The sequence below is a fragment of the Pseudoxanthomonas sp. CCNWLY206-1 genome (assembly GCF_039710385.1).
Classification (GTDB): Bacteria; Pseudomonadota; Gammaproteobacteria; order Xanthomonadales; family Xanthomonadaceae; genus Pseudoxanthomonas_A.
In genome coordinates this window covers 354,049-411,719 of record NZ_JBDKXI010000005.1, presented here as the reverse complement: position 1 = coordinate 411,719, position 57,671 = coordinate 354,049, and the positions used below count along the sequence as shown (strand labels likewise).

Annotated in this window: 43 protein-coding genes and 1 tRNA gene (1 of these 44 running past the window's edge); 20 read left to right on the top strand and 24 right to left on the bottom strand. The window is 59.9% G+C overall.

Going from position 1 to position 57,671, the window contains the following annotated elements:
* The 8 genes from AADW18_RS13955 to AADW18_RS13920 form a co-directional block, all read right to left on the bottom strand.
* Positions 1-2,102, bottom strand: partial view of a DUF6531 domain-containing protein gene (locus AADW18_RS13955; RefSeq protein WP_337343983.1) — the 5' portion only. It extends 160 nt beyond the left edge of the window; 2,102 of the gene's 2,262 nt are visible here — the first part of the coding sequence; it begins with the start codon at positions 2,100-2,102; its stop codon lies off the left edge, out of view.
* A gap of 1,217 nt (positions 2,103-3,319) precedes the next feature.
* A complete protein-coding gene (locus AADW18_RS13950) occupies positions 3,320-6,004 on the bottom strand; it encodes a DEAD/DEAH box helicase family protein (protein WP_337343982.1) in 2,685 nt (894 codons plus the stop codon).
* Positions 6,001-7,893, bottom strand: coding sequence for a site-specific DNA-methyltransferase (locus AADW18_RS13945; RefSeq protein ID WP_337343981.1), 1,893 nt, complete (start codon positions 7,891-7,893; stop codon positions 6,001-6,003). The genes AADW18_RS13950 and AADW18_RS13945 overlap by 4 nt, the downstream gene beginning before the upstream one ends.
* 1,394 nt (positions 7,894-9,287) lie before the next feature.
* A complete protein-coding gene (locus AADW18_RS13940) occupies positions 9,288-10,013 on the bottom strand; it encodes a DUF6602 domain-containing protein (RefSeq protein WP_337343980.1) in 726 nt (241 codons plus the stop codon).
* 24 nt (positions 10,014-10,037) lie between these two features.
* Positions 10,038-10,934: a CBASS oligonucleotide cyclase gene (locus tag AADW18_RS13935; RefSeq protein ID WP_337343979.1), complete on the bottom strand. Its 897-nt coding sequence runs from the start codon at positions 10,932-10,934 to the stop codon at positions 10,038-10,040.
* Positions 10,934-11,434 (bottom strand): HORMA domain containing protein, encoded by a 501-nt coding sequence (locus tag AADW18_RS13930; RefSeq protein ID WP_337343978.1) that lies wholly within the window; start codon positions 11,432-11,434, stop codon positions 10,934-10,936. The genes AADW18_RS13935 and AADW18_RS13930 overlap by 1 nt, the downstream gene beginning before the upstream one ends.
* The gene (locus AADW18_RS13925) at positions 11,431-11,901 is read right to left on the bottom strand and encodes a hypothetical protein (RefSeq protein ID WP_337343977.1); all 471 of its coding nucleotides are present in this window, start codon (positions 11,899-11,901) and stop codon (positions 11,431-11,433) included. Before AADW18_RS13925 ends, AADW18_RS13930 begins: the two co-directional genes overlap by 4 nt.
* Complete coding sequence (locus tag AADW18_RS13920; protein WP_337343976.1) at positions 11,898-12,803, bottom strand: AAA family ATPase; 906 nt, start codon at positions 12,801-12,803, stop codon at positions 11,898-11,900. Before AADW18_RS13920 ends, AADW18_RS13925 begins: the two co-directional genes overlap by 4 nt.
* Before the next feature lie 501 nt (positions 12,804-13,304).
* On the opposite strand from AADW18_RS13920, the gene AADW18_RS13915 reads away from it, so the two are divergent.
* The 3 genes from AADW18_RS13915 (at position 13,305) to AADW18_RS13905 (ending at position 17,982) form a co-directional block, all read left to right on the top strand.
* Positions 13,305-13,679 carry a helix-turn-helix transcriptional regulator gene (locus AADW18_RS13915; protein WP_337343975.1) on the top strand — a complete coding sequence of 125 codons (375 nt, stop codon included), beginning with the start codon at positions 13,305-13,307 and terminating at the stop codon, positions 13,677-13,679.
* Positions 13,680-13,688: 9 nt separating this feature from the next.
* Positions 13,689-14,540, top strand: coding sequence for an ImmA/IrrE family metallo-endopeptidase (locus AADW18_RS13910; protein ID WP_337343974.1), 852 nt, complete (start codon positions 13,689-13,691; stop codon positions 14,538-14,540).
* 2,407 nt (positions 14,541-16,947) lie between these two features.
* Positions 16,948-17,982, top strand: a complete 1,035-nt coding sequence (locus tag AADW18_RS13905; protein ID WP_337343973.1) for a hypothetical protein — start codon at positions 16,948-16,950, stop codon at positions 17,980-17,982.
* A gap of 2,401 nt (positions 17,983-20,383) precedes the next feature.
* Here the strand turns inward: AADW18_RS13905 and AADW18_RS13900 are convergent.
* The 7 genes from AADW18_RS13900 to dtd all read right to left on the bottom strand — a co-directional run bounded on the left by AADW18_RS13900 (position 20,384) and on the right by dtd (position 29,191).
* The gene (locus AADW18_RS13900; protein WP_337343972.1) at positions 20,384-20,680 is read right to left on the bottom strand and encodes a hypothetical protein; all 297 of its coding nucleotides are present in this window, start codon (positions 20,678-20,680) and stop codon (positions 20,384-20,386) included.
* Between the two features lie 889 nt (positions 20,681-21,569).
* Positions 21,570-22,349 (bottom strand): hypothetical protein, encoded by a 780-nt coding sequence (locus AADW18_RS13895; protein WP_337343971.1) that lies wholly within the window; start codon positions 22,347-22,349, stop codon positions 21,570-21,572.
* A 417-nt stretch (positions 22,350-22,766) separates the two neighbouring features.
* Positions 22,767-22,842: transfer RNA gene (locus AADW18_RS13890), tRNA-Ile, on the bottom strand.
* 34 nt (positions 22,843-22,876) lie between these two features.
* Positions 22,877-24,799 carry a glucans biosynthesis glucosyltransferase MdoH gene (gene mdoH, locus AADW18_RS13885; protein ID WP_337344008.1) on the bottom strand — a complete coding sequence of 641 codons (1,923 nt, stop codon included), beginning with the start codon at positions 24,797-24,799 and terminating at the stop codon, positions 22,877-22,879.
* Between the two features lie 5 nt (positions 24,800-24,804).
* Positions 24,805-26,349: a glucan biosynthesis protein G gene (locus tag AADW18_RS13880; RefSeq protein ID WP_337343970.1), complete on the bottom strand. Its 1,545-nt coding sequence runs from the start codon at positions 26,347-26,349 to the stop codon at positions 24,805-24,807.
* Between the two features lie 431 nt (positions 26,350-26,780).
* Complete coding sequence (gene rpoD, locus AADW18_RS13875; RefSeq protein WP_337343969.1) at positions 26,781-28,637, bottom strand: RNA polymerase sigma factor RpoD; 1,857 nt, start codon at positions 28,635-28,637, stop codon at positions 26,781-26,783.
* A 113-nt stretch (positions 28,638-28,750) separates the two neighbouring features.
* A complete protein-coding gene (gene dtd / locus AADW18_RS13870) occupies positions 28,751-29,191 on the bottom strand; it encodes a D-aminoacyl-tRNA deacylase (RefSeq protein WP_337343968.1) in 441 nt (146 codons plus the stop codon).
* 299 nt (positions 29,192-29,490) lie between these two features.
* Between dtd and AADW18_RS13865 the strand changes: the two genes are divergently transcribed.
* The 3 genes from AADW18_RS13865 to AADW18_RS13855 all read left to right on the top strand — a co-directional run bounded on the left by AADW18_RS13865 (position 29,491) and on the right by AADW18_RS13855 (position 32,647).
* On the top strand, positions 29,491-30,390 hold the full coding sequence (locus AADW18_RS13865) for a lauroyl acyltransferase (protein ID WP_337343967.1): 900 nt from the start codon (positions 29,491-29,493) through the stop codon (positions 30,388-30,390).
* A 191-nt stretch (positions 30,391-30,581) separates the two neighbouring features.
* Positions 30,582-31,133, top strand: coding sequence for a PH domain-containing protein (locus tag AADW18_RS13860; RefSeq protein ID WP_337343966.1), 552 nt, complete (start codon positions 30,582-30,584; stop codon positions 31,131-31,133).
* Positions 31,133-32,647 (top strand): PH domain-containing protein, encoded by a 1,515-nt coding sequence (locus tag AADW18_RS13855; RefSeq protein WP_337343965.1) that lies wholly within the window; start codon positions 31,133-31,135, stop codon positions 32,645-32,647. Before AADW18_RS13860 ends, AADW18_RS13855 begins: the two co-directional genes overlap by 1 nt.
* Before the next feature lie 85 nt (positions 32,648-32,732).
* Here the strand turns inward: AADW18_RS13855 and AADW18_RS13850 are convergent, their stop codons facing one another.
* Positions 32,733-33,803 carry a CDP-glycerol glycerophosphotransferase family protein gene (locus AADW18_RS13850; RefSeq protein WP_337344007.1) on the bottom strand — a complete coding sequence of 357 codons (1,071 nt, stop codon included), beginning with the start codon at positions 33,801-33,803 and terminating at the stop codon, positions 32,733-32,735.
* On the opposite strand from AADW18_RS13850, the gene AADW18_RS13845 reads away from it, so the two are divergent.
* On the top strand, positions 33,799-34,626 hold the full coding sequence (locus AADW18_RS13845) for a glycosyltransferase family 2 protein (protein ID WP_337344006.1): 828 nt from the start codon (positions 33,799-33,801) through the stop codon (positions 34,624-34,626). The two genes, AADW18_RS13850 and AADW18_RS13845, sit on opposite strands and share 5 nt — an antisense overlap.
* A gap of 1 nt (position 34,627) precedes the next feature.
* Positions 34,628-36,535 (top strand): asparagine synthase (glutamine-hydrolyzing), encoded by a 1,908-nt coding sequence (gene asnB, locus AADW18_RS13840; protein ID WP_337343964.1) that lies wholly within the window; start codon positions 34,628-34,630, stop codon positions 36,533-36,535.
* Positions 36,536-36,588: 53 nt separating this feature from the next.
* On the opposite strand, the gene AADW18_RS13835 is transcribed toward asnB, so the two are convergent.
* The 3 genes from AADW18_RS13835 to AADW18_RS13825 all read right to left on the bottom strand — a co-directional run bounded on the left by AADW18_RS13835 (position 36,589) and on the right by AADW18_RS13825 (position 39,594).
* Positions 36,589-37,404 carry a glycosyltransferase family 2 protein gene (locus AADW18_RS13835; protein WP_337343963.1) on the bottom strand — a complete coding sequence of 272 codons (816 nt, stop codon included), beginning with the start codon at positions 37,402-37,404 and terminating at the stop codon, positions 36,589-36,591.
* Between the two features lie 100 nt (positions 37,405-37,504).
* The gene (locus tag AADW18_RS13830) at positions 37,505-38,410 is read right to left on the bottom strand and encodes a glycosyltransferase family 2 protein (protein WP_337343962.1); all 906 of its coding nucleotides are present in this window, start codon (positions 38,408-38,410) and stop codon (positions 37,505-37,507) included.
* Between the two features lie 236 nt (positions 38,411-38,646).
* Positions 38,647-39,594, bottom strand: a complete 948-nt coding sequence (locus AADW18_RS13825) for a glycosyltransferase family 2 protein (protein ID WP_337343961.1) — start codon at positions 39,592-39,594, stop codon at positions 38,647-38,649.
* On the opposite strand from AADW18_RS13825, the gene AADW18_RS13820 reads away from it, so the two are divergent.
* On the top strand, positions 39,593-40,432 hold the full coding sequence (locus AADW18_RS13820) for a class I SAM-dependent methyltransferase (RefSeq protein WP_337343960.1): 840 nt from the start codon (positions 39,593-39,595) through the stop codon (positions 40,430-40,432). The genes AADW18_RS13825 and AADW18_RS13820 overlap by 2 nt on opposite strands.
* Positions 40,433-40,480: 48 nt before the next feature.
* On the opposite strand, the gene AADW18_RS13815 is transcribed toward AADW18_RS13820, so the two are convergent.
* Positions 40,481-42,169, bottom strand: coding sequence for a glycosyltransferase family 39 protein (locus AADW18_RS13815; RefSeq protein ID WP_337343959.1), 1,689 nt, complete (start codon positions 42,167-42,169; stop codon positions 40,481-40,483).
* Positions 42,170-42,226: 57 nt separating this feature from the next.
* A complete protein-coding gene (locus AADW18_RS13810; protein ID WP_337343958.1) occupies positions 42,227-43,192 on the bottom strand; it encodes an O-antigen ligase family protein in 966 nt (321 codons plus the stop codon).
* A 19-nt stretch (positions 43,193-43,211) separates the two neighbouring features.
* On the opposite strand from AADW18_RS13810, the gene AADW18_RS13805 reads away from it, so the two are divergent.
* On the top strand, positions 43,212-43,772 hold the full coding sequence (locus AADW18_RS13805) for a hypothetical protein (RefSeq protein WP_337343957.1): 561 nt from the start codon (positions 43,212-43,214) through the stop codon (positions 43,770-43,772).
* On the opposite strand, the gene rsmB is transcribed toward AADW18_RS13805, so the two are convergent.
* From rsmB to def, 3 genes are all read right to left on the bottom strand, one after another.
* A complete protein-coding gene (rsmB, locus tag AADW18_RS13800; RefSeq protein ID WP_337343956.1) occupies positions 43,745-45,040 on the bottom strand; it encodes a 16S rRNA (cytosine(967)-C(5))-methyltransferase RsmB in 1,296 nt (431 codons plus the stop codon). The two genes, AADW18_RS13805 and rsmB, sit on opposite strands and share 28 nt — an antisense overlap.
* Positions 45,037-45,957 carry a methionyl-tRNA formyltransferase gene (gene fmt / locus AADW18_RS13795; protein WP_337343955.1) on the bottom strand — a complete coding sequence of 307 codons (921 nt, stop codon included), beginning with the start codon at positions 45,955-45,957 and terminating at the stop codon, positions 45,037-45,039. The genes rsmB and fmt overlap by 4 nt, the downstream gene beginning before the upstream one ends.
* 120 nt (positions 45,958-46,077) lie before the next feature.
* On the bottom strand, positions 46,078-46,590 hold the full coding sequence (gene def, locus AADW18_RS13790) for a peptide deformylase (RefSeq protein ID WP_337343954.1): 513 nt from the start codon (positions 46,588-46,590) through the stop codon (positions 46,078-46,080).
* A gap of 131 nt (positions 46,591-46,721) precedes the next feature.
* Between def and AADW18_RS13785 the strand changes: the two genes are divergently transcribed.
* The 10 genes from AADW18_RS13785 (at position 46,722) to AADW18_RS13740 (ending at position 57,588) form a co-directional block, all read left to right on the top strand.
* Positions 46,722-47,846: a LysM peptidoglycan-binding domain-containing protein gene (locus tag AADW18_RS13785; protein WP_337343953.1), complete on the top strand. Its 1,125-nt coding sequence runs from the start codon at positions 46,722-46,724 to the stop codon at positions 47,844-47,846.
* Between the two features lie 75 nt (positions 47,847-47,921).
* Positions 47,922-49,094, top strand: coding sequence for a DNA-processing protein DprA (gene dprA / locus AADW18_RS13780; protein WP_337343952.1), 1,173 nt, complete (start codon positions 47,922-47,924; stop codon positions 49,092-49,094).
* Positions 49,091-49,564 carry a DUF494 family protein gene (locus tag AADW18_RS13775; RefSeq protein ID WP_337343951.1) on the top strand — a complete coding sequence of 158 codons (474 nt, stop codon included), beginning with the start codon at positions 49,091-49,093 and terminating at the stop codon, positions 49,562-49,564. The genes dprA and AADW18_RS13775 overlap by 4 nt, the downstream gene beginning before the upstream one ends.
* 170 nt (positions 49,565-49,734) lie before the next feature.
* On the top strand, positions 49,735-50,448 hold the full coding sequence (locus tag AADW18_RS13770) for a pilin (protein WP_337343950.1): 714 nt from the start codon (positions 49,735-49,737) through the stop codon (positions 50,446-50,448).
* 61 nt (positions 50,449-50,509) lie between these two features.
* Entirely contained in the window at positions 50,510-51,409 is a 900-nt protein-coding gene (locus AADW18_RS13765; RefSeq protein WP_337343949.1) for an RDD family protein, read from the top strand.
* A 51-nt stretch (positions 51,410-51,460) separates the two neighbouring features.
* Entirely contained in the window at positions 51,461-52,522 is a 1,062-nt protein-coding gene (locus AADW18_RS13760; protein WP_337343948.1) for an RDD family protein, read from the top strand.
* Positions 52,523-52,726: 204 nt separating this feature from the next.
* On the top strand, positions 52,727-55,282 hold the full coding sequence (locus tag AADW18_RS13755; protein WP_337343947.1) for a DNA topoisomerase I: 2,556 nt from the start codon (positions 52,727-52,729) through the stop codon (positions 55,280-55,282).
* A gap of 261 nt (positions 55,283-55,543) precedes the next feature.
* Positions 55,544-56,107: a Sua5/YciO/YrdC/YwlC family protein gene (locus AADW18_RS13750; RefSeq protein WP_337343946.1), complete on the top strand. Its 564-nt coding sequence runs from the start codon at positions 55,544-55,546 to the stop codon at positions 56,105-56,107.
* A gap of 90 nt (positions 56,108-56,197) precedes the next feature.
* Positions 56,198-56,920, top strand: coding sequence for a DUF4124 domain-containing protein (locus AADW18_RS13745; RefSeq protein WP_337343945.1), 723 nt, complete (start codon positions 56,198-56,200; stop codon positions 56,918-56,920).
* An 11-nt stretch (positions 56,921-56,931) separates the two neighbouring features.
* Positions 56,932-57,588 (top strand): DUF4124 domain-containing protein, encoded by a 657-nt coding sequence (locus AADW18_RS13740; RefSeq protein ID WP_337343944.1) that lies wholly within the window; start codon positions 56,932-56,934, stop codon positions 57,586-57,588.
* Positions 57,589-57,671: the final 83 nt, after the last annotated feature.

The window sequence follows — 57,671 nt, the reverse complement described above, 5'->3', positions numbered from 1 at the left end:
CCCCACTTGACGCCGTCCGGATAGGTAACGGATGCAAGGCGACCAAAGCCATCATAGGCATACGATGTCGTGTGGACGCCTCCGTTAACCGTCTTCTTCTCGCTGACTACACGCCCTCTTTCATCATAGACAAAATCTGTCCGATCCCCGTTCGGACCCACAACATAGCCAGGCTGACCTAAACCATCGTGCCCACCGAACGTGGTCGCATGCCCGGCTCCGTTCTCAACAGAAAGAACGTCACCTAACGTACTATAGGTATAAACCGTTTTCGAGCCAGGCAACGGACCCTCAATGGACATCCTGGAAAGAAGTCCGTTGGGGTGATTTATATACGTGTAAATGATGTCGCGAACTTGGTCCCTGGATTCGGCAACATTGGGCGATATATTCTTGATTGATGTTTTGGTGAGTCGACCAGCTCCGTCATAGGTGTAAGTGATCTCTCGCTGACCAACCAATGTTTCTGTCGTGATTCGGTTCTCAGAATCCCATGTGTAGGTCGTGGTTCTGGCGACCGCAGTACCTGCCGCTTCGATTTTGCTGAGAAGCCGCCCCGAACTGTGATATTGGTAGGTAGTGAGATTATCGTTGAAGTCAGTTTCGCCCAGCCTGTAGCCGTTACTGTCGTAATCGACACCCTTACTTGAGGCTTGGCAGTTTGCGGAAGCTTCTCCGTCAACGGATAACAACTTACCTTTCAGATCAAACAGGTAGTTTGTTTTCTTGCCCAGAGGGTTAGTCTCGGCGACCTTGGTACCTCCGGTTACATCCAGATAGATGAAGCTGTATTTTTCTACGCCAGCATGTTCGGTCGAACGGGCCTTACCGTACGAAAACGTGTACGTTGAGAATCGCGTTCCATTGTAGGATTTTCCGACTAGCGGGCCGAGATCCGGCGAAGCCGCCTCGTCCGCATAGTGGTATTCCACCACCGTGGCCGGGAGGCCGGGCAGAGTTACCGTTTTTAAGAAGTAGAAGTCCCACAGGACGCCAGGCCTCTTGATATAGCTGTAACGATAAAGATTACCGCCGGGATCCCTGACCGTCGCAACAGCGTTCTCTGTCCAAGTTAGCTCGACGTAACGCCCGGATGAGTGGGTGACGCGCTGAAGCTGTGTTCCGTTTAAGCCGCCGTACGTGTACTTCCAGGATATTCCTGATCGCGTCCGCTTCTCTAGAAGAAAACCGCCTGGGGTAAACTTAAGTACTTGGTTATCTTCCGTATTTATCGTCCATGTGCCGTCCGCATTTCGTATCGCATACGCAACGGGAGTTGCTTTCTTTTCGCGATATACATCGTCTACGCCGCGGTAGAAAGTAACCTTTCGGTCGTCACTCACGAGTTCAAAATGGGGTCTGTTAGCGGTGTCCTGAGCCGTGCACTCCTTAATACCAGGGAACGCATCGCACTCCTTGAACTCGGTGCTGGGAGCCTCAAAATGAAGACGGAAGTCGTCGAGATTGGATCGCCAGCGGGAGCCGAAAATCGATCGCTCATACGACGCACTCCGGCTGTTATACGTGCGCCCAAGAGGTAGCGGCATCTCTCCACCAGAAGCCCGGAAATCGATGACCTCCTCGATTTTCGCGCCGCTAGTTATGTCGATAGGATTGCCACGGCAAATCTTCTCGACAGTCACACCAGTAGTGGTGTCGGTATTTCTGGAGAAGCGGTCGTCGCGCAAAGTAAAACGCCACGAGTATGGCTCGTCCGGCGTCCCGGGATAGTTGACCAAGCCGGAAAAGCAGCCGCCTTCGACCGTTCCGGACAAGCCCCATGGGCAACGTGTCGGCTTTACTACTATCCTATCAGCGGTTGTTTGCGCAGAAGCCCTGCTCGAAACGGACGCGCAAACAATGAAGACAATCAACCAAGCCGACCGGATCACCGGCCAGAGACCAACCTCGGAATATTTCACGGAACCCCCTGTCCCAAGCGGAGCGCCATGAGCGTTGTCCGCAGTTGATTTCCCGGTTTCCCCAACCGGGTTCTCGGCGATGCTATCTCTCCTCTTTGCAGGCGTCAAACGGGTCAGGAGGCAATAGGTCACAGATTGAGAACTGCGGGCTTCAGCGATCACGATCACGACCGCGGGCATGACATGCCAATGACTTGTTTTGTCTCGCGTGCGGTTGCCTTGTTAGGTGGCCTGCCGCCTGCGAGCACTGCGCACCTGAAGTAGATCCTATTCCTCCATCTCGACTGTTAGATTCTCTCGAAACGCCTCTTCATATCCTGCGTATGGCAAGGGCTGGGCCGCTAAGGTTGCCGCTTCCAAGGCTCGGCGATCCACCTCACTTAATGCGCAAGATTTCGATGTTGCGCTAATTACACTTCCGCCGACCGTTTGTTGAATGGTTACCGAGCATGCGGCCGCTTGTTTTCCCTGGCGAATCCACTTGCTTCGAATCACTGCTCGCAGTGCAGCCACGTAGCTGTCGTCGTCAGAATCATGGCCGCGCTCTTCAACCCGATCGCCCACAATCGATGGCTCTGAGCTACCAGCATTCTGAGTGCCCGATTCGGCAGCGAATGGCGCCGGGGATGAGCTGGCCAATGAATCCGTCGCTTCTGCAGTTATGACTGCAGTCGAATCCGACACAGGGGCTACGACTCGATCAGCTACCGCTTGTGGCTTCGGATCGGGCGTCTCAACTGGTTTGGCCGGCGAGGCGGCTACCAGCGGTTGACGAAACTCGTCCTCTCCGAGGAAGCGTGCAGACACAGAGGTTGATGAACTCCCTACATCTGGATCCGCATTATGGATGTCAGAAACGCCCATCAGCACCCAAACTATCACGGTTAGGTGCAATGCTATCGATGCCGCCCATGCGCAGTACCTGTCCGAATGCTCTCGTTCACCGACAGACCCGATTGTCATAAAACTCGGCCGCTCACCCATTTGTCGTACCGCAACAGCGGGAGCTTGACCCGCAGACGACCTCATCTTGTAGCAGCGATTTTATATGATGATTGGCGTCAGCTTCGCTCTGAAAGCGAAATTTCTACTGGGAACACGGACTTGGCTCGCTTTTTGTTAGATCATATTCACGATACGCCCCTGTTCTTTGTATCCCATCAGCTCGCCTCATAGTTGACTAAATCCGTTCTGGCATCGGGAAGTGCTAAGCGCCGAACAGTAGGTGCTGAGCGTCAACCGGATTGAACTCTTGTCAATCTTCCGCGCACCTCGCAGTCGCCCTGCACGCATCTAGACTCGTACGGTGTATGGGGCAGCCGGATTGCTGCTTGCCCAGAGCCCGCAAGGCGAAGTGACATACCGGGCCCTCAGCCGGTAGAGCAATGCGACACGTATCAGCTCGCCCGTCTAGCCGCCATCCATTTCCATGCTGGCGTGAGATCAACCCAATCGAACTCGTCGCCCAAGCTTCCGTCGTCATTGACGATTCGGAGGCGCGTGTCCTCCCGTGTGACGAACAAGACCTTGCCATAGATCTTCGGCATACGTTGCGCCTTGCGGCTAGCGTCCTTCGTGCTTTCCTTGGTCTCCACCATGCGCAGCTCAGGTTCCTCTCCTTTCTGGTACTCCAAGCAGACAATGAAGTCAGGGTAGAAGTAATTCCTGTGCTCACTACGTACGATCCGCACAGACCAGGGCTTACGTGAAGGGTTGCGGTGCCACCACACCACATGGTCGTCACGTTCCATCGACTGGATGAACTCGCGCTCCTCCTGGTTAACGCCCGCCGATCCGTCGATCCCGAACACGGAGATCGTGCCACCCGCATGGGCCAGGGTCTCCTTGAACATCGTCGTTTGACCCTCGATATCCAGGCTGTCACGATCACTTGTGATCGTGCTATCTAAAGGCGGGACGATGCCGTAAAGGTTCTTCTGGGCCTGCTCCAGCGCCTTGCTGAGGGGATACAAAAGGAAGTTAGGCAATGGTGCCGCATTCCCTGCGGTGGCAAATTCGGCAATAGCATCCTGGACCATTTCACCGATCCGCTGGGCGTCGCGTCGCACTACCCAGCACGCTGCATCTCGCGCTAAGCGATCAAGCTGCTTGTCGTCTAGCACCGATGCGCTAGCGTCACTAGGAGGGATAGCTACATCCTCCCGCAATCGCACGGCAAGCGTGCCAATGATGATGCGTACGTCGGCGTCCTCCACCTGTGGGATTCTCTTCAGGTGTGCCGCTGCATCTCGGGCCAGAGACGCGCGATCTGTGATGACCGTTACCTCTTCCGTGCGGATGTTGTCCTCATCCTTGGTCAGCTCGGTGTGGATCTCCTTATCGCGCAGCAGGTTGTAGGCTGCCCGAACGGCAAAGGCGATCTTGTCTTCGTTCAGCGGCAGGTGGGTGGCTACATGCACCGATACCTTCGCCATGTCGGACATGGCTGGTCGGCTCTCCTGCTTGAACGCTGCAGGCACACCTGGCAGCTTCATGTTGAGCCGATACGCCTTGAGGCCTTGCTCTTTCAGCCTCTCCAGGATTTCCTTCTCGTCGGCAGGAACTCCCGCCACTTTGGGTGCGCTTTCCACCACCCAATCCGTCTCCATAATAGTCGTGCCTGTATCAGCCACTGCCTCCTTGCCGAACAGGCTAGGTTGCGTAGTGCCAGTGCTTGGCAGTCCCTCATCGTCTTCGTCGTCCGGCTCGTCAATGGGGACGACGGGAGTGGGTTTGGTGTTGTCGTAAAACGCTGGGAGCTGGGGTGACGCCTTGTTGGTGATGACCGTCGCACCACTTTTGGTGTGCTTGACGACCATTTGCTCGGTTTGACCTTCCAGCTGGCTCTTGACAGCACCGACAGTGTTCACCGCCGACTGGAAGCCTGCCTGGGCTTCGCCATCGGCCAAGTAAACAAAAGCCGTATCCAGCGTATCCGGAATCTCCTTCGGCTTGGGGAACGCGTCGCGTACCTGGGGAGCTACACGCATGACGCGCCCAATGAACTGCATGGCGAAGTCGGCATCGTTGACCAGCTTCGTGGACGCCAGAACAAATGCTCTCGGGGCGTCGAATCCGGTACCCGCCGACTGCTTGAAGATCAGGATCTCCTTGGTGTGGTCGTTGGCGATAGCTGCCATCAGTACGGGGTCGGGTTCGTCTGCCGAGTGGACACCAATGGCCCCCATGGGAACGCGGCAGAGACGGATCAGGTCTTCACGAGCCTCCTCAACCGTCTTCTCACCATTGGCGACTTGCACCAGAAGTAGCGGTGTCAGGTCGATCTCCGCAGCTTTGAGGGTCCTCTTTAGCCACAGATGCTTCTTCCAAGCCTGGCGCAGCACCGTCCGCTTGAGATCGGCGACCGTGGAAATGGTCCGCTGCAGGTCGTACTTCACCGCCTCGATGTACTTCTTATTTAGGCGGGCTTCGACCGCTTGGGCGCGGCTCACCACGAATGAAGTGCGGGCTTCCTTGCCTGCTTGGGACAGGAACTGGTCCAGCACAGCGTCCTTGGGCGTAGCCGAGGCCATGACCATGTAGTCCGGCTTGACCCATAGCGCAAAAGCACCGAACTCGGTTCCCGTCTTCAAGCCGATGTGGGCCTCGTCCACGACGAGGCCGATCTTCAACTTCCTAGCGCGTGCCAATTCGACGAACTCATTCAGCGCCCTCTGCTCGTCATCCGCCGCACTCGAGTAGCCCGTCTTGCGATCCTTGGCACTAGCGACGCCCGCGGCCGTCGACAGCAGAACCATGCCCTTGGTTGGCTCTTGGTTGCGCCCGCGCGAAAGCATGATGGGGAACAGCTGCCCGTCCGCGTTGCCTAGGATGGCGTCCTCGGTCTGCTGGACCAGGTTCACATACGGGACGAACCACAACCACACGGTGTCCTGCGCTGCCGACACCTTGGAGAGGGCGCGCACCAACATAAATGTCTTGCCTGACCCTGTGGGCGAACGCAGCAGGATTGGCGGGGACGGGTGGCTAAGCAGCGTAGCAGCCAAGTTGTGGATGATGTCCTTCTGGAAGCCAATGGGTTCAAGGCTATCCGACTGTGCGACCACGAAATCCATATTCATGCGCGCCCTCCGGCCTGACCACCCATCAATGCTTCAGTCAGACTGTGGCAGTTCGAATCGATCGCCCGAGCTTCCAATGCCTCTTGTAGCGCCACAGGGCGATCGCAATACACACCTAGGCGCTGCACGCCATGCTTTTGTGGCCACGCCGCCAGTTCCTCAACCACTTGGCCATTAACCTCCAGGCAGAGCAGAATGTCGTGGTCCCCGGCCCTCGCGATGTGCTGAACAGGGCCAGCAGGTTGCTCCCAGACCGCATGGGTCAAACGCAAGCTCAGATGCGCTAGTGTGTTACTTGGCTTAGCCTCGAAAGGCAAGTCAGCGGCAGCAAACTTGTCGAGCTGGAGATAGGCAAACTCGCCCCCCTGATCCGCTGAGTATCCGGGCTTTCCGGCGAAGCCCTGACTGACGCGGCGCATACGCTCCGCGGTGATGTCACGACAGATGTTCTTATTCGGGTCGCGTGCAGTCATCTCCGTGCTCGAGCACATGATGAAGCGACGCTCACCATCGTCATCGGCGTTCAGTTCAAGCACAGCCTGCCCAGTGGTGGCAGACCCCGCAAAGAAGTCCAATACAATGTCACCAGGCTTGGTGGTCTGAGCGAGCAGGTTGCGTATCAGCGTCGGAGGCTTCGGATACTGGAATGCCTTCGATCCGAACACCTCCTGGATGACCTCCGTACCCTCGCCTGCTTGAGGCGACCGCAGTACCGCGAAGTCCTCATCGTCGTAGATCTCCGTCAATCGTGCAATCCACGAGCCCAGCGGGTTGGTGTGGCTTCGCAGATCGCTCCAGTGCTTTTTGAAGAGCGGGCGTCCGAAGCCAACGAATTTCCCAACCCAGAAGTCGAGATCGGGAGTTTCGCGCGTCAGAAGTGGTCGTTTCCTCTTCGGTGTAACGGGGACGTCACCGGCATCGATCGCCGCCAGTAGCTCTTCCTTCGAATTCCAGATTCGAATCTCTTCCTCTTCGGGGAAGAGGATCTTTTCCTGACGAACCCACTCCTCCATTGTTTCAGATTGGAGCTTAGTCGTGTCCTCGACGCGAGTCTCGGTCGCATATGCCCAGACCCGATTCTCATCGCATGGATACCATCGATCGCGCTTCGGGTCGTGAAGCGGGTAGTACAGGTTCTCTCGATCAAACCGATCAAATGCCAGAGTAAGAGGGTCGCCATTCCATGGGCCCCGTGGATCCTTGTCTGGATTCTTGTACTTCTTCTGGGTCTTTTCGGTTCCGTTGAAGGCGAACCCTTCATTCCCGTACACAAGAATATGCTCGTGCACATCGCTGAAGTTGCGATCCTTAGCGCTTGTCGTGTCTCGGGTGCGCCAGACCAGACTACCTACCCGCCTGCCTGGAAATACCTCATCCATCAGCATTTCCAGTCGCGCGCGGTTCTCGTCGTTAATAGACACCAGGATCACACCATCTTGCGTTAGGAGGTCCCGGGCTAGCAGCAGACGCTGGTACAGAAACTCCAGCCACATGGAATGCCGGTAACGATCTGTCTTCCCAACATAGTCGTCGTTGTAGACCCAGTCCTTATTTCCGGTGTTATAAGGTGGATCGATGTAGATCACCCGAATTCGTCCAGCATGAGTCGCTTTGAGCAGCCGTAGCGCGTCAAAGTTGTCGCCCTCAATGATCAGGTTGCGGTGTACGAACTTCTCACCCGCGCTCGCTGGCTTATGACTCAACTCGGGCACGAGTCGGGGTAGCACGATGTCGGCATTCAATGCCTCGTCGTGCTCAATTGCGTTGCGCTCCCAAGTCAGGCCTAGCTTGCGCTTGGTAAGATGTTCGACTAGCAACCGACGGAGTTCAGGGGCGCTGAGTTGGCCGAGGCGAGCAAGGAGGTCCGTGGGCTTGTCAGATGAAGTCATGAGTTCGATATGTGGCGTATCGGCTGCCGCAATGAAGGCGGCCAGGGTAGGTCCCGATTGTCACATACTCCGCGAACTACGTTCCACGGTCCTTGGCTTGTCCGGTCGTTGTACCGCATGATGCTGGGACGGGCTGCCGGGTACGGGGCAACCCACTGTTCCTAAGTAAAGCCTGCCCTCTCGGCTCTCGGGTTCCAACGCCGGAGCCTCTCGCTAACCCTCACCACGGGATCTCAACGGGTCGGGGATGAAAGTCATCATCGCGAACTTTGGTCAAGGCAACTACCTCTGGCCGCAATGTCTTAGACGCAATACCGTGGCCACGATCGAGGACTCGCGGGTCAGGCCGTTTTCTCTGAGCGGTGACCGAGAGGGTTATATCGATTTTTGCATCCGATCTTTGAAGCTGCTCGAGGACATACTCCTACCCGATCGGTAGCATCGCGCTGGTTCAACGTCGCTCTTCAGATTGCCAGCACCCATGGGGATATATGGGTTCATCGGGAGAAGGACGCTATTTGGTGGACGATCACGAGGCAAGATGCTGCAGAGGAAGTGTTAGAGCCTGCTCATCTACCCTCTTACTTGAATCAATTGGTATATGCGATTCACAAGCCAGCTCAAAGATGGTCGAATCGCGATCGCAAAGGTAGGCTCTTGGACTGGGCATCCATTCATCCAAAGTCCAAGACAACTCCGAGTATGTTCGCACCTTGATTGATGGGGCGACGTTTCAGCGTGGCACAACCGGCCGCAATGGATAGATAAGCTCAAGACCGCAAAGCAGGCACCGGTAACCCACTTCACTCCGATCCAGATCGCTGCTCTTATGATGGTGAGGGCAGCGTTGAACACGGTACTCCACTCCAATGGCCAAACTATCAAGCGGAAACAAAAGAACAAAGAGCATGAATTCTCAGGAGAAGAGGAGTTTCGCAACTACGTTGAAGGGCGCTCTGAGCGGACTCCCGTTGCATTATGGCAGCGCTAATGATGACTCTGAAATGCAGGCATCACTGGATCGAATTGATAGTCAAGGACACCATGCCTGGAAATCTCCAGGTTGTCTGTCGCTTCATCAATCGCTGGAAGAGCGACGACGATGACGATAACTTCGGGCGACTATTAGCGGCAGTCCGGTTGAGCTCAACGCGCGGCTTTATATCTTGTCGAAAACACCATCCATTCTCTAACGAACCGACAGCTGCTATTGGAAGCATATGTGGGCCGCTGACTTCAAGCACAAGTGCCGCTTTTAGCCCCGTCTACCATATGCTGGCGCTGACACCTGCGGTACTTGCAACCAAGTGCGCGCGATAGCTGGTGTGCTGCTGTGGTGGCCGGCTTAAGAAGACGAGCGGCCGCACCCACCTTAATCGACAGATACTGCTATGTTACTTAGCCAGCCAGGCTGAGTACGCATCAACGTCAATCATTGGCACTGTGCCACTGAACTGAAGTTGGGAGATCAACTTTAGTAGGAAGGCCGTCGCGGGCTTCCCTTCATTCGTCAGCCCATAGCTCCCGCTCTTATGGTCATACGCGAAGTGCCCGTGGGATGCCACGCAACCTAGGTCGAGCCGACCGCCATCCGTATCACGAAGGAGCGCTGTCTCTAGCGAAGATCCAAGTGCAGGAATCCACTCGCTTTCCAAAGAGAGCACGCCACCAATAATGGGCATAGGAGGCTTGGGTGGATAGACACCTCCCGCATGCGGAATAGGAAGGCTGGTGCGATGCAAACGCCTGACCGACGCAACTTTATCCTGCGCATACTTTATCAGTGTGGCATCTATTGTTTGCTTTGTCTCGAAGACGGCGTACACACTTTCTGCTGGAACGATCATTTGCCCCTGGAAAGTAAGTATGAAAGGTGAATACTGCCTATCGAAGATCAGCACATCGATCTGCTCGCTAAAGACGCCGTTGCTGTCCACAACATGCGCCTTGGCCGCCTGGTAGCGTTTCGGCAGATAGGACTCTAATAGTTCTATCCAGACACCCTCGCTAGCATCGCCCTTCGTCCCAGGATGCGCGAATGAGCGACGTGCGATAGCCAGCCGGCCTTGGATATCATCATGTAGCGAGGCAAGTACGCTACTCAGTGACCAGTCTTTCATGTGCGAGCCCTCAGGAGTAGCATTTCAGGAAATAGGAAACATCTTGCCGAATAGGTTGCGCCAAGCGCGCAGCGAATCGCCTTGCTTCCCTTGGCGTCCGAGCGCGATTGCACTTGCCACTTCGCGCTCTGCAACGCGAAGTAGATCTTCAGCACGCTTCCTGCGCGTGGCATCCATATCACCGCTTACAGGTGGCCCAAGGCCTGCCGGATCTTTCCACTCATCATGAATACGGTCAGCCATGGTCGCAAAGAAAGATTGGATCTCTCGTTCGAAGTTGCCGCCCCACCCTCCATGCAAGCACTCAAGCGCCATCACCTCGATCAGGAATGACGGCTTGATCGGTTTTTCGCCATGCTTCGGGTTGTTGTTCCAATACTTGATCATGCGCACCAAGCCCTTCCACTCATTGGAGTAGGCCTGATGTGCGGCGGTCGCTTTGTCTGCGTGGATGCGAGGGTTGGTTTCAACCCATTTACTAAGCCGATCGTCCGGGATCTTATAGTTTTCTCCGTGTGCAAATGCAGGCACGACATCCACGCTCATCAGGCGGCAATCAGTATTGTCCTCGTCGTCAGCCTTGACGCCGAACTCGACATTGAGCGATCTGTTTTGCACCCGGACCTTGTCCTCGTACTTCTCCGCCAAGGCTTTACGGAAGTCCTCTAGGATCACTGAGGGCGACTTATCCAAGTAGTGATCTTCTATTGTCTTCAGAACAAAGAAGATGTCGACGTCCTTCAGCGGCTTCGTCTTAGTCCAGCGCGCATAAGAGCCCGTTAGAAAGCTACGATCGATTTTGAACTTGCCAGCCAAATAGTCGCGGACCTCATTCTGCCTGGCGGAGGCATTGTCTTGCTCCTTCTGGTTCAGTTCCAGGCGGCTTTTGAACTTCCGAAAGGCTTCATCTACAGTGATCATCAAGCGGTCCTCAAATAAGAGGCACGGCCGCCAAGTCCACTGTGCTCGATGGCAGTGCCAAGGCTTTGGCGCACCATTCCGCCGATAGAACGGCCGGTGGTCGTGCTCCAGCCGAGCACATCCGGCCGACCATGCCTGGTCTGGATTAAAAGTCGGTAACGTGCCTGGCTCGGCACCAACCCCTCTTTCTTGATCGCGTAGCGAAGCGCATCCGTGTCTGTCCAGAAACTTCCTTCACCAGCAGACCAACCGTAGTGGATATCGATATCCCACCTGATGATCAAAGAGTCTGTTTGCGGGTTGTAGATTTCAAGCTTCACCGTCTGTAGGTGCTGAGACTCAAGCCAGGTCTTAATAGCGCGCTGGTTGCTCTCCCAGTCATCCGCAAACTCGCTGGGGTCAAGCCCCGTGAGCCGGATGATGTCCTTCAGGCTTTTCAGGATGTTGTCAGCGACATATGTCACCGAGTGCGTATAGGTGTTGACGGAGACAGTAGTCATTGGCCGAGGAATCCCTCGATATCTAATGTGAGTCCTGCCGGTTGAGCGCTGCGCGGCTCGCTCTTTGCCACGTCAGTGGCGAGGTCACGCGCCGTGATGCGCGCGCTTTTTTGTGCCAATGCGCCTTGCACCCAGGAAAGGTCCTCACCTTGACATGGAAAGGAGACCTCCCAATCTCCCGCCAACGGGTTATAGGCCAGCTGATCTTCATTGGCGTCGCTGCCATCGATGGCGTCATCGTCATACAGGCAGTAGATGCGCGTGCGGGTACCATCGCAAGTCACAGTGATCGCAGCGTTTTTCGGTGCTTGATCTGCGATCAGTGAACTGGCAATGCCTGCAACAGACTCAAGTTCCTGTCGGGCACCAGAATTGACGCGCGTAAGCATACTCACCATCTCTGCCCATGTTTGAGATGCGTCGCGTGCAGGTGTGGCCTTAAACGTGCGGCGGACGACAGTACTCATGCGCCACCTCCATTGAATGACTGCCCCGCTTTGGCGCGTTTGGCAGCAGCCAGCAAATCGGCAATCGTCAGCTTCCCGGGATCTAGCGCAACCTCCTTTGAACTACTAAGCGCGCTTGCGACAAGCTTGCGGATAGAGCGGCCATCCAGTCCAGTACACGCCTTGGCGCAGGCATCGAGCCCTTTGTCATGAAGTAAGGAAGAGAGGCTCAGAAAAACCTTGCTCAAACCGCCTAGGCAATCGACCAAGATGCGCTTGCAGGCGGTTTCGTCGGGCAAGGGAATATGGAGAACCAGGTCGCAACGCGAGATAAAAGCGGTATCGACTGCTTTGGGAAAATTGCTGGTTGCAACAAAGAGCAGATTAGGATGTTGTTCGGCCAATAGATCCAGCTGAACCAGTACTGCGTCGGTTGCACGATGAATATCGATCGGATTGGCATCCATGCTCATCCTGGAGCGATCCGCAGCCAGCGTCTCAACTTCGTCCAAGAGCACGATGGTCGGCCCCAGGTGTGCGGCTTCAGCAATGGACTGAGAGAAAAGTTCCGACACGGCTCGCTGGGTTTTCCCCATAGAAGAGCTGGTCAAGGTGTGTGGTTCCACCTCTAACAGGCGAAATCCAGCGCCTTTAAAAGACTCGGCTACCCGGTGAGCGAGGCCTTTTGCCAGTGAAGTTTTGCCCGTGCCTGGCGGCCCCACCAGCAAGATAGCGCCGTGCAAGGGCAGCACGCTGCGCTTGACCTTAGGACGGAGCGTGAAGTTGAGCACCGCTTGCGAGAGCAGTTGCTCCTTGATCGCCGCGTCCAAAACGATTGAGTCCCATAAGGCACCTAATTCCGGATCTGGCAGCTTTCGTGATTGCTGAATTCCCTTTGCCAAGGGGATTTCGTCGTTCTTCACTGCTGTTGGCTTCTGCATGATGGACCTTGAGCTAAGGGGGGAACAAACGCGAGGAGCTAGATGCTGGAGGTCCCGAAACTCGGTGCCGCCGCAAGCGTGATTTCAATCACAGAGCGTCGCAGGAGCTGCGACGCTCTGCGCGCACTACTTGGTCCTGGTCCGGTCTACCAGGGTATAACTTGATTTGGGGCTGGGCGTGGGCGGTAGCGGCTCGTGTCGTACCACTGTCCGCTCCGGTCCTTTGCCACCACGCGGTCCGATGATCTGGTACTGGCCTGAGGCAGGAGCTGCTTGGCCGGGCTTCAATCCACTTGTCTTGCTCATATCCTTCTCCTCGTTTCATTTCCAGGCAACAGATTGGTCAGCAAAAAGGCCCACAAGAGGCCGTTTCGAAGCCAGGCAACACCGCAGAAAAAAACCGCTTTTGTGACGACGGGTTGTTTCTAACTCAGGCAACAGCCTATACTCCCCTCACACGCATTGCAAGCACCAGGGGTTTGAGTGGATTTCGGGACTTACATTGCCGAGCTTCGGGAAAAAAAAGACCTTAGCCTCAGGCAGTTAGAAGAAAAGGCTGGTGATCTAAGCCACGTTTACATCTGGCGCCTAGAGAAGGGAGACCGGATCGCCCCCTCCCCCGAAACCCTCGAAAAGTTAACTACCGCGTTAGGCGCGACAAGCCGCGAGCGGGAGATCGCCAGCTTGCTTGTCAAGACGAAGATCGAAGACAGCCTCTATCAGCTCATCGTAAAAAGACCCGATATTCCAATCGAAGATTTCGAGCCTGTCGCCACCATGAGCTTTCGTGGGTCGCGCCCAACCACCCCAGAGGCCTGGCTTCAGCTCATTAATATGGTGAAGTCTCTAAAGCCCTAAGGATTTTTCATGGACGAACTAACCGCCATCAGTCGGGCTCGGAAGCTCGTTGGACAAATCACTTCCGCGCCAATCGATGTTTATGCACTGGCGGGAAAGCATGGGATGGAAGTAGCCGAGCGTGAGCTAGCTCCCGGTCAGGCTGGCAATACGCTGGACTTGGGGACCAAGATCTTTATCGTCGTCAATCAGAATGATGACCCTGCTCGCAAGCGATTTACGGTGCTCCACGAGATGGCCCATCACTTGCTCGAACTACCATCGAAGCATGGCGAGAAGGTGCCATCTGATGAACTAGAGCGCTTCCGCGGGCGGCCGATCGAAGAACGCTTGTGCGACACCTTCGCCGCAGAGTGTTTGGTGCCAAACCATTTGCTCAGACCGTTAGTGGTTGAAGCACGCTTTTCTATCGACGTGCTCCATGAACTTTGTGAGCATTTCCAGGCTTCTCGCCAATGCTTAGCGTCCTGCTTTGTTAGAGCCTCGCGCGAGATGCTGGCCTATGTCTACTGCGAGCAGGGACGCATCCAGCACGTCATCACTTCAGCGGCCCTGCGACAGGCTGGGATCTATATCCAAGAAGGGATGGCTCCATCCGGCTCCGCTGCCTCACTAGCGGACGCCAATCGATCCATCTTCGAAAGTGCGGAGTTGGATGCATCCGATTGGAGTTCCAGTGATGCAGCCATATCCTATAGCTGCTACGAAGAAGCGTGTCACATGCCCAAACATGGGGCGACCCTCTCCCTCCTAACTTTCGAGCTAGCCGCGTCACAGCAAACATCAGGCAGGACTGAAGCATTGGATGAGGATCCATTGCTTGAGGAGTTGACCGGCCACCTGCAATTCAAAAAGCGCTGACAGGACGCGGGAAGTACATGGGAATAGTCACCGTCGTTACGGTAACGAGGCGATCTAGCCAGGCCTCGGCTTGATCGCTGCCACTGTCATTTACTTACAGCCGAGTTCTTTATCCGTGCTAATGCTCTGAACCTAAATAGTACTGGTCAGCTGAGATGACGCCTAGTCGATCACCCATACTCCGGCGGCAGACCGTCAACCCATAAGATTATTTCCTGTCCATAGCAGTCTAGGACCTTCATCGCCTTAAGTTGTGGATTGCTCTGAAGGATTCGCGAGAGCTCAAACAATGCATTTTGGGGAGCGGCGCTTTCCCCGAGCCAGGTCACCCTCGATCGCCGCCTAACAGGCTCCAGTCCTTTCAATATTTCGAGCCCTTCGTTGCTATAGCCCACGGCCCTAGAGACGGGTGGGAACGGGAGGACATCGCCCATGTTGGCTCCTTAGTAGCCCAGCCTGAAGCGGCTTGTGAGCATCGCGATCAAAATAAGTCTGATATAAATATATCTTACAAATCAAATACTTGCGCTAAATGGAAGGATGCGCTATACGGGTTCCAGAATACCGGATAGAGAGTCCCCAAGCATGCCTGGTCATTCAAATCCCGGTTCTGACCATACGGGGCAGTATCCATGGGGTCTGACGCCTCTAGGCGTGACCCTCCCTGATAGTCCGATTCTTTCGTCAGCCGACACCGCCCGATTGATGGGCTTTCCCACACGAGAGGCCTTAGCCAAAGCCAGGCGCTCCGGTCGACTCGCCATACAAATGTTTCAGATTCCCGGCCGCCGCGGATGGTTTGCCTCCCGAGAGGAGGTTTGCGGCTGGCTGCGGCATTCGCTGAATAGAGGAGATCGCCCCATGAGCTAGCTCAAGCGTCGGGCGCCCAATAGAAAAGGCCGCACATTGCAGTGTGCGGCCTTGGGCATAGCAAACGGTTAGTCACCCGTTGCTGCCATATTGAGAGCAGCCCTCCCGGAAAGTCAAGCCCCCGCGGCACTGCCGCGCGCCTTCGCTTTTTCTGTCCGCTGGCCGCCGAGTCAGCGGCAATGGAGGAGTTATGCCTATGTCAGCCAGCGAGTTCGACTCGTACATCAAGCGACTCGACCTCTCTTCCCTCGCAGCCGATTACATCCGCAATACACGCGACAACCCTCCGGCTCGCAAGGTCGACTCAAGCCGATTGCGCAACACGATCTGGCGATATCCCAGCCGCAAGATGGGTTGGGTGGTCTCACTGGAAAGCTCAGAAGAGCACGCCTTAGCGGTCCAGCTGGAATATGACTCTGAAGTAGTTGAGTACTGGGACCAACCTCCCCGCGTAACTGTCATGACCAAGGACTCCCGCGGACGCGCATGTCGCATCCCTTACGTCCCAGACTTCCTTCTATTGGGCGAGAGCAAGGCCAAGATCGTTCAAGTTAAAACAGCGGAGGATTGCGAGACGCTTTCCACAACTCAGCCAGAGCGTTGGACTTGGGGCGGAGGACGCGCATGCGACTTAGCAGCACGTGACTATTTTGGGGACTTTGGTCTAGAGCATGTCGTCCACGTTGGTAGCCCTAAAGACCGTAGGCGGATCGAGAACTGCGAGTTGCTGCTGAGAATCAGAGGGAGTCACCCTAACGCTAGAGAGATGCGAGCTCTGGCTAGAACATTGTTAAGGCTAAGACCAGACACGGTGCTAAGCCTTGGCCAGCTTATGGCAAAAGCAGGCATTCAGTCCGCCTCGTCCGTTATCAGACTTATTGATCAAGGCGATCTATCCACTGATCTCAACCGGTGCCGCCTTAGCGCACCCAACGATTGCCTAGTCTCCTTAAACCATATAGCGCTCTCGGACTATTACATTGCAGCAGATGGCCTTGGCGCCAGTCCATTAAGCATCGAACAACTCTCTGATAGAGAGCTCAAAGAAACTCATGCGCGCGTCGTCGCGTTACGCGGCGCTTCGCAACATTCGGTCTCCCCCCGCACGCTGCGTCGTTGGCGAAGCACCCTAAGTCACGCAGACGGGAATCCAATATCCTTGCGCCCACGCCATCAGCAGAAAGGCAACCGAGGAGCTAGGCTGTCGAGTAGCGAAGAAGACTTATGCGCTCATTCCATCCGTGAGCACTACCTCAAGCCAGAGTACGTCAATATATCTGCGGCTTACGCTCAGTACTTGCTCGACCATTCACTAGCTGTGCGTGGGGGACAGCTTCCGTCCCTAGCTATCCCTGTTTCGTACACGACATTTCTGCAACGTTGCAACCGTGTTCCAACGGAGCTGGCAGCCCAAGCCAGAAGCGGGCCGAGGTCGGCGGCGGCGGCCGCCAATCCTGTTGATCCACGAGTACGGCATCTTTCGCCAGCTCGATTCTTCGAGAGAGCACACGTCGACCACTATTTATGCGACCTGCACGTGAAGGTCGACCCAACCGACGCGTTCTACACAAAACGTCCGTGGTTGACGGCAATGCGTGACCAATCCACAGGTATGGTCCTCGCGCTCTCACTCAGCTTCCGGTCACCGAATCGAAATAGCTGCCTGAGCGTGCTTCGTGACTGTTCGCGACGTCACGGCCGGCTTCCCGAGACCATCGTGGTTGACAATGGCGCGGAGTTCCACTCTTCCTACTTCGAAATTGCACTAGCCCGTCTTGGTGTTTCGAAGCAAAGCAGACCACCAGGATGCCCCCGCTTCGGAGGAACTATAGAGAGCTGGTTTCGATCAGTTAAGGCGTTTCTCTACACCCAACCTGGCAACACCGCAAACGACTCTAGGGGACGCTCCGCGTCCGCCACACATAAAGGCAGAAAACGCACCACTTGGAATCTCTACGCACTGCATGCTGCACTTGAAGAGTTCACATTCGAGTACTTCAATAACCAGTCCTCAGCTGAATCAACAGAATCTCGATCAGACCTAGCGAAACGTTCTCTTGCCATGTATCCCGAAAGTGGGCAACCAGCCCCCTTCGACGACCAGCTGCTGGCGATAACTGCCATGCCGATCAAGAGAAAGCTCTCCGTAGATCCTGCGCGGGGAGTACGCCACCTCAATCGCTGGTTCAGCAACCCGCGACTCTTTGACAACCGATACCAATGGAAGTCGCTGCAGGCATCCGAGGAACCATGGGACAAGAACCGAATCTACGTACAGATCGACGGCGAGGTGGTTATTTGCCATCACGGCCCATCAGGCAGATCTGAACTCAGCAAGGACTTCACGTCGGCTCTAGATTCCATTCTGTTGATGGAGTGTCCAGATGTTCGTTCACGACAGACAAAAAAGAAAGCTTTAGAGGGCGCGAAACTCGCCCGCAAGTGGGCTTATACATCCCGAACTATGGTCGCGCCCAGGATCGAAAAAACGCCAACCTATTCTGCCGACACATCGCTACCACCCCTCGCTGAGAACATTACTCCCTACACAAATGGCAAGGAGAACTCGTGATGGGCTCCTTGAAGGACGCGATTGAGAACGCCCGCTTTCAACACCCTAACTACATGCAGGCTGTGAACGCGGCGATCAGCCGAATATCGTTCATGCCCCGCGGCTCAGTGATAGCAATGGTTGGTCCCACGCGCGTTGGAAAAAGTGCCGCCATTCGCGATGCTGCAAGTCAAACTTACCCGGTGCGCTCTGAAGGAACTGTGCCTTACACAGTAGCGGACTGCAGCCGAACAGACAGCGGATTCGCTTCCACCCGATATATCACTCTCGACCTACTCGTCAAGCTCGAACACCCGTTTTATACCGATGATGACCACCGTTTACGACTATCGCAAACAGAGACCGATGCGAGGCTCCGTCTTAGGAAAGCCATAGAACACCGAGAGACAAGGTTAATCATCTTTGACGAAGCGCACCATCTCTTGCGCGTCAAGAATCGCGCTGGCAAAGAGGCCGCCCTTGAGTCGCTAAAATGCCTCGGAAACGAAACGGGCGCATTGATATTTCTTGTTGGCGGATACGAATTGCTGAGGGCTTGCTTTTGTTCCGCACATTTGAACGGGCGCCTATCGCTTATTGAGTTTTCGCGCTACAAGCGAGATCCACAAAGCATACGTGACTTTGATTGCATCCTTGCCTCATACGACAGGATGCTACCTTGGGCGAAGGGCCATTCACTTCTCTCAATGAGAGAGTTCATCTACTCGGGCACCTTGGGATCTTGTGGTCTGATTGGGAACTGGGTGCTTCTGGCCTTGGCGCAGATGTCCTCGTTGGACCATCACAAGCTCTGCCGGGACCACTTTCGCAATGCGCGATACAAACAACAAGTGCAGGAGATCGCTAGCGAGATCGAGTTTGGCGAGAGCGTTCTTTCGCCCATTGAGAATGGATCCGCAGGACTACGCATAAGCGCACCGGAAGACACAACCAGCTCGGCGCGTACTACAAAGCAAAAGAGAATGCCCGGTCGACGCAACCCTCACCGTGACCCCACCTGCCGGGGGAGGAGATCCTCATGACCACGTACTTTTCGGTCAAGCCGGCGGCTGCCGGAACGGCGTCAGTAGAGTGTCTTTCCTCACTGCTTCATCGCCTAGCTGTCGCACACGGAGTCACACGCCACCAGTTCATAACGCATCTTCGTGGTTGGTGGGCTAAACAGCATCAGAAACACCTCCCCAGATGCGAGGAACTGCGCTGGGACGGCTATAGCGAGAATGTCGCCCTCGGTCTGAACGCCCTTTGTGACGCAATCGGCGCGAACTACTCGGATTGCACGCTTGTTGCGCTGAAAGATGTATGCGCCGCCAATTACATTGGGTCCGTTAAACACTATCGGGCATGGTGCCCGGCTTGCTATCGAGATGATCTTGCCGCCGGCGGCCCCGCCTATGATCGGCTGCTCTGGCGAATTCAGGCTTCTGTGCGATGCAGCCTCCACCGGCACATCTTGGTCAGCAACTGTCCTTACTGCGGAAGTATGCAGAAGAACGATACGGCATCCATTGAGCTACATCGATGCTCATCCTGTGGACAAAGCCTCGCATCACAACGTGACAAGCAAAACTACGCGCCAAACCCTTCGTTCGGCGAGCATCAGATACATAGTTTGATCGAGAGCCTACCTAACCTTAGCCAAATTGCGATGTTTCCCCTGCAAAGATTTCTCTCCTCCGTTGAAGTCGACATGGGTAAGGTTGCAGATGATCTCGGCGATCTTTTTCACCATCGAACCTATCCCGCACGCCCCCAGCTAACTTCGCTCATTGCTGTATCGGTGTACTTCGAGGTTGACATAGTCGATCTTCTATCGGATCCAGAAGGGACTGCCAAACGTGTTCCACTCGGAGTGGGCAGGGCTCTCCCGGACCGTAAGCGGAGGCCATCCTCTCTACGACGCGAGGAGAGGTCTGCCTGGTTTGAGCAGGAGCTATTACAGGTTCTTCGGTCCGCACCACCATATCCGTCGGTGCGGGATTTTTGTAGGGCAAGGGACTTCTCTCATCATGCCGCGTGGTCGAACTTCTCTTCACTCACTAGAAAGCTGTCTTGCAAGTATCACGAGTGGAAGAATCAGGAAGCGACTAGACTCAGGCGTAAGGCCATCTCAGCGATTCGCGCCCTACATGCAAAACGCAGCCAGGTCACCGAGAGAGAGTTCGTGCGGATCGTAGTAGAACGCTCCGGCGCCCCCGTTCACGTTGTGCGAAGCCTACTGCGCTCCAGCTGAACTGGCGTGGCGAAACGGGCCGGCGCGGCTGACTGACCTCCGGTGAGATGGTAAGATCTCGTCCTCGGCTTAAATCTTGTGTGTCTGCTCTCGGCCAGGCACGAACATCAGCGAACTAAGCCGAACCCACGAAGCGTGCGCGGCTTGCATGAATTGCTAGGCTCCGCATCAAGTACTAGCAGCGCCCCATGCCCAACTCTGCCCGACTGCAACGAATATTTCCGACTTGAATTTGCGAGCGGCAAACGCAGACTTAACTTTGTCTCGCACGTAATCGCGAACCTCCCCTGAGCTACTGCCATTGAAAGTACCCATGGCCGAAGTTGTTGGGATGACGACATCACCACCCTTGTCCGACTTCTGGACTTTGGTCAAACCTATCTGCCCAAGATCAGCGTAAGCGTCCTTATAGTCCTGACTGCTCGCATTCTTCAGATCAAAAGTGCAGAAAACTAAGTAGCTCATTGGTGAACCTCCGTGTTTGTTAGCAATGTGGTCAACAGCTTAGTTAAGCCGCGCCGCTAAGCGGCGTCGCTTGGACGAATTGTTAGGTTCGCAGCCAGGGATCTAGCAACTCCCCGCGATCAACTTTGAACTCTACCTTAGACGCCCATGATGCGGTGGCGGGGACTGTTGCCGGTATGTACATACCTACAAAACATTTTGGGAAATTAGTGACGGCGGGGCTGAGATAGTGGAAGGCGTAGATGTCGAACGCGAAGATGCAAAAAGGTACGCCGCCCTCCAGGTGATCCCAAACGCATGCGTACCGAAAATTGTCGTTGTAGGCAGTAATGAAATCAGCGCTGTTGGTTAGCAGAGCCCTGCGAACGGCCCCGGAGAAGACAAACGCCTGATCGAGTGGTTGCTGAGGTTGGCCGGTCTCACGGTCCGCAGCCGGGAGGGGCACATGAATACTGTTCCGTGTTTGAAGCGGAAGGTACGACTTGTAGAGAAGCGCATGCATGCCGCGGACGACGCGGAGACCGATTGCCGCGAGTGGTACATTGCTAACAGCCGCGACCCGCTTGCCGTTGAACGGCAGCCAATGTGCGTCTAGGCGTTTTGTGACATTTTCGTCCTGGCTCTTCTTTCGACTGTGAAGCGCGTCGGTGAGTATGCCTACTAGCTCATCTACACCGTGCCATTGATGGTTGCAAGTCTTATGGGTTGGAAGGATGACTGGAAAGTTGATCCGGTCGCTGGGCGAAAATAAACCCTTCGGCGGGCAGTGGTCGCGATCTACTGAGTCAGGCCCAGAGAGTGCTCGGCCGCACAGATAGCAGAACGAGGGCTGCCCGTGCCTCCTGAGGTGCGTTTGCGACGATATTTCCAAGCCAACCTAATGCCTGAATTAAGCCGACCCGCGAAGCGGCTTCGGCTTGAATGAGGCTGCAGCATGTGGTGCTACAGGACTAATTGGATCATGGTTGAAAAAATAGGAAATATGATTTGCCGGCGAGTGTTTCTCGATGTGTCGCGCGAGATCATATGGGAGGCTGAAGTACCGATGGATCCAGTCTAGGTTGCTACTAATAGTGGTATTGGCCGTTCTGGTTCCAGGGTGGACTTGGGCGCCATTTACGGACAGGCTGATCTTGTGATGTAAGAAAGCATTTCTCTGGACATTAAGGCGTTTTAGCGTCTCGAACAAAGCGCCACCCTTTGGTAAGCAGTAATTTGCATCAAGCGACTTTGGCCCATTGAGCCATTTTTCTAGGAAGTCCGCTCGTTCATGGATTGCGAACAGATCGCTCAAATCCTTGTCGGCCAAACCAACAGCCAGGGTTGCATTGATCTGAGACTCGCATAGCGCGTGCGACAGAAAAGCCACGATCACGTACTCGGACATGACTAAGTCGCTGAGAGCGATAAATCTCTGCACGTGCGGTGGCAAGTAACGCTGCAAGAGAACTGAAAGGCGCGTTGCAGCCAGCTCATCAGAGACACTTGGGTCGTTTTGTTGAAGCTCTGCTACCAACTGCGCGCACTCGGACTCGTACTCTTGGACTGTCTTCGGCTTGTATGTTGCAACAGTTTCTCTTAACTCGACGAAGTGCTTCCAACGCGACTTAAGTGCCTTGTCTAGGGAGAAAAATGCCCCGGATATTTCGCTTGAAGTAATCGGTGACATAGATGCTCGTATGCAGCCAAACTACCTATTAGCCGGACCTCGGGGTCCGGCTATACGACTTATCCACAGTGCACCGTATGGCGCGCTATCCCCTTGATGCTGTGCTTGATCTTAGGCTGACTGGGTCCGGCTAACAAGCCGACGTATAGCTAGGCCCAGAGACGCTGCCCATACCCGTCAATGACTCCGCCTGGCGCTCTCAACAGGTGTCTGCTTTGGGTCGGGAGCAGACTCTGGCCAAGCAATGTCATGGCCAAAGCTTAGGCCCGCGACCACGCAGACGCGGTTGCCTAAGTAATTGATTTCAGGGATTGGCTGCCCGAGCTAGGCCAATTTATGGCTTCATTGACACTATAAGTTGGCCAAAGCGGTCAACTTATGGTTTCAGGAACAGTTGAATTTGGTCGAACAGCGATATGGTGGGCCCACCAGGACTCGAACCTGGAACCAAAGGATTATGAGTCCTCTGCTCTAACCATTGAGCTATGGGCCCGTGGCGTAATTGTAGCGGGACGCCGGTGGATCCGTCAGTTGTTGCTTGGGTCGCTGGGGGGCGACAGTGCGAGCGATTCGCGCAGTTCCAGCGCGCGTGCGAGTACGGGGGGCGGTGCGGATTCTTCGGGAATCCTCATCAGGCCGATGCGGCGCAGCCATTGGCCGGCGCGGGTGGATGAGGTCAGCAGGTTGAGCGGAATAGCCAGTATCAGGCCCAGGATGACGGGGCCCATCCAGGCGGCCAACGCGGGCGAGATGGCGTAGGCGGCGGCGCCGGTCAGTGCGCCGGCCAGACTCAGGCCGCCGTAGCTGCGTATCAGGCTGGACAGCGGCAGGCTGCCGTCGTCGCGGCGCTGTGTTTCCCAGCCGGAATCTTTTCCGGCCAACACTTCCGCCACGCCACGCGATTGGCGATACATGGTAATGGGCGCCATCAGTGCGGCGAGTACGGTTTCCAGCAGCATGCTGAAGAAAATGCGGATGGCGCCACCGCAGCCGCGCCGGGTTTCGGTGTCCGCCAATGTCGCCAGGTAACCCATCCCTTTTGGCGCCAGCAGCACGGCCATGGTGAAGGAGAACACCCAGAGGTAGCGCTCGGGATCGCCGCCGCGCCAGTAGACCGATGGGGTGAAGCCTTCGATGCGCAGTTGCTCGAGGTTGATGCCCGCCTGTTGCAGCGGAATCGCCAAGCCGATCAGCATCAGCATGGCCCACATGGGTGCGGTGAAGTAGTGGCCGATGCCGGTCAGCAGATGCACGCGGCTGATCCAATGCAGTCCGCGCGCGGTCAGCACCGCGCCGTGCTGCAGATTGCCTTGGCACCAGCGCCGGTCGCGCACCAGCATGTCGGTCAGCGAGGGCGGGCCTTCTTCGTAACTGCCACGCAGTGTAGGCACCATGTGCAGTGCCCAGCCGGCGCGCCGCAGCAACGCGGCTTCGACGAAGTCATGGCTCAGCACGGTGCCGGAGAATGGTTTGTGGCCGCGCAGTTCCGGCAGGCCCGCATGCGCAGCGAATGCGCGCGTGCGGATGATGGCGTTGTGGCCCCAGTAATTGCTTTCCGCGCCGTGCCACCAGGCCACGCCGCGCGCGACCACGGGACCGTACACGCGGCCGGCGAACTGCTGCATGCGCGCGAACAGCGTGTTGCCGTTGACGATCATCGGCAGCGTCTGGATCAGCGCAACATCCTCGTGCTGTTCCATGGCCGCCGCAAGCCTGACGATGGTGTCGCCGGTCATCAAGCTGTCGGCGTCCAATATCAGCATCTGCGGATAGGCGCCGCCGAAGCGCCGCACCCATTCGGCGATGTTGCCGGCCTTGCGTTCGGCATTGCTGGTGCGGCGGCGATAGAACAACTGCTGCGTGTCGCTCAGGCGTTCGCGCAGCGCGGCGAAGGCTGCTTCTTCGGCCTGCATCACTTGCGGGCGCGTGGTGTCGCTGAGCACGAAGAAATCGAATTGCGCCAGTTGCCCGGTGGCGGCGACGGATTCGTAGATGGCTTGCAATCCCGCCAGCAGACGTCCGGGATCTTCGTTGTAGGTGGGCATCAGCAGCGCGGTGCGGGTGGACACTTGCGGCAAGGGGCCGTCATTGGAAAGACCCAGGCGCTCCTTGCCTTGCGCGAGCGTCAGCACGAAGCCGGCGAGCGAGCTGATGAAAGACAGCGCGATCCATGCGAACAGCGCGACGAACAGCAACAGCAGCAACGCCTCCAACACGCCGATGCCATCGCGCCCGAGTACCCACCAAATCTGGTAGACGGCAAGCAACGTCAACGCGCCGGCACCGCCGAACGCGATAGCCCGGCGAGCGCCCATGCCGGGCGGCTCGCTGGCAAGCTGGTTCGGACTTATGCGGCCTTCGCTGAGGGATTGCAGCGGCATCGGCAAGGGCGATTCCGGTGGCAGTTGCGGCGCCGATGCGTAGTGAGACACGGGGATTCGTACATCCATTCTGTCTAGGGCGTCCATCGGTACAGCCAGGTTTCCGACAGCCGTCCTTGGGTGTCGTACGCGTGGGCGTGCAGTTCCGCGTCGCGGCCTGGCTCGAGCTTGAGTTCGAAGCTCATGCGCCAGCCGCCGGTTTCGGGATTGGCGTATGCCACGGCGTTGGAAATTTTTCCGTGCGACGCCCAGACCTCGGTATCGACGCGCGCGTCGGCCTTGAGTTGGGCCATGCGACCACCTATCAGATCGATCACCACCAGCTTCCTGGTTGGGTCCACCGGCTCACCAACGCCGTGCGGCACCGTGCCGATGCGCGTTGCCATGACGGTGGCGAGTTCGGGTTGCCACGCGTGATCCTTGCACCAGTGCAGGCGGTAGTCGAAGCGATGCTCCTGGCCCGCGGCCAAGGGCTGCGCCGGCCGCCAGAACGCGACGATATTGTCGTTGTATTCGTCGGCGGTGGGGATTTCGATCAGCGTCACTGCGCCTTCGCCCCAATCGCCCACAGGTTCCACCCATGCGCTGGGTCGCTTCTGGTACTGGGCTTCGGTGTCAGCGAAATCGGCGAAGTTGCGCTTGCGCTGCATCAGTCCGTAGCCGCGTGGGTTGCGGTCCTGGAACGCGCTGAACTGCAGCGCGGCTGGATTCTTCAGTGGCCGCCACATCTGTTCGCCACCGCCGGTGGACATGGCCAATCCATCGGAGTCGTGCACGGCTGGGCGGAAGTCGTCCACGCCCACGCGATCGGCGGAATCGAAGTAGTACATGCTGGTTAGCGGCGCGATGCCGGCGCGATCCAGATCGACGCGCGGATACAGGCGCATCTGGATATCCATGAGCGTTTCTTCGCCGGGCTGGATGACGAAACGGAAGGCAGCCGCCGCGCTGGGACTATCGAGTAGCGCATGCACCACGATGGCTTTGGCGCCGGGTTGCGCGCGCTCAATCCAGAATGCCTTGAATACCGGAAATTCTTCCGGGCCCGGATCGCCGGTCTTCAATGCCAAGCCACGCGCGGAAAGCCCGTAGTGCTGGCCCTTGGCGACGGCACGAAAATAGCTGGCGCCCAGGAACGCGCAAATCTCGTCGAAATAGTCCGGGCTGTTGAGCTGCGAATGGATTCGAAAACCGGCGTAGTCCAGATCGCTTTCGGTCGGCGTTGGCGCACTGCCGAAGGTGAACTGCTTGGGCGAATAGACCACCGGTGCGGCACGGCCATCTTCCACCAGCGAGATATCCACGCGTTCCTTGAAAAAGAAACCGCGATGGAAGAACTGCAGTTGGAAGGGCGATGACGTGCCGCGCCATATCGCGCGTTTGGGATCGTAGCGGATGTCGCGGTACTGGTCGTATTTGATCTTCTGTAGCGAAGACGACAATGCGCTGTCCGGTGGACGATAGGCACTGGCCGCCAATGTGCGGGCCAGATTGGGGACGGTATCAGCATCGAAAGGCGTAGCGCGCGCTACGGCCGCGAGGGCGGTCAGCGGCAAGCTACCCAATCCACCAAGCAGGGGCAGCGAAAAACCCGCCTTAAGCAATTTCCGGCGATCCACATTTTCTCCAGCGACAGGGTTCCCGACGCGAGTCTAGTCGATTACATGTAAGTGTCATGCATACGGCTTAAAGCGACCGAGTTGGAAACGGTTCCCTTGTGGCATCGAGCCTATGGCGGGGCGGCTTACCGTAGGCACAACGCGGATGCGGGGGTGAAGCTGATGGGCGTCGAGTGCAGGTTGCATGTCTCTGCGACATTCTGTTGGTGGCTGGGATGACGGGTGAGGCTCTTAGGCCGGCGCCGAAAGCAGCGGAGCAAGCTCCGCTCTACGAGGTGGATGAATTCTTGTGGGCGTGGTGCCGGCATGCCGGCACCGGCAAGTCGCTCCCACAAAGATGGGGCACAGGCGAAGGAAGCCGCGGCAGGCGCAAAAAAAACGGCCCGGGTTAGCGGGCCGTTTTGTGTTTGCTGCGGTGGGCCGCGGCGTGCTTACTCGATGTCGAGGAAGCTGCGCAGTTGTTCCGAACGGCTGGGATGACGCAGCTTGCGCAGGGCCTTGGCTTCTATCTGGCGGATGCGTTCGCGTGTGACATCGAACTGCTTGCCCACTTCTTCCAACGTGTGATCGGTGTTCATGTCGATACCGAAGCGCATGCGCAGCACCTTGGCTTCCCGCGGGGTCAGGCCGGCCAGCACATCGCGGACGGTTTCCTGCAGGTTGATGTTGGTGGTGTTCTCGATCGGGGACTCCACGTTGGTGTCCTCGATGAAGTCGCCCAGATGGGAATCCTCGTCGTCGCCGATCGGGGTTTCCATCGAGATCGGCTCCTTGGCGATTTTCATCACCTTGCGGATCTTGTCTTCCGGCATGTCCATTTCTTTCGCCAGTTCTTCCGGCGTGGCCTCGCGGCCGTACTGCTGGAGCATCTGGCGAGAGATGCGGTTGAGCTTGTTGATGGTTTCGATCATGTGCACCGGGATACGGATGGTGCGCGCCTGATCGGCGATGGAACGGGTGATCGCCTGACGAATCCACCAGGTGGCGTACGTCGAGAACTTGTAGCCGCGGCGATATTCGAACTTGTCGACGGCCTTCATCAAACCGATGTTGCCTTCCTGGATGAGATCCAGGAACTGCAGGCCACGGTTGGTGTACTTCTTGGCGATGGAGATCACCAGGCGCAGGTTGGCCTCGACCATTTCCTTCTTGGCCTTGCGCGCCTTGGCTTCGCCATAGGCCATCGCACGGCTGATTTCCTTGATCTCGGCCAGGCTCAGGTGCATCGCTTGTTCGATGGCGATGGTGGCTTCCTGCTCGGCGATGATCTGATCCTTCACGTCGCGCAGACCGGACGACCATTTCTGCTTGCGCTTCAGGACTTCGTCCACCCAGCCCAGGTTGGTCTGGTTGCCTTCCCACGCGCGCAGGAAATCCTTGCGCGGCATCTTGGCGACGTTGGCCGACAGGTGCAGCACGCGACGTTCGTGATCCTTGACCTGTGCAACCACTTCGCGCAGCTTGCGGACCAGCGTATCGGTCAACGCCAGCGGCAGCTTCAGGGTGACGAACACTTCAGCCAGGTCGGTGCGCAACTTGGCGACGGCCTTGTTGTCGGCGCCGTTCTTCGCATACGACTTCTTGAACTTGGTGTAGCCGTCGGCCAGCGCCTGCATGCGGCGGGCGACTTCTTCCGGATCCGGACCGGTGGGGCCGGCTTCTTCGGCGACTTCGTCGGCGGCTTCTTCCTCGTCGTCTTCGGCTTCGGCATCGGCATCGACTGCCTCGACCGGTACCGGCACTTCTTCCACCGGTTCTTCGATGTCGTTGAAGCCGACCACGATTTCAGCCAGGCGCTTCTTGCCGGCCTTGTGCAGTTCGTATTCTTCCAGCAGCAGTTCGATGGACCACGGGAAGTTGCCCAGCGAGGCCTGGACCTGGCTCAGGCCCTCCTCGATGCGCTTGGCGATGGCGATTTCGCCTTCGCGGGTCAGCAGTTCCACCGTGCCCATTTCGCGCATGTACATGCGCACCGGGTCGGTGGTACGGCCACCTTCGGTGTCCAGCGAGGTCAGCGCGGCAGCGGCTTCTTCCGCGGCGGTCTCGTCGACTTCGCGGTTGCCGGTGTTGCCGTCGGCCAGGAGCAGGGTTTCGGCATCGGGTGCAACTTCGTGCACATCGATACCCATGCCATTGATCATGCCGATGATGTCTTCGATCTGCTCCGGATCGACTAGATCGTCGGGCAGGTGGTCGTTGACTTCGGCATAGGTCAGGTAGCCCTGCTCAAGGCCCTTGCTGATCAGTAGCTTGATGTCGGATTGTTGGGCAGGACGTTCAGTCGCCATGGGTGATTGCGCCACCGGCAGGAAAGGGGTAAGGAACCTAGCATTATACCGCACCGGGCCCTCCCAAGTCCCTGAAAAAGCAGCGATAGCCCGAAGGCTAAGGAAACGTTTGTTCAGGGGCGCAGCAGGAAGGTCACAGGGCCGTCGTTCACCAGGCTGATCACCATATGGGCACCAAACCGCCCGGTTTCCACCCCCGGCGGATGCTTTTGCCTGCATATTTCGAGCAAACGGTTGAAGCCATGTTCAGCCTCGGCGGGCGGAGCCGCCGTGGTGAAGCTGGGCCGCATGCCCGAGCGGGTGTCGGCCGCCAGGGTGAACTGGCTGACCAGCAGCAATCCGCCGCCGATATCGGCGAGGGAGCGATTCATCTTGCCCGCGTCGTCGGCGAACACCCGGTAACCCAATAGGCGCTCAGCCATGCGGGAGAACTGGGCCTCGCCGTCGCCGGGCTCCACCGCGACAAGGGCGAGCAGGCCCGGACCGATGGCGCCGATGACTTGGTGGTCGACGGTGACGGAGGCTCGGGTGACGCGCTGGATGAGAGAGAGCATGGGGTGAGTGGTGAACGGTGAGTGGCGAAGCATTCCGCTTTTGCCCCCTTTAATAAAGGGGGCTACGGGGGATTTGCTCTTGCTGTTGTTTTCTCAAGAGCAACAGCAAATCCCCCTCAAATGCTTTACAACCGCCGAATGGCGGGTCATCCCCCTTTGTTAAAGGGGGATGCAAAAGCGGAGCCTTTTCGGCTTCTTAATTCTCCACTCCCGATCCTGGCTCCCCGATTTCGAGCAAGCAACGGCGACAAAACATGCCTTAGAACCGCGCGCCAGACTGACCCGATAGACTTGGCCGCATGAAACCACAAACACTGGCTGACCTGGCCTACCGTGCGGCGGCCCTGATCGGGCGCCTGCCTTGGCCATGGCTGCACAAACTGGGCGATCTGATCGCTTGGGTCTGGTTGAAAGCCGATGCCAGGGAGAGCCGCGTGGCGCGGCGGAACCTGGAGCTGGCCTATCCCGATCTGTTGCCGGGACAGCGGCAAACACTGCATCAGGCCATCTTGCGCACCACCGCGCGGCAGGCGCTGGAGACGCTGCGCTTCTGGACCCGGCCCCCGGCCGAGAATCTCGCCCGTCTGCGCGAGCGCCATGGCGAAGCGCTGTACGACCAGGCGCTGGCTTCCGGCAAGGGCGTCATTGTCGCTGCGCCTCACTTCGGCAACTGGGAGTTGTTGAACCAATGGCTGTCTTCGCGCGGCCCCATCGCCATTGTTTATCGTCCGCCCGAATCGCCCATCGGCGACGCATTCCTGCTGCGTGTCCGCGGTGCCGACAACGTCCGCCAGGTGCGCGCCGAAGGCCCCGCGGTGCGGCAGTTGTGGAAAGTGCTGAAGGACGGCGGCGCGGTGGGCATCCTGCCTGACCAGCAACCGAAAGCGGGCGACGGCGAATTCGCGCCGTTCTTCGGCGTGGCGGCGTTGACCATGACGCTGGTGTCGCGGCTGGCCGAACGCACCGGAGCAACCGTTCTTTTCGCCTGGTGCGAGCGCATCGGCCCGGGCCCGGACTTCGCGCTCCATGTGCGTCCTGCTCCGCAGGAAATCGCGGATCCCGATGCGATCGTCGCCACGACCGCGCTCAATGCCACGGTCGAAAGCATCGCCCGCCGCGACCCGGCGCAGTACCAGTGGACCTACAAACGCTATACGCTGCGGCCATCGGGCAAGGGCGAGGACAATCCTTACCGCTGAGGCGCGCAGCCGGGGGAAGTGCTTGGGGAAACAGGTGCGTGCCGATGGCCGCTCTGCCGCCCATCGGCATTTCGGTGGAGGCTCCGCACCGTTAGCGCCGAAGCGCTCCGTGGCACGCTCGACGATGACGCAACCGGACAAGATGATGTGCCGGACCGCAACACTGGCGAAATGGGAACAGGCAATCTCTGATGACTGATATCGATACCGATCCCGAGCCCGCATCCGCACCGCAGCCTCCTGCAGAACAGCTTCTGCCATCGCCGCCGGTTTTCGATGGCGGCTGGCAGCCCCTGCCCCGCCGCGGTGCCATGCTGGCGGCCGTAGGCGGTGCGATGGCGCTGGTGTTTCCGCTTGGCTTCGGCAGTTTTTTTGTGGCGAGGGCGACGAATCTTGTTTCACCCTGGTTGGCGATGCCCATCGTGGTGGTGCTGGCAGCCGCGGTCGGCGCCTGGGTGGCCGTCAAACGCCATCGCCGCACTTTCTGGCAGCTGGACGACGAAGGCTTCGCCCTGCGTCGCGGCAATTGGTGGCAGGTCGAGATCCGGGTGCCTATTTCCCGCGTGCAGCACCTGGACTTGAAGCGCGGTCCGCTGGAACGCGGCCTCAAGCTGTCCACACTGGTCGTCCATACGGCCGGCACCAAGATGGCCGCCGTGTCGGTATCGGGACTGGACGCCGCGGACGCCGAACACCTGCGCGATCGCCTGGCGCATCAGCTGGATCGCGACGACGCGTTGTGATGGAAGCCACTGAAGAGACTTTCCTGCGCGAACGCCGGCTGCATCCCTGGTCATGGCTGTTCGTCCTGCTTCAACAGCTCAAGCAATTTGTCCTTCCGCTGGTGGCACTGGTGGTGTTCGGCGGCCGTGGTGGCGGTGCCTACGGTGGTTACTGGGCGCAGATGGGCCCGGTCATCGCGATCGGCGTCCTGGTATGCCTTTCCATCCTGCAGTACTTCACTTATCGCTATCGCGTGGGCCGGGATGGCTTGAGCGTGCGCGAGGGCTGGCTTCATCGCTCATTGCGTGAAATTCCTTTTGCGCGCATCCACAACGTGGTGGTGCATCAGTCGTTGCTGCACCGTTTCTTCGGCGTCGCCGAAGTGCGTCTGGAATCGGCGGGCGGGCAAAAGCCGGAAGCGCAGATGCGCGTGTTGAGCCTGGACGATGCGCTGATCCTGGAAAACCTGATCAAGCACCGCGGCCACATCGCCGAGCAAGCGGGCGACGATGCTGAGCCGGACAGCGACACGCTATTGGCGCTTTCGACCGGCGACGTGGTCCGCCTGGGACTGATATCCAATCGCGGGATGATCGTGGTGGCAGCGGCCGTCGGCGCGGCCTGGCAGATCCTGCCGGAAAAGATGATGAGCAGGTTCATCGAGAACTTCGCGCGGCAGGCCTTCGGTTATGCCGATCACTTGCAATGGGGCTGGGCTGCCATGGCCGCCGCCGCGCTGTCGTTGCTGGTGCTGGTCCTGCTGTTGGTGCGGGCGCTGTCCGTGGTGCTGGCGCTGCTGCAGTTCCATGGCTTTCGCCTGAGCGAAGACCCGCGACGGCTGATGGTCGAACGCGGGCTGCTGGCGCGGTTGAGGACCAGCGTGGCGCGCCGTCGCATTCAGTCGTGGACAGTGCAGGAAGGCGTTCTGCACCGGCTGCTCAAGCGTCGCACGGTACGTATCGATACGGCCGTCGCCGAGACACCGAACCCGAGCGAGCAACGTGCACTGAAGGAAGTCGCACCCGTCGCCACGCCGGAAACCTGCGATGCGCTGATAGCGCACCTGCTTCCCCAGGCCGAATGGCCCCGGCAGGGTTGGCGCCCATTGCCTGTTGCGGCTTGGTGGCGGTTGTTCCTGCCGGCTGCGGTTCTTACCCCGGTGCTCACGGCGGTGCTGGTCTGGCGATTGGGTCCCTGGGCCGCTGGCCTGCTGTTGTGGCTACCTTTTGCCGCGTATAGCGCGCGCCAGCAGGCGCAGCGCGCGGCTTACGACGTGGACGATCGTCTGGTCGCGGTACGTGGCGGTTGGTGGTCGCGCCACTGGCGCTTCGCCGAGATCGACAAGCTGCAAACACTGCGACTGATGCGCTCGCCGCTGGACCGCCGCTTGGGCACCGCTTCGTTGTGGCTGGATACCGCGGGTGCCACGGGAATGGTGCCGCCGCTGCGGGTACGCTTTCTTCCCGAGGCCGAAGCGCAGGCGCTCTATGACCGCCTGACGCATGCGTTGGCGCATCGCCGGCTACGCTGGTGATGCGGGTTTAGGGAAGGCCTCAGCAACTCAGCTTTTGCTCGTCATTCCCGCGAAGACGGGGATGACGTATTTGTTCAGACCTTCCCTATAGCTCGACAGAAGACGGCCCCCAATAGTGCAGGTCGCGGCGAATCTGCAGCGCGCGCAGCCACCCACCCATCGGCTTTCGCCGCAATTGGCCCAGTTCGCCACCGAGCAGACGTTCGGTGGCGGCAATGACGCGCTCCGAGGAGCGGCCATCGCGATAAGGATGGATCGCATCGGCGTAGGCGGCCAGTTCGGATTGCAGTGCTGCCGAGGGTGAAAACGCACGCTCCAGCATCGCCGGCAGCGCCTCGGGTTCGGCGAAATCCAGCATGTGCGGTTTGGGTGCGCGGTTTCGAAACGTCACCACCGGTTTGCGCTGGACGACAAATTCACTGACCACCGATGTGGTGTCGGCCACCAGCACGTCGGCTGCGCGCTCCGCACTGATCAGATCCTCGGTCTCCAGGAAGGCCGCATTGGAGCCGGCCAGCGCGCGATAGCTTTTGAACAGCCCCGGCGCGCATTTGGGGTGCAGCGTCAGCAGCCAGTAGTGCTCACCGGTCGCGATTTGCGCGGCGATCGCTTCGTACAGATGTGGCGCCGCGCTCAAGCGCTCGGTGAAGGTCGATGCGAACATCACCATCCGTCGTTCGCCGGCTTGCTCGCGCAGCCGGACCACCAACGGATCCTCTGTTCCGAACAGCGGATCGAGTTTTGGCCAACCGGTCTCCACCACTTTGAAATGACCCATCTCCGCGGCCATCGCCTGGAACGGCGCTGTGGTCGCGGGACCTTGCGTGCAATAGAGATCGAACAGGCCGCGCACCCGGAAGTGGCCGCGTGCAGCGTCTCTTTTTTCCACGTTGAACCCATGAAACAGCTGCACTTTTGCGCCAGACACAAACGTCGGCACCCAGTTGGCGGCGCTGAATACGGCACGGGGACGCAACGCCACTGCTTGCCGCGCATCGGCGATCGTCCGCACCGGTCCTGACAGGCGGGAATCGGCAGCGTTGTCGACCAACCACGCGTGCACCCCATGGCCGGCGGCTTGCAGCGCATCGGCCAGCGGTTGCAAGATGGGCAACGCATAACGTTCCGTCGCAAACAACAGGTAATCCGCCATCAACTCTTCCTCGCAGCCCAGCAGGCCCCTTGTCTCGGCCTGCATTATCACGTTTAACGAGGCCGACCGTATTGGCGACTGCCTGGCCTCGTTGGCATTCTGCGATGACATCGTGGTGGTTGATTCGCATTCCAGCGACGCCACTGTCGCGATCGCCGAGGCCGCCGGCGCACGCGTGCTGCAGCGGCCTTTCGAAGGCTTCCGCAGCCAGAAGCAGTTCGCGATCGAACAGGCCCGCCACGACTGGGTGCTGTGCCTGGACGCGGACGAGCGAGTGAGCGAGGCATTGCGCGCGTCCATCGAAACGGCGCGCGATTCGGGTTTCCGCGACGCAGCCGGCTATCGCTTCGCCCGGTTGTCGGATTATTTCGGACGTTTCCTGCGCCATGGCAACGCCTATCCCGATCGTGTGCTGCGCTTGTTCGATCGCCGACGCGGCGGCTGGCGCGGCAAGCGTGAAGTCCACGAGGCAGCGAGCGTCGACGGACCGGTGCGCACGCTCGCGGGGGACCTGATCCACTATCCCTATCGCTCGCTGGAGCAACAGCTCAGCAAGACGCAACGCTATGCGCGGATGATGGCCGAACACGATTTCGCCCGCGGCAAGCGCGCCACCCTCGCCAAGCTGGTGCTGTCGCCGGCCTGGCGCTTCTGGCGCGGCTATCTGCTGCGGGGCGGATTCCTGGACGGTTGGCACGGCCTGGTCTACGCCTATGTCCGCGCCAACTACGTGCGGCAGAAGACGATCATGCTGTGGCTACTGCAGAAACAGCAGCCGATCGTGACGCCGTCTTCCGCGCCCTCCGATTCCGGGCAGGAACGCTAGCATGTGCGGGATCGCTGGCGCCTGGTCGCCTGTTCCGCGCGACGGTGCGGATGAACTGCATGCGTTGGGACGGCGCATGGGAGACACGATCGCCCATCGTGGGCCCGACGACGCAGGCACGTGGGTCGAACCGGACGCTGGGCTGGTGCTGTCGCATCGGCGGTTGTCGATCATCGATCTCAGTCCGGAAGGGCATCAGCCCATGGTTTCGGCGAGCGGTCGTTGGGTGATCGCCTTCAATGGCGAGATCTACAACCATCGCGAATTGCGTTCCGAGTTGACCGCATTGGGACACGCATTCCGCGGCCACTCCGACACGGAGGTGCTGCTTGCCGCCATTGCCGAGTGGGGTGTGCAAGCAGCGTTGGAACGTGGCAACGGGATGCTCGCGCTCGCGGTCTGGGATCGCCAGGAGCAGGTGCTGTGGCTGGCACGCGACCGTGTAGGCAAGAAGCCGCTGTACTACGGTTGGGCCGGCGATGGCACGTTCCTGTTCGGCAGTGAACTGTCGGCGATGCGCGCGTATCCCGGCCTGCGCCCGCAGGTGAATCCCGATGCGCTCGCGCTGTTGTTGCGGCTGGACTACATCCCGGCTCCTCATTCGATCCTGCAAGGTATTTTCAAACTTCCTGCCGGTGCCCTTCTCCGCCTGGACGCTGCCGCGGTTCGGGCCACTAATGCCACGGGTGCCGCCGATCATCCGGTCACCTCCTGGTGGAATGCGCGCGAGCGGCAGGAAGCAGCGATCGCGCAAGGTTTCGATGGCGACGAAGAAGCCGCGCTGGAGGCGCTGGACGGCCTGCTGCGCGACGCGGTCGCCCTGCGCATGGAAGCCGATGTTCCGCTGGGCGCCTTCCTGTCCGGCGGTACCGATTCTTCCCTGGTGACGGCGATCATGCAGGCGCAGTCGTCCCGTCCGGTGCGCAGCTTCTCGATCGGGTTCGACAACGTGGTGCATGACGAAAGTGTCCACGCGGCGGCGGTGGCGCGGCATCTGCATACCGATCACACAGAACTTCATGCCGATGGCCGGGCCGCACTTGAGCTGGTGCCGCACATGGCGCGCATGTTCGACGAACCTTTCGCCGATTCCTCGCAACTGCCCACCGCGTTGCTATGCCAGTTGGCGCGCCAGCACGTCACCGTCGCCTTGTCGGGCGATGGTGGCGACGAGCTGTTCTTCGGCTACGGCCGCTATGCACGCGCGCTCAGGAACAACGCCCGGCTGGAACGGTTGCCGCGGCGATGGCTGGCGCGCTTGGCGGGCGATCCGGGCGAACGCGCGCGACTGGGCGGATGGGCGGCGCTCCGTGCAGAACTGGCCGCCGGCGATCTGCAAGGCATCGCGCGTGGCCGCGTCAGCCGCTGGCGGCGCCCGGAAAAAGTAGTGCTGGGTGCCAAGCGCGTGCTGACCGCTTATGACGATCCCGCTGCGATGCCAAGCCGCGGCACGGCTGCCGATGCGCTGATGGCGCTGGATTTTGCGTGCTATCTGCCGGAAGACATCCTGACCAAAGTCGATCGCGCGAGCATGGCCGTGGCGTTGGAAGCGCGGGCACCCTTGCTGGATTGGCGAGTGGTCGAGTTCGCCTGGTCGCTGCCCATGTCGATGAAATGGCACGACGGAACGCTCAAGCATCTTCCCAAGCGCCTACTCGGGCGGTACCTGCCGGAGTCACTGGTACGGCGTCCCAAATCCGGTTTCGGCGCGCCGGTCGGCGATTGGCTGCGCGGACCCCTGCGCGACTGGGCTGAGGCGCAACTGGACGAACGACGGCTGCGTGAGGAAGGCCATTTCGACCCCGTCCAGATCCGGTCCATCTGGCAGGAGTTCCAGGCGGGACAACGCAAATGGCACACGCATCTATGGGGCGTGCTGATGTTCCAGGCGTGGCGGGAAACGCTTTGACGGCGGAGTATCGCGCCGGACATAGAAGTATTCGACGGTAACGGGACTTTTCGTCAACGCTCGAGCTTATGTTCGACCAATTGCTGCCGGGCCAACTCGCAGGAATCAGGATTGCGAACCATCTCGTAGTAGCGCATCCGTTTGTAGACCGCGTAGCTGGCGGCCAACTGGGAAATGATGTAGCCCCGCCATCCATCCAGCATGGCTAGCCGCAACACGTAATCCTTGAAGAACGCGGCGGCAAAAACAAGCGGCGTCATCCACATTCGGACCGGCCGCCGTTTCTGGTGCCAGTCACGCGCTTTCAACTCCGAGTAGCGCAGGAGTTTGAGCTCCTTGTGGACCAAGGTCGGATTGTGCAGATGATTGAAAGGCGACGTGAATTCCCCTGCGCTGCCTTCAAAGCGCAGCGATTCATGCACTCGGGCATCTGTCCAGCGGGCACGACCACGGTGGTAAACACGCGCCATCCGCTCGCCCACCATGGGTTTGTACCAGCGCATCGGCGCGCCCATGAACCAGGTCCGGCGTCGCAGCCAGGCGCCCGCTTTGTCCGAGGCAATCAATCCGGGCAGTTCCCGCACGCACTCGGCTATCAGCTCGTCGGATAGAAACTCATCGGCATCCAACACGATGATCCAATCGTGCTTGGACTGTGTGGTGCCGAAATTCCGCTGCGGGCCGAAGCCCAGCCAGTCCTGTTGCACGACACGTGCCCCATGAGCCTGCGCTATCGCCGCCGTACCGTCGGTGCTGCCGCTATCGACGACGATCTTCTCCGCTGCGAATGGCACGCTGTCCAGGCATCGGCCGATACTGGCGGCTTCGTTATAGGTGATGACAATGAGCGATAGCGGGAGTGTCTGCATCAGAGGATTCTAGGGCCTGCGACCGATCGAGCGATCATGCGCATGCGCAATTTTTCTGGCCCTGGAACATGAGCCAAACACCGATAGGCCCGCCCCGCTGTCAGCGTTGCGGGATGACCATGCTTCGATTCGCCAACACGACTGCGCCTCCCGCCAACGATGCCGATTCAGGCGGAAGAACATGCTGCTTGGCGATGCCGTATTCGGTCCATGTGCGGCGGATATCGCGCGTCTCTGCGCGCAATTGGCGGTTGAACTGAATACTCTCCTGGGTCGCATAGCTGCGCGCGTGGTCCAGGTGCACCACGATGGCGCGGTGGCGGATGCGCTTGCCGCGGATGCCCGCGTTTTCCAATCGCTCGCCGAATTCGCGGTCTTCTCCGCCGTATCGCATACGTTCGTCGAAGCCGTTGACGGCCTCGATGTCGCGTTTCCACGCGGAGGCGTTATGACCGTTCCAGCTGGCCCGGGCAGGACTGACGACATCCAGCACGCCTGCCACCAAAGGCCCTGCCGTCAACTTGATATTGCGCCGCGATTTCGGCATGCCGTGCCTGCATAACCAGCTCTCGTCGAAGCATCGTCCGGAGCGTATGTCGGCAGGCGAGATCGCCAGGCTCGTCGGCATGGGCAACTTGTGATATCCCCCTGAAAGAAACCGCCCGCTCTCGCGCAGGCGTAGATGCGTGGAGACGAAATCCGCGCGAGGGATGCAATCGCCATCGGTGAAAATCAGATAGTCCGATGCCGCTTCGCCGATAGCCATATTCATCGCCTGGCATTTGCGGAAGCCATCGTCGGGTTGCCAGAGGTGGCGCACGGGCACGGGCAGTTGGCCACGCAAGGCGTCGATCCTCTGCCGGGTGTCGTCGTGGCTGCCATCGTCGGCGACCAGCACTTCGAAATCCCGCCGATCCTGCGCCGCAAACCCAAGCAGTACCTTTTCCAGCCAATCGGGCTGGTTGTAGGTGGTGAACACGATACTGGCGGCGTGCGAGTTAGCCATGAGACAAAGGAACCGAACTGCCGTCGAGTTGGCTGGAGGCTACCCCATTATTATGGCGGTTGTGCGACTGCACATCAGGGTTATTTTGCCTGCATGCGGCTCTTTTCAAGGCAGATTTCCCAGGCCATCGCCGTCAACGCAACTGCGATTTGTCTGCCGAGCGCTGGCACGTTATGGCCATTACAGCGGTTCGGAACCGCAAACTCGCCGCCGTGCTGTGGCCTGATTGAATCTGGTCAACGGAACGACCACAGATAGTGCTTGATTATCGAAAACCAGTGCTCTATGCGCTTTCGCAACGGCAGCGGTGATCGCCAGAGCAGCCAGGAATACGCGCGAAACTCGAACAGTGTCGGCTTTTCCTTGGTCCGAAATTCGGCCTTCGCCAACCGGGTCCAACCATGATCGACGCCGGCAAGGCGCCGGTAGTGATCCAGCATCCGTTCGCTACGGACCATGTAGTGGTAGTAGGCGATGGGCGAGCGGCCGTATTCACTGAGCGCATTCTTGCCGTGCTCCCGATGCAGCACCAGCGGTTCGCCTATGTAGTATTTTCTCGATCCCAGGATTTCGCTGCCGTACGACAGGCAATCGTCGGGACGTGACTTCCATTCGGCCGCCAGCTGTTCCGGCAACTCCAATACCCGCTCCAACAAGTCACGACGCAGACTGATGGCGGAGGTGGCACTGGATTGCCAGCGCTGCACGAAAGCGCCCATTAGCATCGAGTATCCCAGGTCGCGATCCGGTCCGGCGGGCAACATCGTGTTGTCCTGCTCACCGAAGCGGCGCATGTTGCAGTACACGAAATCGACTTCCCTGCGCGCCATATAGATGTCGCGAATCCGGGTCAGATACCGCGGCTCCCACAGGTCGTCGGAATCAAGGAAGGCGACTATCTCGCCGGTGGCATACCGAAACGCACTGATCCATGCGGAAAGTTGCCCGCCATTGGATTGGGTGAGAAGAGTAATGGCGGCTTCACCGCCAAAGGCCTGCTGGAGAACTTCCAGCGATCCGTCGGTGGATCCGTCGTCGACGACAATCACCTGTAGCGGCGGCTCGTCCTGCCCCAGCGCGGATCGCACCGCATCCGCCACGTACTGCGCGTAATTGTAGCTGGACACCAGCACGCTGACCGTAGGTCTTTCGCCGGAAGTGATTGCGGGACCGCTTTCGCGCATGGGCAAAACACCTAATCTATGCATCATTCTATCAGGCCACCTCACCCCAACGAGGTATACCATTGCTGACCTGCCCGCCTCCCGGACCGGCGAACAGAACTGCGCGCGCGGCCCGAATGAGCTCATCGTACGGCAGGTCGCCAGTTTGCGGCGACGTACTCACGGCAAGGTAGCCAGCCGGCAAACAGGAGAAGACCACTTGCAACAACATACGGAAGATCCGGACCGTCACCTGGACATCGGTTGCGGCTACTCCCCTCGCAATCCCTATGCGCGCGGTCACCTTTGTGGCGTGGATATTCGCCCCCCACGGGATACCGATGGATTCGACTATCGGGTCGCCAACTTGATATTGGAGCCTATCCCCTTTCCCGATAACAGCTTCTTATCTGTTTCCGCCTTCGATTTTCTCGAGCATGTACCGCGTGTTTTCCCTGGCCATGGGGGCACCATATTTCCGTTTGTCCGACTGATGGATGAAATCTGGCGCGTACTCGCGCCTGGTGGCCGGCTTTATGCGCTGACACCGGCATATCCGCATCCTGAGGCTTTTGTCGACCCGACGCATGTCAACATCATCACCGATCAAAGCCACGCCTATTTTTGCGGCGAGAATCCGGGTGGACGGATGTACGGTTTCAATGGCCGCTTTGAGGTGATCCGCGTAAAGCGTACGGAGCGCGCCAGCGCGTACAGCGCCCTGGCGGAGTCGAAGGAAAATCACCCGCCACTAAAACAGTTCTCGCGCACATTGCGCCGGTGGTCACGGTGGTTCCGAGGCAAACGCGCCAGCGCCGCACCAGCTTATTTGCTGTGGGAACTCGAAGCCGTCAAATAGACACCCATCGCCTCGGGAATCTCCCCGATCATGTGGTACCGCGACGAGCTATAGACAAGCATCCAGAGATTCCATACCCACCAACCACCAGCTACGGCGATTCGCCACGCCCAAGGTATGGGCGCTTCCTCGATCCACGCAAGCGGGTAGAAGATCCGCTTGGACCATCAGTGCACGGTCCCCAGGATGCGCTCGCAACCAGGTCAACCCTCGCTGCCATTGCAGTTCTGTCGGCGCCTTGAAGCCAAATTCCTCCGTTGGCCCGACCGCCTGAAGCAACTGCTGTTCGCGCCAACCCACCAGTCCTATTGTTGTACTGGCACCTGCTTCAGCGCGCGCCTGTCGCATCAGGTCGCGGCCCGAACTTTCACCGTCCAACTGGGGCGCCAGCAACACGCCGTAACCGATCCACATAATGGCTACCGTGGTCAGCATCAACAGCACCGCCCGCTGCACGCGCATCCACGCCGCCGCGACGAGGATCAGCGCGCCCATCGCTGCCACTGCCAACCAGAGATGATCGGCGTCCGTGCCGGTCAAACCCCGTTGTGCCTCGATCTTCAACTCGAAACCCGGGTCGGCCATCACTGCTGCCAGGCCCACGCCCAAGAACAAAATCCCCATCAGTGCCGCGAGCGTAAGAAGCAGCCAACGGAAACCGCGGCGTTGCGCGATAGCGGCCATGAAAGGTGCGGCCGACAGGGCCAATGCGGGGAGCGCTGGCAAGATATACATATCCCGTTTCCCCGCGCTGGCGGTGAAAAAGACCAGTACCAGCAGCGCCCACAACAATGGCCACCACACTTTTGCGTCGCGCTGGCGCCACGCATCTCGCCACCGCCCGATCAACCAGGGAATAAACAGGGAGAGCGGCAGCCAGAACAGCAGGATGACTTCACCGTAATACCAGAAGGGTTGATGGTGATGCCAAGCGCTGACGTAACGGGTTGCGGTCTGCCGGAACAGCAAGTCGTCCAGGTAAGCACGGTGCTCCGGATCACCGCTGGTCAGCGCCACGATCACCATCGGCACCAGCCAGAGTCCGATGGCCGCCAGGAACGCCAGCCCACCCAGCAACCAGCGTCCGGCATGGCCGGCGGCGATGTGGCTAAGGCCATTCCAAGTGTCGCCCTGCCTGCTGCGCCACCGCATCCATACATAAGGCAACAGGGCCAACAGAGCGAGAAACCCTACTCCTTTGCTGATCACGCCCAACCCAGCGGCGAAACAGCCCAGCCAATACCATCGCCAGTTCGGTCCCGTCGACAGCACATGCCGGCCGATGCCATAGACACCCAACGTGATGAAGAACACCACCGTCGGATCGATCTGGGCACGCTTGGCTTGGTAGGCGAACTGGAATGCGCAAAGCACCGCACCCGCAGCCCAGAGGCCGGCGCGTCGGTCCCATTGCCGGCGCGCGAAATCGTAGGTCAGGGCCAACGTGCCCAATGCCGCCAATAAGGAAGGAATCAGGAACGCCGCATTCCAGTTCCGCACGAGCGCGTAAGCTCCCGCCAGCAACCAGAAGTAAAGCGGCGGTTTGTCGGCATAGAGCTCATGGCCACGGTGAGGAAACAGCCACTCGCCGGACTCCCACATCTGTTTGGCGACCAGTACGAAACGTGGTTCGTCCGCGGGCCACGGCGACCGTAGGCCCACGCCGGCGCCAAGTACCACCAGCGCAAACAGCATGAACCACCAGAAGTACCGCGCGTCCTCATTTTGTTGATGCATTCAATCTGCCTCGGACGACACCGCTTGATGTTCCAACCACTCTCGCACTCCGTCGCGCTACGCTGGTGGAAGGTTCGTCGGCCCTGCTTCTTTGAAGCGAGATTCCATGAGCGCTACTCCGAGCAAGCTGCCCACGAAAACCGCATAGGTGGTGGCGACCAGCGCATGCGCGAACATCGACTGCGACAGACCTGAAAGGAAGCAAACCACCACTACCATGGCACCGGCCCAGGCCGCTCCTCGGGACGTTCGCCCGCCCGATCGGCGAATGATCCTCACAAATATCGCCAATGGCACCAAGTAGACCGCCAATATGGCCAAGAGGCCGGGAATACCCATGGTGGCTGCCCATTCCGCGACATCGTTATGGGCATGGTCCAGTACACACATCCCAAGCCCTTGCCCCTGACATGCCGGCAATTGATCGACGATGGTGCCGAATCGGTCTATGCCGATGCCCATCCAGGGATGCTCGGCAAACGTGCTGCCAGCCAGCGATAACAGCTTCAGCCTTGCACCGATGGGGGTATCCACGTCACCTTGCGCGTACCGCGCCAGATCCGAATTCACCACTTCTAGCCGCGTCTGCGAGGAAAGACCCGGCAGGCTCCACATCGCCACGAACAACAGCGCAGGCGCACCCAAGGAAAGCGCAAGACGCCACCAGCGCATTTGTCCTGTTCCCCCTATCAACATCACCAGCAGCAGCGCAGCCAACCCAGGAAGCGCACCGCGGCTTCCCGTCAGCACGATGGTCGCCATACCTAGCACCAGAATCGCGGCCAGCAGTGCAAGCGTCCATCTCCGACGCAGGACGGGACGAGCATAGATCGCCAGTGCCAGCAGCATCAGCACGATGTTAGCGAAGACGATGGGATTTCCTCCGCCGTCGGCCCTCTCCAGCCCTCCCGACACTTGCCATGCCGCGATGCCGAACGACAACAGGAGTCCGGTCACCGCACCGGCCCACAAGCCAAAGCGAGATATCCCCGCCGCGTACACCAGCGCAGCGCACCAAGGCATCAGCAGGAGTCGCGAGGTATTGTCGATGGTTCGCCATGGTTGCCCAGAGATCGCCATCGAGGCGATGCAAAGCAGTAACACCGCTAACGTAAGCCAGGTGATGGCTTTCAATGGCGAACCGAGCCTGGACCAGCTTGCCACTATCCGATCCGGCACCAGCAGCGTCGAGATGGCGAGCAGCACGCCAAAAACCGCAAGCCCCTTAGGAAGCGCAACCAGTGCGGTTGCGCTTGCCATTGCCAGGAAGACGCATCGGCGTGCCGTCACGTGGCGCCAGCTCTTCCCTGAGGGCATCAGCATCTCCCTTGTTAACGATTTTGAGTCGATTTCCACCAGCGAACAATCCGAGTATTACATCAAGTGCAGTGAGCCATCCCGCCATCCAGACGCGCTCGACACGGCGCCAATGGCCCGGTCGAATACCCTGAAAAAATCAGCACGTGACGGCACAATTAGAAAAAAAGCGGAAAAAAGAATGCGGCAGCGGAGCTTCACTCGGGGTGAACCGGACCCAATCGCGGAAAATGTGATCGTCGGCATGCTCTTCGCATATCACACTTGTTTGACGATCCGCGCATAGAAGAAGCCATCCAGCCCCTCCTCACCGGGCAGGCGCTGCCGCCCGGCGCCGGAAAGGCGGCCGAAATTGGTATCTAGCTCATCCGCATGCGCGTTGGGCGTGCGTGCCAGGAACGCCGCGATCTGCGCCTCGTTCTCCGCCTTCAGCAACGAACAGGTCGCATAGACCAGAACGCCGCCGGGTTTGAGAGTCCCCCATGCGCCATCCAGCAATCGTGCCTGCAGCGCGATCAATGCGGCGATATCGTCTGGGCGCCGGTGCAGCAGCACGTCCGGTTGCCGACGGACGATGCCGGTGGCCGAACAAGGGGCATCCAGCAGCACGGCATCGAAAGGACGGCCATCCCACCAACTTTGCGGTTCGCCCGCGTCGGCAGCCAGGGTCTGTGCAGTCGCACCCACGCGGAGCAATGTCTCGCGCACGCGGTCGAGCCGGCGCCGGTCGACGTCCAATGCCAGCAGACGCAGCGACGGATCGCGTTCCAACACATGCGCCGCTTTGCCGCCGGGCGCCGCGCAAGCATCCAGCAGATAGGCGCCGGGCGGCAGTGACAGCGCATCGGCGACCGCTTGCGCCGCGCCATCCTGGACGGAAACCTCGCCCTCGGCGAATCCCGGCAGTGCCGCGACCGCGATCGGAGTGTCCACACGCACAGCGTCCGGTAAAAACGACGACGGCGTGGCCTCGATGCCAGCCTCGGCAAGTCGCTCCAGATAATGTTCGCGGGTGCCCAGGCGCCGATTTACTCGCAACCACAACGGTGCAGCTTGAGCGCTGGCGGCGAAGATAACCTCCGCGTGTTCGGCCCAGTCGTCGACCACCTGCTTGCGCAACCAGGCCGGCCAGAGCGCGGCCGGGTCGGCTGGCGGAAAGCCTTCGCGCTGGGCTCGGCGCAGCACCGCATTGACCATGCCCGCCTGATGCGTGCGGCCCAAGGCACGGGCCGCTTCGACGGTAGACGACAAAGCGGCATGCGCCGGCAGTTGCAAGACATCGATCTGCGCGAAACCTGCGAACAACAGCGCGCGCAGTTCGCCATCGCGCGTACCCGGCGGCTTCTGCAGCCACGCGCGCAACGCAGCATCGTAACGTGCGCGCTGGCGCAAGGCTGAAAAACAGATCGCCTCCAGCAGCGCCCGGTCGCGCACGTCCGCGATCTGCGGCAGCGTAGCCGACAACTCCGCCTTCAGCGATCGCCCGCGATGCATCACCGCGTCCAACGTGCGCGCGGCCAACACTCGTACAGCGACACCCGCCAAACTACTCATGGCACAACTAGGTCGCGTCTCGCGTTGAGGTAATCGGCGGCTGTGATGGCTTTACCGCCTTCGCGCTGGATCACCCGCAGGCGAAGTACCCCTTCACCGCAAGCGATATCCAGCCCGTGCTTGCTCGCCGTCAAAAGCGTTCCGGGCGCGGCCGCGCGTGTCTCTTCCAGGGCTACCGCACCGTGTATCCGCAGACGTTCCCCAGCCACCATGGCTTCAGCGACCGGCCAGGGCTCGAATGCACGCACTTTGCGCGCCAGCGCGGCAGCCGGTAGCGACCAGTCCAGCCGGGCTTCGGCCTTGTCCAGCTTGTGCGCATAGACCACACCGATTTCCGGCTGCGGTTGCGCCACCGGCCGGATGCCGGCACGCAGCAGGCCCAAGCCATCGCTCAGTACCGCCGCGCCCATGTCGGCCAAGCGGTCATGCAGTTGTCCACCCGTCTCTTCGGCGCCAATAGACGTGCGCTGCGTCAGCAGCACGGGACCGGTATCGAGCCCGGCCTCCATCTGCATCAGGCAGACGCCGGTTTCGGCGTCGCCCGCTTCAATGGCTCGCTGGATCGGCGCCGCACCGCGCCAGCGCGGCAACAGCGAAGCGTGCACGTTCCAGCATCCGTACCTCGGGATGTCCAAGATCGCCTGCGGCAGAATCAGCCCATAGGCCACCACCACGATCAAATCCGGCGCCAACTGGCGCAGCGCCTCTTGCGACGACGTGCGCTTCAGCGAAACGGGCTGTAGCACTGGAACGCCGCGCTGTATCGCTTCCAGCTTGACCGGCGATGCGGTCAAGCCGCGCCCGCGCCCCGCCGGCCGATCAGGCTGCGTGTAGACCGCCACAACCTCATTGCGCGCATGGGCGGCGCGAAGACTGGGGACAGCGAAAGCCGGCGTGCCGGCGAAGACGATTCTCATGGAGGCGGGGAACAGGGAATGGGGAGTAGGGAATGAAAGCGCACAGCAACGCCGGCAACGGTATCGCCCAGGCAATGGGAACCGTCATCCGGTTCCCCGTTCCCGCTTTCGCTTTCCGCTTTAAGCTGCGTTCTTGCGCTGCTTGGCCAGCTTCTTGCGCACCATTTCGCGCTTCAGCGGCGACAGATAGTCGACGAACAGTTTGCCGTCCAGGTGATCCATCTCGTGTTGGATGCATACCGCCAGCAGACCGTCGGTGCTGAGTTCGCTCGCCTGGCCATCGCGGCCGATGAAGCGCACCGTGATCTCATTGGCGCGACTGACGTCGGCAAAGATGCCAGGGACGGAAAGGCAGCCTTCCTGGTAAATCTGTTCGCCGGCTTTCTGGACGATCTCGGGATTGATGAACACCCGGGGTTCGTTGCGCTCTTCGCTGACGTCGATGACCATGAAGCGCTGGTGCACGTCGACCTGGCTGGCGGCCAGGCCGATGCCGGGAGCGTCGTACATGGTCTCGAACATATCGTCGAGCAGGCGCTGGAATTCGGGTTCGGTCACTCTGGCAGCCTCCACCGGCACGGCTTTCGTGCGCAGGCGGGGGTCGGGGAATTCTAGGATTGGGAGCAGTGCCATGGTCTGTTTTAGGTGGGGGCGCCAGTGGAATCCGGCAAGGCCTCACGAATTCTAACGCCGGCGCTTGCTTTGCGTCAGAATTTAAGCAGTATAGGTGTGACCACCTGTCGGGGAATCAGGTAGATATCGCCATGTTTAAAAGTTTTCGTACGGTTTTCGCCGTTGCGGTCCTTACCGTCGCGACTTATGCAGCTGCCGCCGAGATGGCGGGCAGCCACCCCGACACCTATGTGGTGAAACGGGGCGACACGCTGTGGGACATCTCGGCCCGCTTCCTCAAGAAGCCGTGGCTGTGGCCTGAGATCTGGCAGGCCAACCCGCAGATCAAGAATCCGCACCTGATTTATCCGGGCGATGTAATCAGCCTGGCCTATCTTGACCGCGTGGCGGTTCAGGAAGGCCCGCGCGAAGAGGCGCCGCTGAACGCCATCCCGCTGTCGGATATCGAGCCGTTCCTGAAGGACCTGCGCGTCACCGACAGCTTCGAGCACCTGCCCTACGTGGCGGCGCTGGAAGAGGACCGGCTGCGCAGCGTGTCCGGTCAAGCCGTCTACGTACACGGCCTGACCGACGGCCAGGCCGGGCAGCGTTATGCCATTGTCCGTCCGACCGTGCGTTACGCCGCCAACCCGCGCAGCGACGACCTGGACGCCCGCGGCAAGACCACCGCCGGCGACGCCGACATGTGGCGCGACATGATCGCCCAGACCGGCAGCAGCGAGTTCCTGGGCTATGAGTTGAAGCAGGTTGCCCTGGGTACGGTGGTTCGTGGCGTGGTGCCCGGCACCGAAACCAGCACACTGGCGGTCGACGCCGGCGGCCACGAGGTCCGCGCGGGCGATCGTCTGATTCCGGTGGAAGCCCAGCGCTACGACCTGCATTTCTTCCCGCATCCGCCGGCGGCCCAGGTCGAAGACAAGCTGCGCGTCCTGGCAGTGGCTGACGCCTTGACGTCGGGAGGTCCGCGCGATGTGGTGGCCATCTCCGGCGGCGCCCGCGAAGGTCTCGACAACGGCACCGTGCTTTCCGTCTGGCGCAAAGGCAATCACACCGCCAACCGCATGAAGTACCCGAACTCGTCGCGCATCAGCGAAGCACCTCAGAGTGGTGCAGGACGGATCGCGCTTCCGGACGAGTACGCTGCGCACATCATGATCTTCCGCACCTTCGACAAGGTGAGCTACGGATTGGTGATGGAAGGCGTCAAGCCCGCCAAAGTCGGCTATTCGCTGAAACACCCGGACGCTACCTACTGATCATCAGGTATTTCCTACGTACCATCGGGACGGCGCCTTAGGGCGCCGTTTCTGTTTCAACGCTAGGCTGCGCGGATGTCCACCGAATCCATTGCCTTACTGAAGCTCGCCGCCGCTGGCGGTGCGGTCGCTCCTCGCCGGGCCTTGTTGGAAATGCACGGTACCGCCAGCGCGGTGCTGGCCGCTCGAGCGTCCGCATGGCGCGCAGGGGGCTTGAGCGATCAACAAATCCAACGACTGCAACGTCCTGATGAAACGGATCTGCAGCGAACACTGACCTGGCTCGAATCGCCTAGCCATCATCTGATCGGCTGGAAGGATGCGGACTATCCACCCATGCTGCGCCGCATCTCCGGCGCGCCATTGGCCTTGTTCATCGAAGGAGACCCGAACCTGCTCTGGCGTCCTGCGGTGGCGGTGGTCGGCAGCCGCTCGCCCACCGCGGGCGGGCGGGACAATGCCTATGCATTCTCGCGGGCGTTGGCCACGGCCGGCATCGTGGTGGTCAGCGGCATGGCCGCGGGTATCGATACCGCCGCGCATGAGGCTGCACTGGCTGCGCCGAACGGTGCCACCGTTGCGGTACTGGGTACCGGTCCGGACGTGGCGTATCCCCCGTCGAATGCCGGGTTGCGCGACCGTATCGCTGCGCAGGGCGCGCTGGTCAGCGAGCATCCGCCCGGCACCAAGGCCATACAGTCCCATTTCCCAAGCCGCAACCGGATCATTGCCGGCTTGGCGCTGGGGACCGTGGTGATAGAAGCGGCGGAACGCTCCGGCGCCCTCATCACCGCGCGCCTGGCAGGCGAGAGCGGGCGCGAGGTGTTTGCCGTTCCTGGTTCCATCCACAACCCGCTTGCACGGGGGTGCCATCGCCTGATCCGCGAGGGTGCGGGGTTGGTAGAAAGCGCACAGGAAGTGATCGCCGCCCTCGCTCCACTGGCTTCGGAATTGGCTTTCGCATTGCGCACCCGGCTGGATGAAGCTGAACCTGGGCCGCTCCCCGGCAGTTTGCAGATGCCGGGCGACTTGGAGCCCGACTACCAGAAGTTGTGGGATGCGCTGGGCTTCGACCCTACGGGTATGGATCAGTTGGTTTCACGTACTGGATTGACGGCCGCCGAACTGTCCTCCATGCTGCTGGTCATGGAACTGGATGGACGGGTAGCGGTCGAACATGGCCGTTACCAACGCAAAACTGGTTTCTTTACCTCCACAGCGTCATCGACGCAGGCCGAGGGGCAATGAAAGAGAGCATCCTGGATGTACTGCTGTACCTGTTCGAACACTACTTCACCGAAGACGCCGACCCCGTCCGCGATCGTGACTCGCTGCAAACTGGTCTGATCCAGGCCGGTTTCAGCCCCGCCGAAATCAGCAAAGCCTTCGACTGGCTCGATGCCTTGGCCGAACAACGGCCTGCCGCGTCCGAACCCCGCGTGGGTGGACCGACCCGCGTCTTCCATGGCCCTGAGCTGGAGAAGCTCGACGTGGAATGCCGCGGCTTCCTGTTGTTCCTGGAGCAGCATGGCGTCATCGATGCGGACCAGCGAGAACTGGTTCTTGACCGCGCCTTGGCGCTCGACCAGGACGAGCTGGACCTGGATGACCTGAAGTGGGTCGTGCTGATGGTGCTGTTCAACCAGCCAGGTGCCGAGGCCGCGTACGCCTGGATGGAAACACAGATGTTCACCGACGAACCAGAGCCGGTACACTGAGAATCTGATCACACTCCTGCTGCGCTTTGTGTGCGGTCCGCGTGCGGTGCTCGCAATGCTCACGTATCTCACATACGCTGCGCTTGCTCCGCTCCGCCACGGGTCGCCTGCCTTCGCTCGCGACGGACCGTGATCAGGTTCTGAGTCGTTGATCCGCTTCAGGGGGAAGCATGACGCAGTGGTATTACGCCGGCCGTGATCGGCAACGGCTCGGGCCGGTTTCGGCCGAAGAACTGGTGGCTCACTATCGTTACTCGCGCATTGCGCTGGACACACTGGTCTGGCGTGAAGGCCTGGAGCAATGGCAGCGCCTGGGCGATTTCGCGGATGAGCTGGGCCTGCTGGCCGCCACTGAATCCCAGGTGGTCACACCCCCCTTGCCGCCTCCGCCGCCTATCGCGGGCGCACCTTCCATTTCCTCCTCCACGGCCTCGCGTCCGCAGGGAATGTCGCGCGGAAAAATTCTCCTGATCGTCGCCGCGGTCATGGTGTTGCCGTGCCTGGGCATTGTCGGCATTCTGGCTGCGATAGCCATACCTGCGTACAACGATTACACGCTGCGCGCCAAGCTGACCGAAGCCGTCGCAACCGCCAGTCCGCTGAAGACATCGGTGGCCGAACATTACGCCACTGCCGGCACCTGCCCCAGCAATGACGCCGATGGTTTTGGCGCTGCGGAAAGCTACGCCGGCCGTTATGTCTCGCAGGCGACGATCGGCGAATTCGACGACGGCACCTGCGGTATCGAACTGGGCGTCGAGAACACCGGCAACGTCAACTTGGACGGCAAGAAGATCTGGTTCGAATATGATCCCGAGGCCGCGTCATGGGTTTGCTCGTCCGAGATCGAAGATCGTTATCTGCCGGTGGACTGCCGCGGTTGAAGTCGGCCGCGTGTTCGTACGATAGCGACGAAACCGCCACACACATTAGGGAAGATCATTCATGTCCATTTGGTACTACGCCGATGCCGAGCGGCAACGGCAAGGCCCCTTCAGCGCGGAAGAACTGGCGGGGCAATTCCGCAATGGCGGCATCGCTCTCGAAACGCTGGTCTGGCGTGACGGCCTCAGCGAGTGGCAGCGGCTGCACGATTTTGCCGACGAATTGAACTTGAACGCGAGCGACGGCACGGACGGCGAAGCGCTTCCGCCTGCCGAACCCGTGATGCCCGCCGCGGACGCATCGCCTTATGCGCCGCCAACAGCGGCTGTCGCGTCCGAGCAAAATTTTGTTGCTGGCCACGAGGTGGTGCACGCCGGCTTCTGGAAACGCGCCGCGGCGCTGTTCATCGACTCCATGGTGGTGGGCTTTGCCTACTACATCGTGATGATCGCAGCCATGCTCGTGGTGGGTGTCGGTGCGTTCACCATGATCGGCAACGACCCGACCGCAGGTAGCACGGCGCTGCTGGGAATGATGGGTGTGGTCTACCTGCTGTATCCAGTGATCAGTGCGGCGTATTACGCCGGATTCGAGTCATCCAGCAAGCAGGCCACCCTGGGCAAGATGGCCGTAGGCATCAAAGTCGTGGACAGTGAAGGACGCCGGCTCAGCCTGAAACATGCGCTGGGCCGTTGGCTGTCGGCTGGCCTCAACTACCTGACGTTGTACATCGGTTATTTGATGGCCGCGTTCACCGATCGCAAGCGCGGCCTGCACGACATGGTCGCCGGCACATTGGTGGTGGATCGCTGGGCATATACCGCGCATCCGCAATGGCAGGTCCGCGGACTGGGCACCGTCGCCAAGGTCATCCTGATCGTCATGGGCATTCTGTACGGCCTCATGTTCGTGGCTGTCATCGCGGCAATCCTGATTCCTCTCGCAATGCAAAACCAATGACTGTCCTGGCGCGACATGCGCCACAACTGCTAACAGGCCCGGGGAGGCCGCATGACTCAGTGGTATTACGTCGACAGTAACCAGCAGCAACAGGGGCCGGTGGATCAGGAGCAACTGGTACAGCAGTATCGTCTTGGCAAACTTGCGCTGGACACGCTCGTCTGGCGCGACGGCATGGGCCAATGGCAGCCGCTGCGCGGTGTCGCCGCGGAACTGGGGTTGTCCGTGCAAGGCGCCAGCTCTTTCGGGCAAACACCGGCTCAAGCGACAGAACCGATGGAACCCATGCTGCCGGAGTCCATGTCGCCTTTGCCGGCTGAGACCGAAATAGCAGAAGAACGACCGACCACGGGACGCGCGGTGTTCACAGCGCGCGAGCCATCGTATACGCAGCAGACTGTTATGCACGCCAGCCAGACCGCAGCGGTCGCGGCAGCGGTACCGGCAGCATCCAGCGGCGGATTCGATTCTCCTTATGCTCCGCCCACAGCGCCGCTCACCGGACGTGCGCGCGTCGTCGACAGTGGTCCGGTAGTGCTCGCGGGCTTTCGGAAGCGGTTGGCTGCGCATGTCATCGATAGCATCATCCTGGTGGTGGTCGGCGGCATCGTCGGCATGATGATTGGCGGCATCATGGGCGCCGCATTGGGGTTCGGCGGCGAGACTTCCGGTGGCGCATTCCTTGCGATCCAGGTCGTCACTCAACTGGTTTCCATCGGCCTCACTGCCGCTTATTACGCGAGTTTTCATGCATCCCGCTCGATGGCCACGCTGGGGAAAATGGCTATCGGCATCAAGGTAGTGCGGACCGATGGCGACCAGATAACGCTGGCGCGCGGCGTCGGCCGCTATTTCGCCACGCTCATCAGCGCCTTGCTGCTATGCATTGGCTATCTCATGGCAGCCTTCACCGATCGCAAGCAAGCGCTGCACGACATGATCTGCGACACCTTGGTCGTCGACAAATGGGCGTTCACCGATCATCCCGAATGGCAGCGGGAGGAATTAGGCACGGTCACGGTGGTTGTGCTGGTTCTTTTCGGCCTGTTATTCGTTGGTCTCATAGCACTCTTCGCGATTGCGGGAGCCCGCCTGGCATCGCTGGCGGGGTAGCCGAAAACCGGCGAATAGCCTGCAGTTCCGGCTCGCCGAAAGGGCTACGGCTTGACAGCCGCCCCTCCAACGTGATTCCACTATAAATAGAACCAATCTGAACGCCCGGCGCCTCGGCCCCGGGCGTCGGCTTCTCTGCCACCCCAATTTAAGCCACCCTAGCCGGCCGCTGAATGGCCGAACCCTGAGTCCAAGCAACCACCCATGTCCAAACACCTGCTTATCGTCGAATCGCCCGCCAAGGCCAAGACGATCAACAAATACCTCGGCAAGGACTTCCATGTCCTCGCGTCCTATGGTCACGTCCGTGACCTGGTGCCGAAGGAAGGCGCGGTGGATCCGGACCAGGGCTTCGCGATGTCCTACGCGCTGATCGAGAAGAACGAAAAGCATGTGGAGGCCATTGCGAAAGCCGCCAAGGTGGCCGAAGACATCTATCTGGCGACCGACCCGGACCGCGAAGGGGAAGCGATCAGCTGGCACATCGCCGAGATATTGAAAGAGCGCGGTCTGTTGAAGGGCAAGCCGCTGCACCGGGTGGTGTTCACCGAAATCACGCCGCGCGCGATCAAGGAGGCCATGAGCCATCCGCGGCAGATCGCCGGCGATCTGGTCGATGCGCAGCAGGCCCGGCGCGCGCTGGACTACCTGGTCGGCTTCAATCTGTCGCCGGTGCTGTGGCGCAAGGTTCAGCGAGGCTTGTCCGCCGGCCGTGTGCAGTCGCCTGCATTGCGCATGATCGTCGAGCGTGAAGAAGAGATCGAAGCCTTCATCGCCCGCGAATACTGGAGCATCGAAGCCGAGTGCGCACATCCGCGCCAGGCGTTCACCGCCAAGCTCACCAAGCTGGACGGGCAGAAGTTCGAACAATTCACCGTCACCGACGGCGACACCGCTGAAGCCGCACGCATGCGCATCCAGCAGGCGGCGCAAGGCGCGCTGCACGTCACCGACGTCGTCAGCAAGGAGCGCAAGCGCCGACCGTCGCCGCCGTTCACTACGTCCACCTTGCAGCAGGAAGCTTCGCGCAAACTGGGCTTCACCACGCGCAAGACCATGCAGGTAGCGCAGAAGCTGTACGAAGGCATGACGATCGGGGACGAAGGCACGGTCGGTCTGATCAGCTACATGCGTACCGACTCGGTCAGTCTCTCCGCCGAGGCGCTGGCGGAAATCCGCGACGTTATCGCACGCGACTTCGGCACCCAGGCGTTGCCGGACAAGCCCAACGTGTACGTGACCAAGTCCAAGAACGCGCAGGAAGCGCACGAAGCCGTACGCCCCACCAGCGCACTGCGCACACCTGCGCAAGTGGCGCGGTACCTGACCGACGACGAGCGCAAGCTGTACGAATTGATCTGGAAGCGCGCCGTCGCCTGCCAGATGGTTCCCGCCACATTGAACACCGTCAGCGTCGATCTCGCCGCGGGCAGCGCGCACAGCTTCCGCGCCAGCGGCACCACCGTGATCGATCCCGGCTTCCTGGCCGTGTACGAGGAAGGCAAGGACACCAAGGCGGCCGAGGACGAAGACGAAGGCCGCAAGCTGCCGCCCATGCAGCCAGGCGATCGTATCCCGCTGGACCGCATCCACGCCGATCAGCATTTCACCCAGCCGCCGCCGCGCTTCACCGAAGCGGCGCTGGTGAAGGCGCTGGAGGAATACGGTATCGGCCGTCCCTCCACCTACGCATCGATCATCCAGACGCTGCTGTTCCGCAAGTACACCGAGATGGAAGGCCGCGCGTTCAAACCTACCGATGTGGGCCGCGCGGTATCCAACTTCCTCAGCGGCCACTTCACCCAGTACGTCGACTACGACTTCACCGCCAAGCTCGAGGACGAGCTTGACGCCGTTTCGCGCGGCGAAGAAGAGTGGGTGCCGTTGATGGAGAAGTTCTGGGGCCCGTTCAAGCAGCTGGTGGAGGAAAAGAAGGAATCGGTCGACCGCAGCGAAGCCACTGGTGCGCGTGAACTGGGCACAGACCCCAAGACCGGCAAACCGGTCAGCGTGCGGCTGGGCCGTTTCGGACCCTATGCGGCGATCGGCAGCACCGCCGAGGAGGAAGAGGAAAAACCCAAGTTCGCCTCGCTGCGCCCTGGCCAGAGCATGCACACCATCACACTCGATGAAGCGCTGGAGCTGTTCCTGATGCCGCGCAAGCTGGGCGAGGACAAGGGCGAGGAAGTCAGCGTCGGCATCGGCCGTTTCGGCCCGTTCGCCAAGCGCGGCAGCGTCTACGCTTCGCTCAAGAAGGAAGATGATCCTTACACCATCGACTTGGCGCGCGCGGTGTTCCTGATCGAAGAGAAGGAAGAGATTGCGCGCAACCGCATCATCAAGGAATTCCCCGACAGCGATATCCAGGTGTTGAACGGCCGCTTCGGTCCGTACATCAGCGACGGCAAGCTCAACGGCAAGATTCCAAAAGATCGCGAGCCAGCGTCGTTGACGCTGGAAGAAGTGCAGAAGCTGCTGGAAGAAACCGGCAAGCCGGCGCGGCGCGGCTTCGGCGCCAAGAAGACCGCTGCCAAAACCACGAAGAAAACCGCGGTGAAGAAGGAACCCGCCGAGAAAAAGGCGCCCGCCGCCAAGAAGGCAGCGAAGAAAACGGCTGCCAAGAAAGCCCCCGCGAAGAAGGCTCCAGCCCGAAACGCCCCCGTCGTTGCCGAGCCCGCCAAATCGCTGCTGACGCCGGCCAAGGTCGAAGCAGGCAAGAAGCGAGTGGCGAAAAAAAGCAGCAACGACGCACCGTTCTAGCCGTCGTCGTGAAGCCGGCAGGTCGCTCCTCGTAGAGCGGAGCTTGCTCCGCTGCTTTAGGTTCTATGCACACGGTTCGAAGAGCAGCGGAGCGAGCTCCGCTACGAAGAGCGTGAAGCGGCTGTTCGTTAGCGCCCTGCGACGGCCTTGTTGCCACCGATTCGGCGCCATTCACGGGGCGCAGCTCCGCTCTACGAGAAGCCTTTCCGCTCGGTATCCATCTTCACCAAGACCAGGTCGGCAATGGCAGAATCCGTCTCCATGGTCACACCGCTTTCCATCGAAGACGCCACCGATCGGCTGCAGCAAGGCGGCGTTATTGCCTACCCCACGGAAGCCGTGTGGGGTCTGGGCTGCGATCCCTTCAACGAACGTGCGGTGCATCGGCTGCTTGCCATCAAGCAGCGGCCGATAGAGAAAGGCCTGATCCTGATTGCCGCTGAACTTGATCAGTTGCGTCCCTGCCTGGATTTGGCCGCGTTGCCCACCGAACGGCTGGGGGAAGTGCTGGCCAGTTGGCCCGGCCCTCATACCTGGGTAATGCCGGTCAGCGGACAGGCGCCCGCATGGATCACTGGCACGCACACCCGCTTGGCCGTACGCGTCAGTGCCCACCCCACGGTGGTGGCGCTATGCCGCGCCTTCGGCGGCCCGCTGGTCTCCACCAGCGCCAACCTGAGTGGTCAGCCGGCCTCGCTACGCCGCGAGGACCTGGACCCTGTCCTGCTGGCACGGCTGGACGGCGTGACCGAGGGCGAAACCGGTGGCCTGCCGCGCGCCACACCCATACGCGACGCGCTTAGCGGACAGCAGTTGCGCGACTGACCGCTACCTCGGCGCTATGGGTGGCGTTTAGCGCATGCGAGAACAGTTCACCGGCTTCCCCCGGGCGGGCGGCGCGCGCATGATGCGCGCATGTCGTGTCGCCTCTCATTCGCCCAGGTCGTCGCCGGCACTCTGATCGCGTGCACTGCCGGGATCACGCTGGCCCAGGACGTGACCATCTATCGCTGCGTGAGCGCGGAGGGCCGATTGACCTTGCGTGATTCGCCTTGCGAAAAAGGCGAAACCCAGCAGACCCGAACGATGCAGCGGCCCAAGGATCCGCCGCCGCGCGCGGAACCGCCGACCTCCGTGGCCATGCCGGCTCCATCGCGAAACGACCCACCGACCCGGGTCGTGTATGCCACGCCACCGCGGCCGATGTACGAATGTGTCACCCCGGAAGGCGAGCGCTATACCAGCGATAGTGATGAGGGTAATCCTCGGTGGCAACCGTTCTGGACGCCTGTTTATCCTGCTTATCCCGTATGGCCGCACGGCAGCGGCGCCAGCGTCTCCGGCAACGTGTCGATCGGCAAGGGCAATCTGTCTTTCAGCAGCGGCAGCCCCACGCCATTGCCGCCGCATTCGCCTCACCCAGGGCCTCCCGGCCATGGCGTTGTCCTGCCCGCCGGTGGCACCTGGGTACGCGACCGCTGCCACCCCTTGCCGCAACAGGAAGTCTGCGCACGCCTTTCGGATCGACGATACGAAATCCTTCGTCGCTACGGCAGCGCCATGCCCAGCGAGCGGCGCGAACTGGATCTGGAACAACGCGGCATCGATGCACGCCTCGCCAACGATTGCGTAGACTAAGAATGATGTCGATGCGTCTTTATCTCGTATTGCTGCTCTCACTGGCGCCTGTCGCCAGCTTCGCCGAAGAAGTGGTGTTCTATCGCTGCACCGATGCCGCAGGCGCGTTGACGGTGCAGAACATGCCATGCCCGAAGGATCAGAAGCAGGAAAAGAGAGTGATGCAGGGCATCGCCACTGTGCCAATGGCACCCGCGGCAGCGCGGACACCTGCGCCTGCCTCACCTGCGCCCACAACGCCTTCTCCTGCACCTGCTGCGTCCACTGCCGCTCCTCCCGCGCGAGCGGACCCGGCGGCTGAGGCATCGGCCCCAGTCGATGATACGAAGCGGCTGCCGCCGCCTATCCTCTTTCAGTGCACGACATACGACAACGATCGCTATCTCACCGAAGAATCCGAGCCGCAGTCGCGCTGCAGGACGATGAGAACGGTCGGTCTGGACGGCAATCCGCAGACGGGTGCCGGCCAAGCCTGCGAGGTAGTCCAAGATCACTGCGCTCGCGTCCCTGACGGTGCGCTGTGTGACGCATGGAAAAAACGCCGCGACGAAACAGAAGTAGCGTGGCGTTTTGCACGACCAGAAAATATCGAAAAGAACAAAGCAGATTTCGACCGCGTCGACCGGATCGTCAAAGAAAGCACCTGTAGCGCTGTTGCCGCTCCGTAGAGCGGAGCTTGCTCCGCTGCTCTCGGCGCATCGGCTCCGGAGACCATCAGCCGAGCAAGCTCGGCTCTACGTGAATCGCCTGA

Bases quoted from the DNA above. Each gene is read 5' to 3' on its own strand.
- AADW18_RS13950 (WP_337343982.1), bottom strand. From the start codon at position 6,004: ATGAATATGGATTTCGTGGTCGCACAGTCGGATAGCCTTGAACCCATT.
- AADW18_RS13945 (WP_337343981.1), bottom strand. From the start codon at position 7,893: ATGACTTCATCTGACAAGCCCACGGACCTCCTTGCTCGCCTCGGCCAA.
- AADW18_RS13940 (WP_337343980.1), bottom strand. From the start codon at position 10,013: ATGAAAGACTGGTCACTGAGTAGCGTACTTGCCTCGCTACATGATGAT.
- AADW18_RS13935 (WP_337343979.1), bottom strand. From the start codon at position 10,934: ATGATCACTGTAGATGAAGCCTTTCGGAAGTTCAAAAGCCGCCTGGAA.
- AADW18_RS13930 (WP_337343978.1), bottom strand. From the start codon at position 11,434: ATGACTACTGTCTCCGTCAACACCTATACGCACTCGGTGACATATGTC.
- AADW18_RS13925 (WP_337343977.1), bottom strand. From the start codon at position 11,901: ATGAGTACTGTCGTCCGCCGCACGTTTAAGGCCACACCTGCACGCGAC.
- AADW18_RS13910 (WP_337343974.1), top strand. From the start codon at position 13,689: ATGGACGAACTAACCGCCATCAGTCGGGCTCGGAAGCTCGTTGGACAA.
- AADW18_RS13900 (WP_337343972.1), bottom strand. From the start codon at position 20,680: ATGAGCTACTTAGTTTTCTGCACTTTTGATCTGAAGAATGCGAGCAGT.
- AADW18_RS13895 (WP_337343971.1), bottom strand. From the start codon at position 22,349: ATGTCACCGATTACTTCAAGCGAAATATCCGGGGCATTTTTCTCCCTA.
- mdoH (WP_337344008.1), bottom strand. From the start codon at position 24,799: ATGGATGTACGAATCCCCGTGTCTCACTACGCATCGGCGCCGCAACTG.
- rpoD (WP_337343969.1), bottom strand. From the start codon at position 28,637: ATGGCGACTGAACGTCCTGCCCAACAATCCGACATCAAGCTACTGATC.
- dtd (WP_337343968.1), bottom strand. From the start codon at position 29,191: ATGCTCTCTCTCATCCAGCGCGTCACCCGAGCCTCCGTCACCGTCGAC.
- AADW18_RS13865 (WP_337343967.1), top strand. From the start codon at position 29,491: ATGAAACCACAAACACTGGCTGACCTGGCCTACCGTGCGGCGGCCCTG.
- AADW18_RS13860 (WP_337343966.1), top strand. From the start codon at position 30,582: ATGACTGATATCGATACCGATCCCGAGCCCGCATCCGCACCGCAGCCT.
- AADW18_RS13855 (WP_337343965.1), top strand. From the start codon at position 31,133: ATGGAAGCCACTGAAGAGACTTTCCTGCGCGAACGCCGGCTGCATCCC.
- asnB (WP_337343964.1), top strand. From the start codon at position 34,628: ATGTGCGGGATCGCTGGCGCCTGGTCGCCTGTTCCGCGCGACGGTGCG.
- AADW18_RS13835 (WP_337343963.1), bottom strand. From the start codon at position 37,404: ATGCAGACACTCCCGCTATCGCTCATTGTCATCACCTATAACGAAGCC.
- AADW18_RS13830 (WP_337343962.1), bottom strand. From the start codon at position 38,410: ATGGCTAACTCGCACGCCGCCAGTATCGTGTTCACCACCTACAACCAG.
- AADW18_RS13820 (WP_337343960.1), top strand. From the start codon at position 39,593: ATGGGCAAAACACCTAATCTATGCATCATTCTATCAGGCCACCTCACC.
- AADW18_RS13825 (WP_337343961.1), bottom strand. From the start codon at position 39,594: ATGCGCGAAAGCGGTCCCGCAATCACTTCCGGCGAAAGACCTACGGTC.
- AADW18_RS13815 (WP_337343959.1), bottom strand. From the start codon at position 42,169: ATGCATCAACAAAATGAGGACGCGCGGTACTTCTGGTGGTTCATGCTG.
- AADW18_RS13810 (WP_337343958.1), bottom strand. From the start codon at position 43,192: ATGCCTTGGTGCGCTGCGCTGGTGTACGCGGCGGGGATATCTCGCTTT.
- rsmB (WP_337343956.1), bottom strand. From the start codon at position 45,040: ATGAGTAGTTTGGCGGGTGTCGCTGTACGAGTGTTGGCCGCGCGCACG.
- fmt (WP_337343955.1), bottom strand. From the start codon at position 45,957: ATGAGAATCGTCTTCGCCGGCACGCCGGCTTTCGCTGTCCCCAGTCTT.
- def (WP_337343954.1), bottom strand. From the start codon at position 46,590: ATGGCACTGCTCCCAATCCTAGAATTCCCCGACCCCCGCCTGCGCACG.
- AADW18_RS13785 (WP_337343953.1), top strand. From the start codon at position 46,722: ATGTTTAAAAGTTTTCGTACGGTTTTCGCCGTTGCGGTCCTTACCGTC.
- dprA (WP_337343952.1), top strand. From the start codon at position 47,922: ATGTCCACCGAATCCATTGCCTTACTGAAGCTCGCCGCCGCTGGCGGT.
- AADW18_RS13775 (WP_337343951.1), top strand. From the start codon at position 49,091: ATGAAAGAGAGCATCCTGGATGTACTGCTGTACCTGTTCGAACACTAC.
- AADW18_RS13770 (WP_337343950.1), top strand. From the start codon at position 49,735: ATGACGCAGTGGTATTACGCCGGCCGTGATCGGCAACGGCTCGGGCCG.
- AADW18_RS13765 (WP_337343949.1), top strand. From the start codon at position 50,510: ATGTCCATTTGGTACTACGCCGATGCCGAGCGGCAACGGCAAGGCCCC.
- AADW18_RS13760 (WP_337343948.1), top strand. From the start codon at position 51,461: ATGACTCAGTGGTATTACGTCGACAGTAACCAGCAGCAACAGGGGCCG.
- AADW18_RS13755 (WP_337343947.1), top strand. From the start codon at position 52,727: ATGTCCAAACACCTGCTTATCGTCGAATCGCCCGCCAAGGCCAAGACG.
- AADW18_RS13750 (WP_337343946.1), top strand. From the start codon at position 55,544: ATGGTCACACCGCTTTCCATCGAAGACGCCACCGATCGGCTGCAGCAA.
- AADW18_RS13745 (WP_337343945.1), top strand. From the start codon at position 56,198: ATGTCGTGTCGCCTCTCATTCGCCCAGGTCGTCGCCGGCACTCTGATC.
- AADW18_RS13740 (WP_337343944.1), top strand. From the start codon at position 56,932: ATGCGTCTTTATCTCGTATTGCTGCTCTCACTGGCGCCTGTCGCCAGC.